We start from the raw sequence: 57,671 nt of genomic DNA, 5'->3' as shown, positions 1-57,671 counted from the left end.
TTGAGATAAATATGAAATATATGTGATTAATGGTGCTGGTACAGTAAAGTTCCATAATGGGAATGCAAATACAACTTTATCAGCTTCTAAAAACTGATTTAAATATTGATCTACTGTAGCAACTGCCTTCTCTTCTTCTGCTGTTAATTCCATACCTTGACTACGTTTGTATCCACCTGAAATAGCAATATTTCCGTAATAAGGAAGATCTAATGCAAATAAATCTAACTCTGTAATTTCTGTATTCGGATTTGCTTCTTTATAAGTACTTACAAATGTTTCATACATTTTTGAACTAACTGCTTGCTCCGCTGGGCGATCGTTTGCTTTTACAAATAATACTTTTGACATTGTTTTATTCTCCTCTACTTTTTGATTTTCTTCTTTTTTACCAAATAACGAGCTAAATAATCCCATTTTCTTCACCTAAACTTTCTTATCATATTCATTATTCAACATCATAAAAATTCTTATTCTAATAAAAAGTTCCAATTGATACCTTAAGGAAAGTTAATTAAAACTTTTTGTTATTTAATTACCTTATGTAAGTGATTGTAATATAGTCACTTACTTTAGTCAAGTAACTTTTAATAAAAAAATAAATCTCAAATTAAAAATATTTACTAAAATACAATTGAACACCAAATTACAGCCTTATTACTTGTATAATAAAATTAGAGAGGAAAATTCATATTTAGAAAGGATTCATTCATGAGCACGATAGAAAAGATTCAAACTTTTATTATTCTTTTTGCTGTTACATGCGGCATCATACTTGGACAATTTAATGTTATACATATGTATTCAGACAAATTTATTGTTCCCTTTTTATTTTTCATGCTATATGGATTATTCCTCAGCATCCCATTAAAAGAAATAAAAAATGGATTTCGCAATTTAAAATTTGCTGGAACAAGTCTTACTATTAACTTCTTATGGACACCTTTACTCGCTTGGGGATTAGGAGCACTATTTCTTTCAGATCACCCTGCGCTTTGGGTTGGATTTATTATGCTAATGGTTACTCCGTGTACAGATTGGTACTTAATCTTTACTGAAATAGCAAAAGGTAATGTAGCACTTTCTACAGCGATTTTACCAGTAAATTTAATTTTGCAAGTACTACTACTTCCCATTTATTTATTTTTATTCGCTGGTGTTATGAAGACTGTTGCGGTTTCTGTTTTAGTAGAAAGTATTGTTATCGTAATCGTCTTACCATTTTTACTTGCACACGCTACAAAATTCATTATGAATAAACTGAAAAAAGCTGAAACGCTCGAGAATAAACTCATTCCGTTTTTCAGCTCTGCCCAAATTGTATTTTTAAGTTTAGCAATCGTAGCGATGTTTGCATCACAAGGTAAATATTTACTACAAAATATGAATGTCGTTTTATTATTACTCATTCCTGTTCTATTGTTCTTCATCATTAATTTTGTACTAGGACAATTTATCGGGCACGTTATGCGTTTATCTTATAAAGATACAGTAAGTCTAAACTTAACAACGTTAGCAAGAAACTCACCTGTTGCTCTTGCTATTGCTGTGACTGCTTTCCCTGACGAGCCTCTTATTGCACTTGCACTCGTTATTGGACCGTTAATTGAACTGCCAGTACTTGCTTGTGTTTCACAAGTGTTGTTACTTATTAAGAAAAGACGGCAATATATATAATAAAAAACGTCCTATAGCAGGACGTTTTTTATTTTTGAAAAATCTCATACAACACTTATTTCTTATTTATCATTACAAATGAAATAACCGAAACTAGAAACGTAATAATACCAATTATAATAAATACAATAGAAGCTGAAATTGACTCTAAGGAATATCCCGTTATTGCAATTCCAACCGGGGTTGATACTAATAATAACGAATTTAAAAAACCAAAAAATCTTCCTTGCACTTCATTTGGAATTAACTTTCTATACAACACTCCAAAATATATATTACTTACCCCAAATGCAATTCCTGACAGAAAATAATAAACTGAAAATAATACCGGATTTAACGTCGTACCCATTGCAGCATTAAAAACCCCCATAATAGCTGTAAATATAAAAGCAGTCGTAATCGTTTTATATGTACGAATCTTTTTCGTAATAAATGCTCCTATTAAAATCCCTATCGGTGATGCCGCAAAAACTATACTATACCATCCCGTAGAAAGGTCCATTTCTCTAACAACTATTACTTGTAGCGAAAGCATACACGCCGCTCCAAGTAAATTAATAAGCGCAGCGCTCATAAGCAATGTTTTCAATGATTGATTACTATTAAATATGGAGAAACCCTCTTTAAAGTCTTCGTAAAAAGGCTTTTTCTTTTCTACTTTTAATTCACGTGGAAATTTAATTTTCATTAAAATTAAAAATGATATAAAAAATGTAATTGCATCTAACAAAAATACTCCATGAAAATTAAAAATACTAATTAAAAAGCTAGCCATTAAAGGAATAGCTACCGATATGGTTTGTATTGATATTTGCCTCAGCGTAATCGCCTGTTGAACATGCTTTTCTTCCACATATGTTACTAATGCTGCATTTGAAGCCGGAGTAAATAAAGCACTCCCAATTGAGCGTATTATAAGTAAAATTAGTAACGGAATGTATAGCATTTTATTATAAAATGCTATAACTGCAATTAAAATCATGACGATACATCTCATAACATCCGCAATTATCATAAGCTTTCTTCTCGACATTCGATCTGCTAACGTTCCTGTTACAGGTGCAAATAAAATCGCCGTCGTCGCAATTGCAACGTTTACTCCAGAAACAAGTAATGGAGAGTTCGTTAATTTCATTACCCATAACGGTAAAACGAGCGTAACCATAGAATTACCTATTAAAGAAATGCAACTTGCTAAGAAAAAATACGAAAAAATTTTATTGCTCCAAATACTTGTGCTATTCTCTTTTAAATCCTCAATTTCATTATTCACTGCATCCTCCATTTTCCTCTTGTATATTTTCTTTAATTCTTCCTCACCACCTTTCAAAACCTCTATTTAAATGAGAAAAAACCTTCTTCAAAATAAGAAGAAGGTTTACTTATAACCGCATCTTATCTATTAGGAATTTTAGATCCTACAGGATTTAGCACCTTTATATCACATAAGGTTGCTGAGGCTTCGAAGGGCCAGTCCCTCCACCTCTCTTAATAAGAAGTTTTTATTTAATTATCTAAATTCATTATATTTTACATCAAAATAATTTCAATATGTTTTTTTATACAGTTAAAAGAAGATGACATCTATCATCTTCTTTTAACAATTTTGTCGTTACGTTAACAAGACCTTTCTAATTAAAAATGATAGGAAACGTAAATATAACGAAAGCTGCCCAAAGTCCGTAAATTGGTAAATACTTCGTAACGGCATCTTGGATAGCTGTCGGTCCTGATTTGCTTTGCAAGAACCGCATATAGGAAGACATAATCCAAATTAAATTTGCCCAGATCAGTATGTTTACCCCTAAAACAGCAAGTCTATTAGGTGTAATCCCGTAAGAAGAAAGTCTGAATACAATGGCTGATAAAGCGACAGTGTCAATAATAAGCGCCAGAACAATTAAGGCAAAATTTATATAATCTGAAATGTTCTTTTTCTCATCCGAATCACTCTCAACGATAGAAAATATGGTAACGGCCAACACGCCAAGGAGTATTCCGTTGAAGGCCATTAAGAAATTGCGGTCCAAGAAAGGATTTTTCCCGACCCATATAACCGTTATAAGATAGATTAGCAACGTAATCAAGACAAGTGGACTAAAAATTTTAGATATGTATGGTGTAATATTTTTAGCAAGTTTAAGATTCAATGATACTAAGTATGCAGCCACTACAGCGAGAGCGGCAGCTCCAAATAAAACAACATTACTAAAATAGAACTCTCCTATATCCAAGTCAACAAAACTAAATAATCGCATGGTGAATACTGCTAGTATCATTCCACTCACTGCCATGCTCGCGTAGAGAAGACCATATTCTAAATTAAATTTAATATAAGCTAATCTTGTATTACCTTTTGAATATTCATTTCCTGTAAATGCAAGTCCTACCAAGATCCATAAAAATATAGGAAGATGTAAATAAGCAAGGATAATACTGTCTTTATAATTTAATGGCAACATATTAAGATACAACCCGGCAATTAGGAACAACGCTGCAAGGAAATAAATAATACTTTTTTTCGGGGTATTATTGTAAACAAAATAAGCAGCGATAAAGGGAATTACACCAAAAGCCAGGTTAATTGGAGCAATTGCTTCCTGCTCGACAAAGTGGAAAATGATCCTGGTGCTTATGCCGGCCAGAATAGCTAAAAGGCCCATGAATAAGAAACCTTTTTGAAACAAAGATGTTTTTTCTTTATTTACTTTCTCCTTGAAATGCAACCTTTCATACCAAGCACCTAGAACTTGAGAATCAGGGTTTTGGTCCCATGCTTGTGAGAATGCTTTTTTAAAAGCTTTCGGATCTTTTCTATACATCTTCTCCAACTCATGGGGGTTATCCATATTTTTAACAATCAAATTGTTAATGTTCATAGTTATACCTCCTCTAATTTTAAAAATAAGGTTGTTACCTTTTAACAAAAGCACCTCACTCATTTATTATGATTTTGATTTTAATACAAGTTTTATCGTTTTACAATAAAAAATTATTATTTAAAGATTTTTTTTTATCGTTAAATTTTATATAAAAGAAAAACAAAAGAGCATGACAGTTTTATGTCATGCTCTTTTAACAAATTAATTCTCAAATACAAAATTAATCTTATTATCTTTCCACTCTAATTTCGCATCAAATGTTTTCTCGCCCTTTTTAAAGCCTTTAATTAAATCGGTTTTCTCACCTTTTAAGAGCTTTGTCATATTCTTTTGCGAAATTGTTTTACTTAATATCTTCTTCGAGATGGTAAAGTCACATTGTGTCGTGTTGTAATTAGAACAGCCGTAAAACGTTGACTTATCAATTACATCGCCATCACATTTTTTACAGCTACCAACCTTTTTACCTGTTGTAAATTTCGATCCTTTTCGCTCAATCGATTCAACATGTAATCCAGTGAAATCCCACTTCTCAGACATTTCAACCGCATCTTCAATAATTTTAGCTGATAATTTTTTCGTTTGTTCCATAAAAGTTGCTGGTGATGCTGTACCTTCCCCAATTTCCGCAAGACGTTGCTCCCATTTTGCGGTCATTTCTGGTGAAGCTAGTATTTTGTCACCGATTGCGGTAATTAATACTTTCCCTTTATCGGTCGCATACACTTGGTTCTTCTTCACATCTATATATTTACGGTCTTTTAGCATCGTAATAATACCTGCACGGGTCGCTTCTGTACCTAAACCTTCTGTTTTCTTTAATACTTTCTCAAGCTCTTCATTCTCTAAATACTTACCAGCTGTTTTCATTAACGTAATAAGTTGTCCTTCTGTATAACGCTTCGGTGGTTGTGTTTTTCCCTCTTTCACTTTCACCTTTACAACTTTTCCTTCTTCACCTTCAGCTACAATTGGAAGAATGGTTTCGTCATCTTTATCGTCTTGGAAAATAACTTTACGCCATCCTTCTTGAATTTGCTGTTTTCCTTTTGAAATGAATTCAGCACGTTCATCTACAAGCGTTACAATTGTTGTATAGTCAAAGATTGCAACTTCATAATGAGCTGCAATAAGCCTTCTTACGATCATATCGTAAATTTTCTTTTCATCACCTGATAATCTGCTTGGGTTTGTAACTTGCTCTGTCGGAATAATGGCGTAGTGATCTGTTACTTTCTTTTCATTCACATAACGCTTATTATTCATAATCGATTCAACCGGAGCTGGTAATAAACCTTTATATTCATCAAACTGACTTAACTTCTGTAAAATATCAGGGAATGTTGCCGCTTCACCTTGTGTAACATAGTTGGAATCCGAACGAGGATAAGAAACAATCCCTTTTTGATATAGTGCTTGCGTTATATCAAGCGTCTTTTTCGGTGAAAACTTAAAGGCTTTATTTGCCGTTGCTTGCAGTGATGATAAGTTAAATAAAAGCGGCGGCTGAAATTCTTTACGCTCCGTTTTCATTTCCTTCACTACTGCCGTTTTACCTTGGCAAAATGCCGCAATTTTATTCGCCATATCAGGGTCTTTTAAGCGGGATTCACTATCCTTCTCCCATTTCCCCTCATACTTCTTTCCTTCTATATTAAAGGTTGCGAACACTTCCCAGAACGGCTCTGACTTAAAGTTTTCTATTTCCTTTTCACGCTTTACGATTAACGCGAGTGTCGGTGTTTGTACACGACCAGCTGAAAATACATCATTCATTCCTTTTTTCTTTAGCAAAATACTAAACACACGCGATGCATTCATACCAACAACCCAGTCAGCACAAGATCTTGTGTATGCTTCGTAATACGTATTAATCGTGTCTGATTCATCAAGCAAGTTTTTAAATCCTTGGTAAATAGCTTGCTTCGTTAAAGAGGAAATCCAAAGACGCTTCATTGGCTTTTGCACGTTGCAAAGGTTAATAATATTTCGTACAATCAATTCCCCTTCACGCCCAGCATCGCCCGCGTGAATAATTTCTGTTACCTGTGGATTATGTAACAGCTGTTTCACAACGTTAAATTGCTTATACTTCGACTTTGTTACTTCAAATTGAAAACGCTCTGGAATCATCGGTAACGTATCAAGTGACCATTTTTTCCACTCTGCGTGATAATGTTCTGGATTACATAACTGCGTCAAATGACCAATTGCCCATGTACAGTACGCTCCATTTGGAAATAACTCATTCGCTTCTACTTCTAAATATCCATCTTTCCGGCGATATTTAAATTGTGAAACAAGAGCCAAACCTTGATCTGGTTTCTCGGCAATAATTAATTTCATTTTATAACTCCCTATCTGTATTCCACTGTTACTTTCATTGTCTATCTGTTTAGAAGCGATGATAAAACAACAATCTTATTTATCATTCGCGGGTTGTCCCGAGTAATGGGATAACTATAATATTATACGCTTATTCTTTATTGCTTCACAATAGAAACTCATTATATAACACTTTCTTTCACATGTTCACACGTAAAAAAATCAAACGCCACCTTGCTTTCATTTATGAAATTGTGCAGATAATATGCAGATATAAATAAGCATAAGTACTCTCTATATGAACATATGATGAAGTGAATGATAGGACAGGGAGGTATCATGATGTTTGCTTATACATTAACTGCCTTAATGCTTTGCTGTATCTCAATTATTATTACATCATATATTTCGAAACGTAGTGGTACCCTAATGGAGTATATGGTATTTATTATGTCTTTTAGTATGAGTATCGGTTTAAGTATAGGTTTTTATTTAGGTATTCTATTTAAAGGAGAATTGCTATATTCTACTTTGCTTGCGATTTTAATTAGTGGTTGTATCGGCTTTTTAGTTGGTCTACGTTTTCATCTATATACTGCTTTAGAAGGAATGTTCTCTGGGGTAATGGCAAGTATGATGGGGGCAATGATTACAGAAATGCTAAATGCGCAACAAGCTCATAGTATACTGTTTATCAGCCTTTTATTTACTATAACGATTACTATGTCATTTATAATTCAAATTTTATCAGAAAGGTTTTCTACTGTGATCCAACGATGCTTTTTGTTATTGCTTTCAATTAGTGTTGTAATTATTGTTTCGGTATTCATAACATTCCCCGATTTTACTCCTTCAACTTCACACGAGTATAAACAACATATGCACTAACACTTAAAACAAAATTATTAAATCAGAAACCTTAGAAGAAGCGATACTTTTAGGTATGCAAGAGGATTTCTCTGTAACGAATGTATTAGCAGTTCTCCTATTTATTAGGGCTTTATTTCTTAAGAAACAATAACACTGTGATTATTAAATTAGAAAAAGGTAGCCAAAATCCTCTTCACAAAAAAACGTATGATTGTGTATAATAAGAACTAATGTTCCTTTCGGGGATTCACTAAACCTAAATTACACTTATATATCAAATAGAAGAGGATTGATATACCATGAAAATTGATAGACCAAAAATTTCACCAGAGTTATCTTCAAAAAATTTTCAAGATATTTTTTATGAAGAAGATCCTACACTAGAAATGTGTGAAATTATCGATTCCACTTTCGAAAATGAATCTGTGGATAGAGTACGATTATATGATGCCGTGATAAAGAATTGTAAGTTCACGAATACAGACTTTAGCAATATTGATATTACAGATGTTTGTTTTGAAAACTGTGATTTATCAAATGTTAATTTAAGCAATTCTTCTGTTCACAGAGTTGAATTTAAAAACAGTAAATTAATCGGGGTTAATTTTGCAGAATCTAGCTTAGGAAATGTTAAATTTGAGAATTCTATTTTGAACTTAGCTGCATTTGGAAATTCTAAACTAGAAAAGATTGTATTTAATGAAACTTCATTAAATAGTGCAGATTTTTTTGACTGTAAACTAAAAAAAGTTGAATTCCAATTATGTAGCCTTGACGAAGCTAATTTTGACCAGACATCACTGAAGGGGATCGATATTAGCTCTTCTAATTTTAATACTCTGACAGTTTCAGTGAGCGATTTAAGGGGATGTAAAGTATCTACATATCAAGCTGTTCAGTTTGCGACTTTATTAGGATTAATAATTAAAGATTAGTATTTCGAAGATAAAAAGAACCCTATCCCGAATCATGGATTTTTTAATTGTCCACGATTCGAGATAAAGTTCAAATAAATTAATGATGACTTTCTTATTATTTAACTACAGCTTGTTTTCCTTTGACATGTTCATTATTTACACTCATAAACGCTTCAATCTCTTCAACTTCTCTAATGATATCTTTTGACAAGTTTTCGTATCCGTCTTTCGTTACAAGAATATCATCTTCAATACGAATTCCAATCGATTCTTCTTCAATATAAAGACCAGGTTCAATTGTAATAACCATGCCTTCTTCTAATACTCTATCTTTGTATGTCCCTACATCATGCGTATCTAAACCAAGGAAATGGCTGACACCATGATAATAATATTTTGATAACTCTTCATCTTCTTGAATTAAACCAACCGCTTTACACCCTTCTGCAAGTACTTTTTTAGCATGCTCATTTAATGCAGCGAACTTTAAGCCTGGCTTAATAATCTCTGTTGTTTCTTTCAATGCTTTTAATACGATATTATAAATTTGTTTTTGGCGACTAGAGAATGTTCCATTTGCTGGGAATGTATAACTAATATCAGCGTTATAGTAGTCTTTTTGAGCACCTAAATCTAGTAATACTAAATCACCATTTTGAATTTGCGCATCATTATCTTCATAATGAAGAACTGTAGCATTTTTCCCACTCGCCAAAATTGTATTGAACGCATGATGCTTAATGCCAGATGATTTCAGTGTAAAATCAAATTGAGCTTCTAATTCATACTCCATCATGTCTGCTTTTGCATGCTTAAGTACGTTGTAAATACCGTCTTTCGTTACAGCAATCGCTTCTTTCATAATTTCAATTTCTTCTTCTGTTTTAAACACTCGTAATTCACAAATATTTGGATATATATTACCAATTGTTACGTGGGGGTATTGTTCTCTTACATGTTTAGCAAACGCTAATGTTTTTGTCTCTGTACCATTCCACTCACGACGCTCTAAATCTAAAAATAGATGCTTCACATTTTCTGTGAAGAGTATATTTGACATTGTCTTTTCAAAACTATCTAAATATACAACTTTCTTTATACCAGAAATTTTCTCTGCTTCTTCTTTAGAAACTGTTTTACCGACCCATTTTTCCATTACTGGATCTGATTTTTCAATGAAAAGTGTCTCTTCTACACAATTCCCAAACTTTTTCAGCATAAAAATAACATTTGGTTCATCGATTCCTGTTACATAATAAAAATTCCGATTCGGCACAAACTTATAATGTGCATCCGCTGACATATGAGGTGCTTGACCAGCAAATAAAATTGTAATCGATTCATCTGGTAATGTGTTTACTAATCGTTCTCTATTTTGAGCAAAAAATGTTGATTTCATAATAATCCCCCTAGCGTTCTATGTATGATTAAAAAATAATTATCTAATCAATTCATTTTATTATTGTTACAATTTTTCGTCAATTTTTAACCTTTTTTGATGGTGTTGACATAATTAAAATTACACGTTACAATAACTATACATTAGTAAGCAACTAATGTAATTAAATTAAACTAGAGGTGAAACAAATGAAAAACATTTTATTCCGTATTAACGAATTATCAAAAAAAGAAAAAGCAACTGGATTAACAGTTGATGAAAAACAAGAACAACAAATGCTACGTCAAAACTATACACAAACATTTCGTGGAAGCTTAGATTCCATTTTATTAAACACAAAAATTGTTGATCAAAATGGTCTTAACGTAACACCAGCCGCATTACAAGATGCTCAAATACGTTTAAAATTAAGCAAATGAGTTCCGCGCAAAAGAATTTCAATAAAACATAAAAAGAGCTGGATTTCCTATTTAGAAATTCCAGCTCTTTTTATTGTTTTTTCTAATTTAGCATACGAGCGATACATAGCAATTCTCCACGATACAATCATTGCAAAAGCGAGTAAGAAAAACATTCCGCTTAACTCTGCCAAATCAATTGATTGGCTTAAATATGACTTTAATGCCACGCGTACAGCTAATAGGCCTACTAAAATAAATATGAATGCTTTTGACGGTTTCATAAATATATGTTCGCCTTTTATTTCGAACTTAGTTGTTTTAATAAGAAAAATAGAGAAAATAAGCCCTATACTAATTGCCTCGACTATTTCTAACGATGTTAATCGAAACTCTGGTAAAAAGTACATCATTGCGCCTGTACTCATAAAAATTGGCGGCAATATAATTTTCTTTTTCGTTACCGGTTTTTTCGCTGCTTTAAAGCGAAGAAACATGACACCAACAGCCATACAGACTGCAACAATACTTGATAAAAGCGCTATCATACTTTCCACTCCTATCTATTTAAATGACTTTTTGAGCAAAATCATAAATTAATAAGTAACTACAAGCACCATTATAGAATTTCTTCATTATATCCCTCCTGCTGTAAACTTTCCATATTCGCTGCAATCATTTTACGCAAAGTTTATGAACGGAATATGAACAAAATATTACATTCAATTTTCAAACAAAAAAGCCATTTTGCAATTAATATTGCAAAATGGCTTTTAACTTATTTTAAATCGTCATTTGTAAAAGCACCTGGAAGTAATTGCTCAACAGTCACTTCTTTTTCATCGCCTTTTACATTCGTTAGTAATACAGGCATTTTCGGATCACAGAATTCAGCAATTACTTGTCTACAAGCACCACACGGTGAAATCGGTCCGTCCGTTTCTCCTGTAATAACTAAGTAACTAAAGTCGCGCTCACCTTCTGATACTGCTTTAAAGATTGCTGTTCTTTCTGCACAGTTACATAAACCATAAGAAGCATTTTCTATATTACAACCAGTATAGATTTTACCTTCTTTCGTAACTAATGCTGCCCCAACAGGAAATTTTGAATACGGAATATATGCTTTTTCTAACATCTTATTTGCTTCTTCAATATATTTTTTCTTATCCATATTATTTCCCCCTCAAAGTAAGTGTAATTATGATTAGTCAGTAATAACTGTATGAACTAATTTAGGAGCGACTGCTGTTTCAGCGATAGAAATGTTCTCATAAATTTTAGCTTTTACATCTTCTACATTTTCGCGATTTGCATAAATCGTTACGAATGGCTCGCCTTCTTTTACTGCATCGCCCACTTTTTTACGTAACATTAATCCTACTGCTAAATCGATTTCATCTTCTTTTGTTGCACGACCAGCACCAAGTAGCATAGCTGCGATACCGATTTCATCAGCAACAATGTTAGAAATAACACCTGAAGTTTTAGCAGGTACATCAATTACATATTTCGCTTGTGGCATTTTTTCTGGATTGTCTACAATCGAGCTATCTCCACCTTGATTGCTTAAGAACTCTTTAAACTTCTCAGTTGCTTTTCCGTTCTTCATCACTTCAATTAACATTTCACGCGCTTCTTCTAATGTATTAGCTTTTTTCGCAAGTACAACCATCTGACTTCCTAATACGAGTACTAATTCTGTTAAATCTTCTGGACCTTCACCTTTTAATGTATCAATTGCTTCTTTCACTTCTAGAGCATTACCGATTGCAAATCCAAGCGGTTGTGACATGTCTGAAATAACAGCCATAGTTTGACGTCCTACATTATTTCCGATACGTACCATTGCATGTGCTAATTCTTTTGCATCTTCTTCTGTTTTCATAAACGCGCCAGCACCTGTTTTTACATCAAGTACGATTGCGTCAGCTCCAGCTGCAATTTTTTTACTCATAATTGAACTTGCAATTAGAGGAATTGAGTTAACAGTTCCTGTTACATCGCGTAATGCATAAATCTTTTTATCTGCAGGTGTTAAGTTTCCTGTTTGTCCGATAACAGCTACTTTGTCACGGTTTACAATATCAATGAACTGCTCTTTCGTAATTTCAACGTGGAATCCTTCTACTGCTTCTAATTTATCAATTGTTCCGCCCGTATGTCCTAAACCACGACCAGACATTTTTGCTACTGGTACATCTAAAGCAGCTACTAATGGCCCTAATACTAATGTTGTTGTATCACCAACACCACCAGTTGAATGTTTGTCTACTTTAATTCCTTCAATTGCAGATAAGTCGATTGTTTCTCCAGACTCCACCATTGCCATCGTTAAATCTGCACGTTCGCGATCTGTCATATCTTTAAAGAAGATTGCCATTGCAAGTGCACTTACTTGATAATCAGGTATACTTCCGTCTGTATAACCATTAATAAAGAATTTGATTTCTTCAGTTGTTAATTCTTTGCCGTCACGTTTTTTCGCAATAATATCTACCATTCTCATTACAATCACCATTCCTTTTTATATGATATGAATCTATTAAAATAATAAGCCTACGATTGTTGCTGATAAGAAGCTTACTAATGTTGCACCGAAAAGTAATTTCAAACCAAATCTTGCGACTACATTCCCTTGCTTTTCATTTAAGCTCTTAACTGCCCCTGCAATAATTCCAATTGAAGAGAAGTTTGCAAATGAAACTAAGAATACAGATATAATCGCTGTCGTTCTATCTGAGAAATTAAAGTTTCCTTGTGCTAAATCTGTCATAGCGACAAATTCATTTGATACTAATTTTGTTGCCATAATATTTCCAGCATTAACTGCTTCATGCCAAGGTACACCCATAATAAATGCAAATGGTGCAAATGCATAACCGAGAATTTCTTGGAATGAAATACCGATTACACCTTTAAATACTGCATTAATGAATGCGATAAGAGCAACGAAACCAATTAACATAGCTGCTACTGTAATCGCAACTTTAAATCCATCAATAATGTATTCCCCTAATACTTCAAAGAAAGTCTTTTTTTCTTCTTCTTGTACTTCTAACATATCTTCTTCATCAGTAACTTCATAAGGATTAATAATAGAAGCAATAATAAAGCCCCCGAATAAGTTAAGCACTAAAGCGGTTACAACATATTGGGGTTTTAATAACACCATATACGATCCAACGATAGACATGGAAACGGTAGACATTGCAGATGCACATAATGTGTACATTCTTTTCTCTGGCAATAATCCTAATTGTTTCTTAACTGAAATAAACACTTCAGATTGTCCTAAAATCGCAGAAGCAACAGCGTTATATGATTCTAGTTTCCCCATTCCATTTACTTTACTTAATGCTAGACCGATAGATTTCACAATAATAGGTAACACTTTAATATGTTGCAAAATACCGATTAAAGCTGATATAAATACGATTGGCATTAATACACTTAAAAAGAATGAAAACTCTTTTTGATTTACTAATCCACCAAATACGAAATTTACACCGTCAGCGGCATATTTTAATAGCTCTCCAAAACCATCTGCTATTCCGCTAATTAATATATTCCCTACACTTGTATTTAATAATAGAAACCCCAAAATGAATTGTAATATAACCATCGTTATGATTGGACGATATTTGACTTTCTTTCTATCATTACTAGCAAGCCAAGCGATACCTAAAATCAATACGAGGCCAAAAACACCGATTAAGTATTTCATAAGCCGTCTCCTCCCGCGTTCGTATCCGCTTACATTTCTTTCAATTGTTAAAGCAATAGATACACTTTACTTTGTGTATCTATTGCCCTTGACTTCACTAATGATTAGTAGTTATCTGTAGCACCTTTTGCATCATTTAATACGATTGCAACACTAGCACTTGCTCCAATACGAGAAGCTCCAGCAGCTACCATTTTGTCTGCATCTTCACGTGTACGAACACCACCAGATGCTTTTACACCAACGTTTGGTCCTACTGTTTTACGCATTAATGCGATATCTTCAGCAGTTGCTCCGCCAGTTGAGAATCCAGTTGAAGTTTTTACGAAGTCAGCACCAGCTTTTACTGATAATTCACAAGCGCGTACTTTCTCTTCATCTGTTAATAGACAAGTTTCAATGATTACTTTTACAAGAGCTTTTCCTTTTGCTGCTTGTACTACTTCATAAATGTCTTTTTCAACAAGTTCGTCGTCGCCATCTTTTAAAGCGCCTACGTTGATTACCATGTCAACTTCAGTTGCACCTTTTGCGATAGCATCTTTTGTTTCAAATGCTTTTGTTTCAGTCGTGCTTGCTCCTAATGGGAAACCGATTACAGTACAAACATCTACATCATGTCCAGCTAGTTCTTCAGCAGCTAGCTTTACCCATGTTGGGTTAATACAAACAGAAGCGAATTTATATTCCTTTGCTTCTTCGATTACTTTCATAACATCTTCTTTTGTAGCATTAGCTTTTAAAATTGTATGGTCAATTAACTTTGCAATATTCATTATCTTCACTCCTCATATCTTTTAACAACTTCATTCTAACTCTTAGTTGAACAAATGTAAATATACTTTTGAAATTTTGTTCATTCTTTTTAAAAAGGAATTTCCTTCTAGTAAATAAAGCGCATTCTAACTAAGAAATACTTCATATATAAATTCAAATTTTTTATATTAACAATGGTAGTATGTATCTCAATATCCATAATTATTTTAAAAAAGGCAATTTGTATTCAAAAATAATCCCATAATTCATACATAACAAAATAAAAGGCTTTCTCAAAATGAATATCTTGAGAAAGCCTTTTATTTCTAATCTTCTTTTTGATAATGTAACAATTCTTTCGCCGTATGCTGATCGATAATTAATACATTTGCATATCCGCCACGTAACGCACCATCAATTGCTTTTATTTTTCTATTACCACCTGCAACTAAAATAGAGCGTTTCTTTAATTTTAGTTCTTCTAACTCAATTCCGATGGTTCGCTTATTAATTTCTTCACTACTAATATTTCCGTCTCCATCAAAGAAACGTGAACAAATGTCACCGACCGATTGTTTTTTGAGTAAACTCGTTTCATCCTTATCGAAATAACCTAATCGGAATAATAGCGCTTCGTCTCGCACTGTTCCTACAGTGAAAATTGCAATATTCGCTTGTTTCCCCATTTCGATAATGTGATGAATATGTCGATCCTGCTCTACTAATTCTTTTGTCACTGCATTATCAAATATAACTGGAAGAGGTAGATTTCTTGGCGTCGTTTGAAAAGCATCTGCAAATAATGCAATGGTTTCATTTGCATATGTATTTACACTCGAATGGCTAATACCACCTTTTAGCTGGACAACTTCTACACCTTTTACATGTTGTGGTACGATTTTTCTAGCGATTTCATACATCGTCATTCCCCAGCTTACACCAACGATATCACCGTTTTTAACCGTCTTTTCCATATACTCAGCTGCATATTTACTTATATACTCTGTAATCGTTGCATATTCTGGCACTGGGGAAAATACAACATGTGCTTCTAACAAGTTATATTTTTCTTTCAGTAAATTGCCGACATTATCTAAATCAGCAAATGGATCGGCTATACTAATTTGAACAAATCCTTTTTCTTTCGCGTACTTTAATAGTCTAGAAATTGTCGGTCTTGAAATATTTAATTTGTTAGCAATTTCTTGCTGACTATAATCTGATTGATAATATAATCTTGCAACTTCAACACTTAATTGTTGTTTATCTTTATCCATAGTAACTCAATACAAATCCTTTCCTGTATTTCCTTTTCGTTACAAGCATTATACAGCTTTATGCAAGAAATTTCGACTACTGAATTTTATATACCTGAACTTCTACTCCGCTTAGTATATACAATGAAATTTAATCAATGGGGAGTTTGTCCCTCCCCTACTGATTATCATCCCTCACAAATTAGGCGTTTACGGGCGACTTATCTCCCATAATGTAGAATCTTTTTATTAAGCAAACAGGTCGGATTATTAAGAAACTCATTTTTAAAACTCAAATTAGTATGTAAGTGTGAAATAGTATTAGAATAAATAAGAGAAATAACCACTATTGATTATTTCTCTTTTCATATACATATTTATTTTTGGAAAAATAATCTAACCCCAAATACTAATAATACTGCGCCCGTAATACCCTACATTATACGGTTCACTCGTTCTTTTCTTAAAAAAGTTCTTAATTGACGTATTAGCGAGATATAAAGCAAATACCATATTGCGGTCAAAGTCGTAAATGTGACTCCTAATAAAAGAAATTGGAGGAAATGATTTTGATTACTTACAATAAATTGAGGTAAAAAACTAAGGAAGAACACAGCAGTTTTTGGATTTAAAATTGCCGTAGTAAATCCTTGTCTAAAGCTTTTAATTGCCCCAATATTCTTAGAGTCCATTTCTATTGGACCTGACATATCTTCTTTTTTATGTAAGGCACTTTTAATTGACTTTACAGCTAAGTAAATTAAATAAAAAGCCCCAGCACATTTTATAAATGTAAATAACATAGCAAATTTCATTAGAATAGCAGAGAGTCCTAACGTAGCCATTATTGTATGAATCATCATTCCAGATATCGTTCCTAAAACTGTCTTTATCCCACCACTTTTACCATGCGAGATAGTATTTTTTGTAACTAGTGCAAAACCAGGACCAGGCATCATTATGATTAACATTGCTGTAAGGATAAATAATAGATAATTTTCCATGTTCTAGTATTTCCTTTCCAATTTTTAGTTTTGCTTACAGTATAGCTTTTTTCATTAAAACATTAAATATAAAAGACTTGATCAGAAATTTATATATCAAATTACAAGTCCACCTCTCACAAAAACAGGATAAAAAAATAAACAGCAGAACTAGTCCACTGTTTACTTCGCTACGCCTTCATGTAATTTTTCTGTATAATCTTTTACGTCTTTCCAGCTATCTTTTGCTGTATGTAAATCTTCTTTTATAAACGTAAACTCTTCAGGAGTAATTCCTTTTACGTTTTGTAATAAGTTATTATATTTTGCCCCTACTGTATACCATTGATTTGATATGTTTTGCAGTGCTGTAATTGCTGCATCAATCGTTTCAGTCATATTTGTTGTTTTATTTTTTACATCTGTCAAAATTGCGACTTCTGCTTGCGCTCCAGAAATTCTATCTTTTAAATTAGCGATTTCTCGTTCTGCATTTGCGATATCTTTTTTCGCGACGGCAATCATCGGTCCGCCAGCAAGACATGTTATTAGAGCTACGCAAAGTACGCCACCAGCAATAACCATATCATTACTCTTTTTAATCGAATCGTTATATGTATTTATTTGTTGCTCTAGAGCTGGAATACCTGCATTCGTACTTGCCAATATCGCTGTTAACTGATTTGTATCCTCTTTGAAACTATTTGTATCTTTCGCCATTCTATCGCGAAAAGCTTTCAAATTTCCTAATAATCCATCTACCTCATTTTGATTCTTTACAATATCCGCATACAACTTTTCTAAATCCGCTTTTAATTTTCCGCTATCCTTTTGATCAATCGCTATTAACATGTCATTATAATACGATTGAAAAGTATTATTGTAATTAATAATATTTTGATCCGTTTTCATAATTTGAGGCTTCATACTATTTAACCAATACGCCGCATTCATTTTTGCATCTCTTTGATGCTGAATCATATTCCCTTTAAGCTCACCATTAATCGAACTTATTTTGCTTAAATCCGTTTCTTGCTGATTTTGAATTAATTTTGCATATGAATCCATCGCGAATATGCTCGATGTTGTTTGTGCCATTACATCTTGGAATCCTGCTGGGCCAAGAGAGTAATCATTCGCATTTTCTTGTTGTATTTTTACGTTTTGTTCTGCTGCAAAAGTATGTAAAGGAAATGCGTTACTCGTTGCCACCCCAGCAATCATTAATGTTAAAAGACATTTCTTATAAAATCGTTTCTGCATACTTTTCACCTAGTTTCTTTATAAGAGTATAAAAAGCTCCTGCTCACAACTGAACAGGAGCTTCAAATCATTCATCAACACTTAACGCTCTAACGATTCGTATTCGATTATGCTTTTTTTGTGTCTACTACTTTAATGTCTTCAGCATAAATCTTTTCTGCATAGTCTTTAATGTTTTTCCAGCTATCTTTCGCAATGTTTAAATCTTCTTTAATAAAAACAAGGTCATTCGGACTAATTGAATCTACATTTTGAAGTAAAGAATTGTATTTTGACCCCATTGTGTACCATTGGTTTGAAATGTTTTGCAACGCTGTAATTGCAGTATCAATTGTATTTGTTAAATACTCCGTTTGTATTTTAATGTTTGTTAATCCTGCTACCTCTAATTGAGCAGTTGTAACTTGTCCTGTTATTTTTTGAATTTCAGCTTGTGCATTATCAAGCTCCTTTTTTGCTAATACGATTCCAGCTGTACCACCGCCTACAGCTGCTGTACCACCTGCAATTAACGCCACTCCTAACGGCGTTCCTGCACCTGTAGCAATAACTACTGCACCACCGATAATTGCAATTGGCCCTAGAGCTGTCGCAACTGATGAACCGATAATAATTGCATTATATTTACTAATTGCTTCATTGTACGTTGTAATTTGATTTTGCAATAGCGGAATTCCAGCGTCTTGACTAGCTAAAATAGATGTAATTTGATTTGCATCACCCTTAAAGTTTTGCGTATCCGACGTCATTTTATTTCGGAATTTCTTTAAGTCTTCTACTAACTGATCTACTTGCGCTTTATTTTCATTAATACTACTTGATAATCTAGTTAACCCTTTCGTAAGCGTCGCTTTATCTTTTGCATCAACCGCAGCAACTAAAGTATCATAATAGTTTTGGAATTTCGTATTGTAATTAATGATATTTTGATTTGTTGAAATAAGCTGTGGCTTCAATACATCTAACCATTGCTTCGCATTTCCTCTAGCTGTATCCTGGTGCTGAATCACTTTTCCTTTTAAAGCAGCATCAACAGACGATACATTTCCAAAGTTAACATTACCTTGTTTAATAATTGTTAAAGCGTACAGATCCATTACTAAAGCGTTTGAACCTGTTCTTTCCATTGCATCTTTTAGGCCTTCTGGTCCTAATGAGTATTCCTCATAGTCATTATAAGCTTTTGCTACCGCATGAACTGGAGCTTGTTTCACTGTACTTTCAGCTGCATACGTATGCGCTGGCATAATGTTTCCTGCTGCAAATACTGCCATAAGTGCTGATAGAGCCATTACTTTATAAGGTTTTTTTGTCATTTTTCTTCTCTCCCTATATCGTTACTTATTTTTAATGTACTTCAACGTTTGTAACGTAATCTTCAAATTGATTCGTTTGTTTATTCATTTCATCACTTACTTTTTTAATTTGGTTGAAATGTTTTTGTAGTAAACTACTATCTGTATATGTGCCTTCTTCAACATTTTTTTGAATTTGGATCATATTATTGTTTAAAACTTTCCAATCCGTTAACAACGTTTCTAAAGTTGTAATTTGACGGTCAATTAGTTCTGTAAAGCTACTTACTTGATCTTCAACGAATGTAATTTGTGTCGCCTCTGCTTCAGTTTGTGATAATTTTTGAATAAGTGGTAGAAGCTCTTTTTGTTTTTGCTGAATACGAAGAGCCGCTTCCCTCGTTTGACTATCGGCAGCATTTACAATTTCATTACTTAAAGTACCGATAGAAACAAAATCAATTGTTTTCGTTTGTGCAGTTTGATTTGTAATTGTAAATACTTGTTTACCGATATTAATAGAACCTTTAATAATTTCTTGAGGTCTATTCAATATAGTAGTTAGTTCAGCTTGAATTTCCCCTTGAATTCTTTTAATATCTTCTCTTAACTTCACAATATCTCCACTTGATCCTTGTAGTGTTTTTATTGCTTCATCAGCCTTTATCGATAAGTTATTACTATCTTTGTCTAATACTGCTTTAAATCGATTTAGTTCTAATAAATCTTGCTCCATACTCTCTTGGATGCTTTGTACTTGCAATTGTAATTTTCCATATGCGCCTGTAAAATCTGCTTTTGCCTGTTCATTTTCATTTACGTTTTCTGCTAGTTCATAGAGCTTACTATAATAGCTATTAAATCTAGTACTATACCTCATCATCTCTTGATTTAAGTCGATTAACTTCGGATTATATTCATCAATCCACTCTCTTACATTTGCCTTTGCAAATTTTTGATGATTCGTCAAACTACTCATCGCGTTCACCTTAATGTCTGGCTGTTGTAAAATAACTAATCCATATGCTTGTATAAGTGGTGATTGTGATCCTAACATTCTAATTGAATTCGATAATGTATTTGGAGCAATTACATTTTGTGCATATACTGTTTTCACTTCTGTTTGCCCCTCCTTAGCGTAAGCGCTTACAGGAATAAAACAACTCGTAGATACTGCTGTAACCAATAACCCTGTAATTAAAGTCTTTTTCACTTTAACTCCTCCTATGTATTAGCAACTATTACTATCGCATTTTATTATTCTATTTTCTTCCCCATAATTTGAGATGGTTAAAATAGAGAACGTTCTCACCGCAATCCATGTATGAACCACCTCTCTCGTATTGCTACAGTACTTACTTATCTTCACAAAACATTTTATTATTTTTTCATATGTGATTAGTATGAATAACATTGTATAAAATTTCTATTTTATAGCAATTTCCACATTCACACAGTGAATATATTACATAAAAATATTATTCATATTAAACTAAATAACGTACGTAAATATGAAATTCCGTTTTGTTTTCATATAAGTTTTATACTGTAAGGTCATTTAAACACAGCTATTTATATAACGTAAAGAAGTATTTTCATTCCCTTTATTTTCAAGCTTTCATGTCTTTATTTTAAAATATAATCCACTTTACTTTTTCAATTGAAATATCCATATATCACAACAAAAACCTCTACTTACTCACAGATGTGAAAATTATATCAATATATCTTTCGGATTCGTATGCAATTATGCATAGCGTATACACAAAAAGGATAGCTTCACTTTCGTAAAGCTATCCTTAAAAAACCTTCTTATTTTTTCAAATGATATGGTACTGTTGTAATAACAACATTTCTTTTATAGAGTAAATACGCACGAATGAGTAAACTAGACTGATTATGAAGAATGTTATGCCAACCTTTTTTCGGAATGAATTGTGGTATAACGACCGTAACTCGGTAATTTGATTCACTCGCTTTATACTGTACTGTATCAATGAACTTTGTTAGCGGTTGAATAATACTTCTATAATGAGAATGTAAAGTAACAAGCCTTACTTCAGGTTGCCACTTCTTCCATTTCTCTTCAAATTTCTTTTCCTCTTCTCTGTCAAAAGCGACATATACAGCAATAACTTGATCTGCTGAAAGAGACTTTGCATAGTTCAATGAGTTTTCTACCACATGTGTCATACCAGCTACTGGAACGACAATTACATTTCCTTCAATCGGAACAATCCGTTCACAAGTTTTTAAACTTAGTTGGTCTCCTACTGCATCATAATGCTTCTTAATTCGGTGGAATAAGAAGATAATTACAGGTAAGAAAATAAGGATTGACCAAACTTGTGCAAATTTAGTTAAAAAGAACATACTCATTACGATAAAACTAATGACTGCACCAATTAAATTGACCGTTAATCGTAAAGCCCATCCTTCCGGTTTTTCACGAAGCCATTTTAATACCATACCACTTTGAGAAAGGGTAAATGGAATAAATACACCTACTGCATATAACGGAATTAAATGCTCTGTTTGCCCTTGGAAAGCTACAATTAAAATAATCGATGCGATTCCAAGTATAATAATTCCATTTGAGTAACCTAGGCGGTCTCCTCTAATCGTAAACATTCTTGGTATAAACTTATCTTTTGCAAGGTTTACTGCTAATAACGGAAACGCAGAATATCCTGTGTTAGCAGCAAGGATTAATATTAAAGCTGTTGTACCTTGTATGAAATAGTACATGAAATTACGTCCAAATGTTTGTTCAGCAATTTGTGAAACAACTGTTACTTCTTTACTTGGAGAAATTCCGTAATAATAAGCTAAGAACACAATTCCTGAAAATAAAACTGCAAGTAATGCACCCATTGCAAGCAATGTTTTCGCTGCATTGTTTGGCGCAGGATCTTTAAAGTTCGGAATTGCATTTGAAATTGCTTCAACACCTGTTAAAGCAGAACTACCTGATGCAAATGCTCTTAGTAATAAAAATAAACTAATCCCTGCAACTGGTGTTCCAATCGGCGTGTGTAAAGCCTGCGAAACGTGCCCCGTTAAAATATTGTATATCCCTACACCAATTAATATAAATAGTGCCAAAACGAATAAATAAACAGGATATGCTAAAACGGAAGCTGATTCCGTTACACCTCTTAAATTTAAGATGGTAATAAATATAACAAATATAATCGCAATGATTACATTATGTGCATGTAAACTAGGAAAAGCAGATGTGAGCGCATCTGTACCTGCAGACACACTTACTGCAACAGTTAAAATATAGTCAACTAATAAAGATCCTCCAGCAATTAAGCCTGGATTCATCCCTAAATTTTCTTTTGATACAACATACGCGCCCCCGCCATGCGGATAAGCAAAAATAATTTGACGATAAGATAAAATAAGGGCCGTCAATAATACTAATACCCCAACAGCGATCGGAATGGAATACCAATAAGCGATCGCTCCAACACCTGCTAAAGCAATTAAAATTTGCTCTGGACCGTAAGCAACTGATGACAATGCGTCAGAAGATAAAATAGCTAAAGCTTTCGTTTTATTAAGCTTCTGTTCTCCAAGCTCTGTTGATTTTAACGGTCTTCCAATTAAAAATCTTTTAATAGATGAAACCACTGCTGTCCACTCTCCAATAATTTTGTACGAACTTTTCTGCTAGTTATAGCGGATAAACGATTTCTTCAGAAAACAAAAAATGTCTACAAGCCATAACGAAATAGACTTGTAGACATTATTTTTTTTGTCGCACAAGCTCCACCTTCCTTCTCAATATAACGCTTACGAGGTTAGCTGTCGGATTCGGGCCTATGAGTAGCCCTACCTTTTTCAAGGATTCACCCCATTGGATTAAGAACTAATCCATAAGAACGGGTCCCCCGCACCATGCGGTTTCAGCGATTTAGAAAATTGAAACTGTGGATTATAATACTCCTTTATTTTCAAAATGTAAACAAAAATTTTTAAAAAGAAAAAATTAAAATGATTGCGCATAATCCGCTGGTAAATATACATAATGAATACTAAAAAATCAATAAAGGAGATCTATATGTCTAAAGAAAAGAAGCCTATTTTTTCCGATTCCTATTTAGATGCATTAGCAAATGAAATTAATCAATTATACGGTAAACGTGAACAGGAAATAAATTTGACAGATAGAACAAAAAGAAATAAATGATTTGTCATAAAAAAAGAAAGCAATACACTTATATATTGCTTTCTTTTTTATTTTTTCATACATCCAATTGTATTGCTGATTTGTTAAAGGTCATTTCTTCATACACTTTCAAATTTTGATATACTGCTCCTAATAATGGTGCTTCTATAGAAAATTGTTCCGCTACATCTAGTAAGTATCCTTGTAAGTGCTTCGCTTCAATAGACGAACCTTTTTCCATATCACGCTGCATCGATGACTTCATATCATACGAAATTTTATCAATTATTTTCATATGTTCTTGGACAATATTATCTTTAATTGGTGCTCCTACACATCTCATAATTTCCATACATTCTTCAAATAAATTTTGGATAAAATCGCGTCCACCTTCGCTTTCACGAATCGGTCCTATCGGTGCACGCATTAATGTTGTCACACCTGACATTACAGTGATAAATAAATATTTATGCCACATATCTTGCGTAATGTTTTCACTTAAAATAAAACTAGATTTCGTACCTGCAAATGCTTTAGCAATATGCTTTATTCTCTCTGAATCTTGAGACTTCATTTCTCCAAACATAAGTCTATTTGCAGCGCTAGTTTGTACAATTTCTCCTTGATCGTTTAACGTCGTCTCGATAAAGCATAAACCACCAATTACTTTTTCCTCACCGAATTCCTTTTGTAATAGCGATACATGAGCAATACCATTTAGCAACGGAATGATTACAGTACTTTCACCTACAAACGGCTTCAAATCTTGAATTGCCTCGTTTAAGTGATACGCTTTTGTTGAAAATAAAATCACATCAAATGGAGCAGTTTGATCTTCTTTCGTTATTAATTTCGGTTGAAAGGAAAAATCTCCGTTAACACTTCGGATTACAAGTCCCCTTTCCTCCAATTGTTTTTTCCGTTTACTACGAACAAGAAAAGTAACATCTTCTCCTTTTTCTACTAAGCGTCCCCCAAAAAATCCTCCAACGCCTCCCGCTCCTAATACTAAAATACGCATACAACATCCCTCTTTTCAAAATACAATTTTATAACATTCAGTATACATAACATTATACATGTCCCCTACTAAATAAGCTGAATTTTCATTCTTACTCAAGTATAAAACAGTGGTTATTTTCAAATGAATTTGGGCATGTTGTTTCTATAGCATATATGGAAAGGAAACAATATAGATGGAGGCAATACAAGTAATTGAGGAAAAAGATGTAGCAACAGCTATATTTCAATTTATATTCCCGTTTTCGTTTAAAGCTGGATATGAACAACAGATGTTCCCTTTCTTACAAAAAAATGATTTTCGTCCTTTTCGGCTCGATCATCTCGATGATGAAAATACATATTATGGGGAGTTTAAAGTTTCACATCAAAATATGGAAGCATACTATCTTTCATTTACCAATAAAATTCTCTTTCCTCACTCAGAGCATCAAAAGGGCTTGCAACGTTATTCAAAGGACCTTAACTTAGCTGGACATTTAACAACAAATCTTATTTCAATCCCATTCAAGATACACTCTATTGATGTAACACTTTGTCCTTATGAACTTGGCTTCTTAACAATTCGAACAGAAGTAAACACTGCTCCAAACATGACTTTATCCGAAGCAATCGAATTCGCTGCTCGCTTCCGTGTACTTGAAACTAAAAATGATACAAATGGGACTATTTGTATTGAATGTAACGGAAAAAAGTATTCCCAAGTGGAAAGATTCATTTTTGGCTATTTATTTCATGGCGTAACAGATTTCTTTGAGAAGAAGAGATTAAGAAGTTCTTACTTTCAAACCTTTCCTTTCTTTGAAGATCAGCGAATGTACGTACAAACTTTATTATCTATAAAAGAAGATATGGAACTGAATGAAGTGGATGTTTATCGTACTTCTAGTCTTTCCGGGTTAACAAGTGATGGCAAGGCATATGTGAGTGCAAATAATCTGCCTTATATTCATGATTATTTAAAACAACACGCTTACCAAAGATGGGCTCCGAATCGCTATTTCATAATGGAAGAACATATATTCACATGTGTAACAAATGAAGGAGAACGCGAATTTACTAAACTTGCGAGTCAAATGTATGGGGAGTTTTATTACGCTTTATTATTAAATCTATTTCATAAAATTGTTTTATTGAAAATGGCAAACGCTTATGCTGAATTAAACATTGAACAAGATACAAATGAAATAGAGAAATTAATTTATTCAATCAATTCGTTTACGGCGAATTACTTTTCTTTAGAGCTAGTATCCCAATCACAGAGTGAAGATATTTTCTTCCGCTTAAGAAAGCTTTTTAACATCGAGATACTATACTCGAATGCAAAACAAAATCTTGATAGTTTGTTTAAATATCAAGAAAATGTTGCTTCAAAAAAAGATAGCCTTTTACTATTAATTTTAACGCTCTACTCTGTAGTAGGCCAAATGTTAGGGTTTACTATGATTGATCTGTTAAGAAACACCGATTCAAACAAAATATCATCGCCACTTGAATTTTTCGCGCTTTTAATAGCAATTAGCGGCATAGTCATTTCACTCATTTTAGGTGCGCAAAGTTTATACCAATGGAGTCTACAACATAAACGAAGAAAAGCATGGGTAAAACAAACTGTACTTTCTGCTGTGAGAGAGAAAGATGATAAGAAGTAAAGAAGAGTATTTTTACATTGAAGTATGTGGTACGCTACAGCAATTGAAATTTTTATCAGCGATTTTCAAATTATATCGGCGCAACTCGAAATATATCAGCGATTTTCAAATTATATCGGCGCAACTCAAAATATATCAGCGATTATTTAAATATATCGACTTACCGACAAAAAACGCCAAAAAATCAAATATAAAAAAGGCTAATCCAAAAATTTAGATTAGCCTTTTCCCTCTTACTTCTCTGCTTCGATTTTCTCTAATGCAGCAGCTACTTGTTCTTCCGTTAATTCATGTTGTATTACGTAGCGGTTACGTGGGCTTACACGGCATTCGTGAGAACATGCACGTAAATATTTCGCCTCGTTTTCTTCAGAACATAAAATTTTCTTGTTACATTCTGGATTTGCACAGTTTACATAGCGCTCACAAGGTTCACCTGTAAAGTGGTCTTTACCAACGATAACATGTTCTTTTTGGTTTACTGGTACAGCGATACGCTCATCGAACACATAACATTGTCCATCCCAAAGCTCACCTTGTACTTCTGGGTCTTTTCCGTACGTTACAATACCGCCGTGAAGCTGACTTACATCTTCATAGCCTTCACGAACTAACCAACCAGAAAACTTCTCGCAACGAATTCCACCTGTACAATAAGTTAAAATCTTTTTGCCTTCAAGTATTTCTTTATTTTCACGAATCCAATCTGGTAATTCACGGAATGATTCGATATCAGGTTTGATCGCACCTTTGAAGTGACCTAAATCAAATTCATAATCATTTCGCGCATCAATGATAACTGTATCTTCTTGTTTCATTGCTTCATAAAAATCTTTTGGCTCTAAATACTTCCCAGTTATTTCGTGTGGGTTAATGTCATCTTCTAGACGAAGTGTAACTAACTCTGGACGAGGACGCACGTGCATTTTCTTGAATGCATGACCATCAGCTTCATCTATTTTAAACACGATACCGTCAAAACGTGGATCATTGTTCATTGCTTCCATGTATTTCTCTGTTTGCTCTACAGTACCAGAACAAGTTCCGTTAATACCTTCTTTAGCTACAAGGATTCTTCCTTTTAACTCAAGTGAATTACAAAATTCTAAATGCTCTGCCGCGAATTCTTCTGGGTTTTCAATTGTTGTGTACATGTAATATAGTAATACTCTGTATGGTTTTGTAGTTGCCAATGTATTTCTACCACCTATCTAATTTTTAAAATCATGTATAAGTTAACGTTCATATCAAAACATATATAATAAGAAAATGAATCCCATTTCCTTCTCTTTATACTATTTTCTATCAGTTAACAAAAATAAAAAACAAGATTACACACCAAAACACTGTGGTTATGTTGTAATCCCAATATATTATATATCATACAAATGCAATTCCATCAATTAATATGCTGTATTATCGGCTTTATGTTCACATAAATTTCAAAAATAGCCCTTTAATTCATTATGTTTCCCCGCCTCATCACACCATAAACTCCCAATTTTTAATAATGCCACACCATTCATTGTATAAAGACATATAATTTGCACTAAGGAAACATTTATGTTCAAATAAAAATATCATCTAATACATTTAAATGTATTGAAATAAACAATAAGAATACTTACAATAATTTCATCAAGTTAACATTTCAAAGGGGAAAACTACTATGAATAAAGATATATCAAAAGATGAACATGTCCCTTCTCAAAGTACAACTGTTCAATCAGCGCATTTAGCATTAAGCGGACAAACGAAAGGCTTAAAAAGACTTTTACCATTCTTAGGTCCTGCTTTCATTGCTTCAGTCGCTTATATTGACCCTGGCAATTTCGCGACAAATATTGCCGCTGGATCACAATATGGATATTTATTACTCTGGGTAATTCTTGCTTCTAATTTAATGGCTGTATTAATCCAAACTTTATCAGCTAAATTAGGAATCGCTACAGGTAGGAACCTTCCTGAAATTGCTCGAGAAAACTTCCCAAAACCTGTTTCCATCGGCTTATGGATACAAGGTGAACTCGTTATTATGGCGACTGATTTAGCTGAATTTATCGGGGCAGCACTCGGATTGTATTTATTATTTGGAATTCCAATGTTACCAGCTGCTTTAATTACAGCTGCTGGATCATTTATTATTCTTGAATTTCAACGTAGAGGCTTCCGTCCATTAGAAGCGATTATAACAGGAATGATTTTTATCGTTGTTATCGCTTTTGGTGTACAAGTCTTTTATGCAAAACCGGAATTAAGTCCCCTACTTTCAGGACTTTTCATCCCAAAATTTCAAGGCGTAGACAGTATATTACTTGCAGCCGGAATTTTAGGTGCGACAGTTATGCCGCACGCAATCTATTTACATTCCGCCTTAACACAGCGCCGCGTAGTCGGAACAAATGATGAACAAAAGAAAAAGATTTTCCGCTTCGAGTTTATTGATATCATTATCGCAATGATTATCGCTGGAGCAATTAATGCAAGTATGTTAATTGTTGCTGCTGCACTATTCTTTAAAAACGGCTTGCATGTTGAAGATCTTGATGTCGCTTTTAACCAGTTTAGCAACTTAGTCGGTCCTGTATCAGCTGCTTTATTTGGAATTGGTCTTTTATCAGCAGGACTATCTAGCTCTTCTGTCGGTACAATGTCAGGTGATATTATTATGCAAGGTTTCATTCGAATGCATATTCCGTTATACTTACGCCGATTTATTACAATGATTCCACCATTAGTTATTATCGCTTTAGGTGTAAATCCAACTTACGCTCTAGTCATGAGTCAAGTCGTCTTATCATTCGGTATTGCCTTTGCATTAGTACCACTTATTATGTTTACAAGTAGTAAAAAAATTATGGGGGCACTCGTTAACCACCGCATAACTACCTTTATCGCTTGGATCATTGCTGTACTTGTTATCATTTTAAATATTTTCTTACTGTATCAAACATTTGTAGGGTAATGAAAGAAGAAGGCTGTCTCAAATTTCTGTTAAAGACAGCCTTCTTCTTTTTAAATTATAGATTTTCATCATCCATTTACATGACAGACCGTGCTTTCAACAAATTTTATAAACTCTTCTTCCTCCTCAATAAATGGAAAATGATTACTATATTCAAATGTCGACATTATCGCATTTGGCATAAGCTCCGCTACTTCCACTGCAAATTCATACGGACACTGTGCATCATAAATTCCAGCGTAAATATGGGCTGGTATATTTACATTCTCTAATTGTAAACGTAAATCAAATGTAGGTAACTCCTTATAAGAAAAATAATCAAGACGCTTTGATACTGTTTTACCGCTGTTCGGTCTAGCAATCATTTCATCATACGCTGTTTCATTATATAAAGACATCATTGTCCACTCTTTATTTACGGCACGCCTCTCATCAATTGTAGAAGCTACGTCCCTGAGCACTGCAAATATTTCTCTTAAACGAGCATTTTGATCATTATCTCTACAATAAATACTATTTTTATGATTCATATACTCAGCTGATGCACATAATCCGCCAGCTATAATTTTTACAAGCCTCTCTGGACACATTATCGCATATTGTAAAGCTAGCATTCCACCTGTTGAATGACCTGCATATGTCCAATCTTTAAAATTCAACGCCTCACGTATCGCTTCTAAATCACGTACTGCATCTACCATTCCCAAATTATATTTGGTGGTGTCATGTGTAGAATTTCCGCATCCTCTTAAGTTTATAAGATACACTGTGTAATGATTCGTAAATGCAGAAGCAAATAAATTACCATTACTATTAAACTCACTGTATAAATGTGTTACACAAAGTGGTTTTCCTTCTCCCTTTTGAAAATACTCAAATTTGCCTCTATCAGTTTCGATATAATATTTCTCCCACATCAGCGTTTCCCCCTAATGTCTTTTTATATATTCTCCTTTTTCCGGCATTATCACACCCTTCTCAGTTCGAAAGTAAAGTGGTAATCCTTCCGAAAGAAACATACTTACCTTGGATGGATCCTGCCTTTGATGATGAATATGTAAATGTGGCTCACTTGAACTTCCTGAGTTACCGACCTGAGCAAGAAATTCTCCTTCATTTACATGTTGTCCTTCCTTCACTTTAATTGACCCTTTCTTTAAATGCGCAAGAACCAAAAATGTCCCTGTTTCATCTAGTCGTAAATAAATATGATTTCCCGCCATTGACTGAAAATCATCCGATCCCGGAACTAAATCTTTTTCATCATTATTAATTGATACAACTGTTCCAGAAGCTGGTGCCATTACTTTCGCTCCATATATTCCATAATCATCCAACTTACTACTTTTCACTTCAGCAGGAGGAATGAGAATATCATATGCCCAGCGCTCATTTGGTTTGATAACGTGATAGTTCGTTTCTAAACGATCACCACCCCAACCTATTAATGCTCGTTCATTTAAAGGAAAGCGCACGACTACTTTAGGGCTCGTAGAATGTACATCTGCCGGGTAAGCAAGTCCGCCTATGTTAGCGAACCATCCTAAGGGCCAAGCTCCAATTATAGAAAAAAGCACAATGAAGAGTAGCGTTCTATCTATTCGCTTTCTGAAAATGCCTTTCCACACAAATAGTAATACTGACCCTATCAAAATAAAGCTTGATACGAAGCTAAAGGCTTGTATACTCCACCAAAAAACGACTGATATAATACCATTAACTAAATAAATTACACTCCAACTTGTAAGTAAAAAAGCAACTAAAATTACCAACACATATTTCTTCCACATGTTATATCCCCACTCTCATATCCTTGTTCTACATGATACGAATTGAAAATTACAACATACGTAAGAAATACTTACGACTTTCTTACATTTCTTTATACTGCGGTAAAACGATAGTAAAAACTGTTTCTTTATCGTTACTACGTACAGCGATATCTCCTTTATGAAGTTCTGCTATACTTTTCGCAATTGCAAGTCCCATTCCTTTTCCACCTGTATGAGAGCTGCGTGATTTTTCACCACGATAAAACTTCTCAAAAACATAAGGCAGGTTCTCATCCGGAATACATTGCCCAAAATTTTTAATTTCTATTTCAACATTCATGTCTCTTTTAGAAATTTGAATTACAATCTCCTTTCCGTCTTTCCCGTACATAATACTATTACTAATTACATTTTCGAATAACCTCACCATAAGTGCTACATCCATTTCCACATGTAACTCCTTATCACCTTTCATACAAAAGCTCATATCGGCATCATCTAGTTGTGGTACAAAATCAATCATAATTTGTTCCATTAACGCTTTCATATTTACTACACTTTTATGTAATTCAATCTCTCTATAATTTATTTGACAGTATTCTAATAATTCATCAACTTGATTTTTTAATTCATAACTTTTTCGCTTTAATATGCTTACATACTGTTCACATTCTTCTCCATTTGCATGCAGCTTATTTCCTAATAAGTCCGCATAACCGATTAAAGATGTTACTGGCGTTCGTAAATCATGAGAAATATTACTAATCATTTCATTTTTCATTTCCTGTGATTTTTTTTCATTCTCGATAGACTCTTTTAAGCTTTTCGCCATTCTATTAACATTTGTCGCTAGTTCACCAATCTCATCGCTTTTCGAAATAGGTATATGTATTTCAAAATTACCTTCACTTATTTCTTTCACGTTCTTGTTAATTTGAGACAACCTTTTCATCAGCGTTTTTGTCATGAATGCAAAGTATGTTGTAGTAAAAATCAAAAAAACTATAAAATATAAAAATGAATATTTTTCCTCTAAAACATTAACCTGACTATATATATTTCCAACCAAAATTTGAAACACTATTATACTTACAGTCGCTAACAAGATGCTACATATGAATGCGATAAAAAACTTAGCTCTAATGCCTTGTAATGATTTAATCTTCAATTTTATATCCGACTCCCCAAACATTTTGAATAAACTTCGGTTCTTTTGGATTCTCTTCAATTTTATTTCTTAATCTTGCGATATGAACCATTACTGTATTATTGCTTTCATAAGCCCTTTCTTTCCAAACGCTCTCATATATTTCTTCAATAGTAAATACACGATTCTTTGCAGCTGCCATTAAATACAAAATATCATATTCAGTTTTCGTAAGATTGATTGTTTCTCCATATAACATTACTGTTCTAGACGCTTCATCTATTTCTAAACCTCTAATATTTATTTTCTTTTCTATTACTTGGACAGCATTTTGATTGAAATATGTATACCTTCTTAATTGAGCCTTCACTCTTGCAATTAATTCAATTGTACTGAACGGCTTCACAATATAATCATCTGCTCCCGTACTAAATCCGACGACTTTATCTACGTCCGATGATTTTGCACTTAAAAACATAATTGGCAAACTATGTTTCTCTCTAATTCTTCTACACAATTCTATCCCATCCATTTGTGGCATCATAATATCCAAAATAGCAAGTTGAATACTGTTATTATTTATAATTTCTAAAGCCTCTTCTCCGTTATGAGCACTAAAAACTTTAAAACCTTCTTGTATTAAATTCACGTTCATAAATCTAACAATATCTTGATCATCATCTACAATTAAAATTGAATTTTTCTCCATATACAAACCTCTTTTTGAAATATATTCCACAATCAATTTTATCACAAATCAAAACTATACTCCCCTCTTGAATAATCTTTATTTTCAGACTAGATTATATAATAACAATACATTCTAGTTTCAAAAGAAATGGAGTGAAAGTATGTTTCCTATATTGAAAACTAAACGACTCATTTTACGAGAACTTACCGAAGAAGATGCACCAGGTATACTACAATGCTTCTCTAATACTGACGTACTGCGCTATTATGGCCAAAAACCGTTACAAGATATTGATCAAGTGAAACAAATTATTCATAACTTTAAACTGAGTTACAATGCAAGAAGCGGTATAAAATGGGGAATCGAATTAAAAGATAAGAAAGAACTCATCGGTACCATTGGTTTTCACGATTGGTCTTCTGAGCATAAACGAGCCAATATAAGTTATGCCTTTTTGCCTGAACACTGGGGACAAGGATATGCGACTGAAGCTGTTTCTGAGGTTATATCATACGATTCATTTAAAGCGGATCGGAGCAATTGTATTTCTTGAAAATGAAGCTTCCAATAAAGTACTATTAAAATTAGGCTTTGAAAAAGAAGGCGTTCTAAAAAATTATATGTATCAAGATGACATTCCCTATGATACGAATTTTTATTCTTTATTAAAATCGTTTTAATAGAATACATGTGTAAAAAACTTGTTTCAGTACAACAGTTATAGGTAGCGAATTTTTAATGAAGGATGCGAAGTACTATACTTTATAAAACATTAAAAAAGGGCTGTGAGTAAGCTTTTACTCATAGCCCTTTTTTATGTTCTTTTTCTGTTTTCGCAATGCTTTTGGTACGTATACGCAGAAAGGCTCACTTTCCATATAATCCCCCGTCATTGCATATGCTCTAGAACGAGATCCCCCACAAACATATCGAAACTCACAAACACCACACTTTCCCTTATACTTGTCAGGATTACGAAGATTTTGAAAAACAGGGGAGTTCCGATAGATTTCAGCTAGCGAATTTGTTCTAATATTCCCGGTTTTAATCGGCAATAACCCACTTGGATATACATCTCCAATATGAGAAATAAATACAAAACCGTTTCCATCATTCACCCCTTTTGGAGCACGCCCAAGCCCATTAACTCGCCCCGTCATCCCATTCATCAATACATCCTGATATTGAATGACCTGTTTTTCCTTTTTATGTTCTTTCATTTTTTCTTGGATCACAACACGTCTATAGTGCTGACCAGCTGTTGTTTTAATATCAAAAGAAACCTTTTTACTAAGTTGATATAGCCAACGGAATACCCTTTCATGTTGAGCTGGTGAAATCATATCTTTTTCCTTCCCTCGCCCTATTGGAACTAAGAAAAATATACTCCAGAGTACACATTCTAATTCTTCTATTAACACTGCCATCTCTTCAAGTACATCCACATTATAATTAGAAACAACGGTATTAATTTGAATAGGAATTTTTAATTCATGCAAATAACGAATCGCATTCATCGTTAATTGAAATGACCCTTCTGTCCCTCTAAAATGATCGTGTATTTCAGCTGTTGGTCCATCTAAACTAAATGCCCATCTAGCAAGTCCTACTTCTTTTGCTTTTTGAATCGCTTCTTTCGTAACTTTCGGGGTGGCACTTGGCGTCATAGATACTCGAACACCTTTTTTCACAGCATATTCCGCAATATCATATACATCTGGACGCATTAATGGATCTCCACCAGTAAATACAAGCATTGGATTTTCCATTTCATATATATCATCAATTAGTTTTTTTCCTTCTTCAAATGTTAACTCTAGAGGATGACGATGATACTGTGCTTCTGCACGACAATGCAGACATTTTAATTGACATGCTCTTGTCAACTCCCATATTACAATAAATGGATTATTATTAAAATCAAGATTCATCAATATTAACCCTCCCATCAATTGATATTCTAATTGTAAAGTTATATATGTATTTATGGTGTGAGATGTATCACAAATCATTCTCTTCCTACCCTACTGTTGATCTAATGTTTCTACCTTCCTCTTCACCAATTACAAAATCTCTTTTTTTAATATAAATACCCCTTTAGACTAAATTATCTAAAGGGGTATTTATATTAACATCTCTGCTTTCTTCAACTCATCAAATTTAAATTAAGTTGTTTTAAAATAGTATTTTTAAAGTTTTCCAACATCATTACCTCTTTTCTAAAACCATAAAGAACGTACTATCTGGTAGCGTAATATCATTCCCAGACTCATCTGTAAACTCGATTTTCTCGCTAAGATGGTTTGTATATCCATCCTGCAAATAGTTCATAGCTTGAACGATATTTACTTTATCTCCAAAGATACCCTTTACGAAGTCCTTATAGTCGTTTGGCGTAAAAATTCCAAACTGCTCCTGCACTTCATGAACAAAGGAATCCTCGCCCCAAGTATACGTATATAAGAACTCCATTGCATCATTAACAGGCATTTTGACTGTATTGTCTGCAAGTACCTCATACTGGATTATACGCCCCTTAAATTCTTGGACATACTGCTCTAAGAACTTCATTCCGCCTGCATCTTTAAAACGAATCACCCGCATTAACCTTTTATCTTCGGTCATGATGCCATCACGAATGATAATACGGCCTCCTGGCTTTAATACCTCATAAGCAGTCTGCAGCCCCTTTTTAATTACTTCATGATTAAATTTCCTACCTTCATACTCGATATAAGAGAACAGCTCATGAAGGATAGAAGAATATACAATCGTATCAACCGATTCTTTTTCAAATGAGCTGCTTAAATTGATTGCATCCCCTTTAATGACGTTCCAAGAACGCCCCTCGTTCTGCTTCTTCTTTTTCAACGTATCAATCACGTTTTCGGAAATATCGATACCGTAGATTCGTTTATCCTCGGTCTCTTCTTCAATCATGTCTAGCATGACACCACCACCGGCTCCGACATCTACAATCGTATCTCCCTTTATGTAATCAAGAATAATTCGTTTATCATCAGCCGAGCTATTCATATGCTCCAGATACACTTCTTCGTTATGGAATCTATCATATGCATCCTTTCGTAACCCGAAGAAATCAAACAGCAGCACATTTGCCCGAGCATGCATCATATCTATCTTTTCTGCCTCTACACAGAAGGTAATTAACGCCTCACCTACAGCAGAAAACCGAAACGACACATACGCAGTCTTCATATCTTCATCGACTTTAACCTGAAAAGAAACATGCGTTGTATTCGGTTTCTCGTTCTCACGGTACTCCCGTAAATACTTCTCAATAACTCGCTTACGATACACGTTGTCCTTTTTTTCACCTTTGAAATCATAATGTAGCTGCTGCATCAATTTCTCGAAATGTATATGCTGAACTTTTCTAGTGCCTATCTCATTCTTTAACATAACAAAAACTGTCCAAATATCCTCAAAGCTAAGAGCATGCATAGACGGTTCTACATACCACAAATCCTTATCAGATAAGAATGTTTGAACGTCACTCTTCTCGCTCCCCATAATTATATCTTTTTCAAATGCTGACTCCTTATGTTTTGGCGTGAGTCTATGTATACGAGAAGTAAATGGCTCCATATAACCATCAAACAGACCATCAATTGTAATCTTCACATCGTTCTTCACTTCACTCCACAAAGCTTTTGATACGCCCTCAATAATGCATTGGTTAAGATAGTATAGAATCTCCTTTAACCTAACGTCTCCATATTCTTCTTTATATGTGTTAACTAAATCAACATGAGAGTCCAAACGAGCCTCCCCGCGTATATACTGCCCGATTAATCCATGTGTTCTAATTAAATCTTGAATAAACAAATATTCAGTAGAGTTTAAGTTTGTCTCTACACGTTCAATAAACTGAATATCACTAAAGATATCAGCAGAACCCTCGTTATGTACCAATAGATTAATCCCTTTTTTCTTCCATTGCTCCCGCTGTTTTAAAGATCCTACCTTTGCAAGCTCACTATACGTTAGTACCTTTTCAATAATACGATATGCTTCTTCATCTAAAGACAGTCCATCTAACACTTGCAGCGTACGGTGTACATAGTACAACACTGCATCTGTTTTTAATGCACCAAGTACTTGTACATTCTCATAGTTTTGATGTATCTCCTCTGCCTCAATTAGATGCTTTAACCACGTAGGGATTGCAACAGAAATCCCTTCAATGTATGTATTTAGAACTTCAATGCTTTTCAACTTATTTCCCCCATATATAATCAATATCTGTAGTAAGGTCTAAGGCATCTTCTCCAAAAAGAACATCACCTTATGTCCCTCCCCCTAAATACTACTACTACTTGCTTTTTACCATCTACATCTCTTTCGAATAAAAATGTATCAAACCCAGTCTTTTTATTATGTAAAAGAGAGTTATAAATTCCGTTACTACCATGCCAAAGTTGTAACATATTTTTTGTTCATCTCTTATTTTAACTTCATGAGGAATTTCGAAAGATCACCTCTTAAATTAATAAACATATGTTGTAACAAAATCAACTGAAAATGGAAACGGCAAGCGGGTGCATTCCACTTGCCGTTTTTTCATAGCTTAGTATGTATTTGAATTTCTTTCGCTTTCTCTTTTTCACCCTTCACCCGTACAATTAAATCATATGATCCGGATTTTGGAGCTTCAAAAGAAAGCAAACCTTCTTTTTGAGAAGTGATTTCTTCTTCATAAATAACCTTATCATCTTTTGTAACTTGTAATAAAATCGTACCTTCTTCAACAGCTGCTTCATAAGGGATTTCCACATTTCCTTTTTCAGCTTTAAGCGTTTGTACATCGTAATACCCTTGCAGAGAACCAATTTTTAAAGTCGTTTCGCCATTTTTTTGAACCTTTGTAACTTGTGTTGCTGTATTGCACGCGCTTAACAATACAACAAGAGTGAGAATCATAAATAAACGTAATGATTTCATAGAAATTCCCCTTTTTTATGTATATGTGAATTAAGATCCATTCTTTAACTATTTCAAAAACACCAACACCTAAAAAGAATCACTGTTTTTCTTCAATTTCTTTTTTAAATAATTTTTGAAACTCTAATTCTGTTTCATTAATAAAACCAAGATGTAACACACTAGAGATATCTTCATGATTCAAAAAGAAATTGTACTCTGAAGAAATATTACCATGAGGGAAATAACAACATACATAATCCCATGTTGTTTTTGTTTCAGAATCCATCTGTCTTCTTCCATAAACCATTAATGGATGTTCCCAATCTTTAAACATTACAACAGAACCTATTGGAAGTAATTCTAACTCTAAATTTTGTCCCATCTTATTTCCCACCTCTTAAAATAGCTTTTTTTACAATAAAATACATAATAGAGAATAGTAAACAAGCTCCAATTGTACCGAAAGTTGCAATTGAAATTTTCCCTGCTAATGATTCATTTGGATCTAATGCATTAGGTAAAACTGTCCCAAAAATTGCAATGCAAGCTAATATAACCATAAAATATTTTAAAATTTTCACTTTCTTATTCATACTAATTTTCCCCTTTATTCTTTAATAGCAAATTCTCCACCAAATCCCCATAAACCTACACCAGGACCAAATGGTACATGGAATTTCACTCCACTTTTTCCAGCTTCTAAAGATCCCCCGACTGTCCCAAGTGACGCCGATCCTCCAATTTGTAATTTTTTATCAGAAAATGGAAGTGGGATTTTTATAGCACTCTCATATTTTACCAGAGTAGCTTCAGCTCCTATATGTAAATTCCCATTTTCTACATGAGCACCTAACTCTGCAGTAGCAAGTGCTACTTTAGCTTCAGCTCCTACTCCAAATCCTCTAATATTCTCTTGTTCTATTCCAGCTTGGGCTACTGTAAAACCAACCATAGGTCCAAAAGTTTGTTCCCTCTTGTTTTTATCTTTCACATCAAATCTATCATAAGTACGAGAACTTACAAACGGCTCGGCTTCAACTGTAAGACCTTTAATAAATAGACCACCATTTCCCTTTTCATCTACAAGTGACTTTTCATACTTTTCACCATTAATTACATTACCAATTCCTTTTACAACTACTCCAACTCCCGCTTCAACCGCTGACTTTGAATTCATCAAAAGTGAATCATTTTTAGAGTTTTTAGACGAATATTCCATATCAGCTTTTTCAAATTTCTCTGCTATACGAAGTAATTCATCTTCTATTTGCTTTATAATATTAAGAAAAGATTCATGTGCTTTATTCATTCTAGGTAGATCATTATAAAAACTTAAACTTGAAGCACCAATCCATCTCATTTGAAGATTTAATAATTCCCCTTGAATTTTCAAATGACGATCTGATTCTATATTACTAGCATATTTAAAATTCTTTGCAATTCTTCTCAATTCTTCCGGTCTAACTTGTATATTCCCCATGGATATCCCCCTACCCTAATAACACATTCAATAAATCTTATAACATAAACATTTAATTTTAATCATTAAAAATCCTACTCTTTCTTACTTTAATTGTTTCTAAAATATAGATAAGAACCCCTAAACCAAATATCTTTTCAGCATTAGAAATATTATTACCTAATTTAATAATAGGTACATTTAATCCGAATCTTTCGCTCCATTCCAAAGGCATATATCCTCTTTTACAGTTTATTAATATCCGGTTATCCATTGTACGAAAAGAAGTTTCGAAAAAATCAAATTCAACTTCTACTTCAGAAATTTTTATCTTTTTTTCATTCGTTAAAGCACCACGTACCATTCCAAATCCTTGTATCATATTTTCTTTAAACATCCCTACACAATTATAATTTGAATCATAAATAGCCCAATCATAATTTTCAACTTCACTATGAAAATATGCTAGAATTTCTCCATCACTTGCTTCCAATCCAAAAACTTGTTTATTTTTTAAAACAGGTAATGTTGAAGAAACCATCTTTGTTCCTGCTACATATATCCCATCAGGAGTATATAAGCCCAAATGTTTATTATTTTCAGGTAATTCTAATAAAATATAAGTATCGATATCCCAAAACTTCAAATCATTTTCAACTATATTTTCTTTTAATAAATCGCCTTTTCTTAGTTGCCAAAATCCAATACCAAAAACAACAAATGAAACTATAATAATAAAAATTACTGGTCCCCAATTAATATTACCTCGAGTATTATATATACCAATTAATCCATAAAGAAAGAGCCCAATTCCAATCAAACACTTAAACTTCCCCTTTTTTTTATAAAACTCAAATAATTCCACACAAACACCTCTATCAATTCATCTTAATACCCCAAATTACCTTTTAAGTATACCAAGGACAAAATATATAATCTAATATTTTTTTTATATAATTAAAAACAAACATAGTTACAGAAAGAAAATGCTTGTATGTTGATTTATACTACATTCCCTTATTCCTTGTATGCTATATTTCTATTCTTCTTTTTACTTAAACAAACTATTTGTTGCAACTTCTTATGAATGTGTAACTACAATTTTGCACTTCTCTTCTTTATATGCTAGGAACACTACCAAAGGATTTCCCTGTCCTCTGTAAAAAAACCTTACTTTTAATAAGTAAGGTTTTTTTATTTATTTATTAGCGATATAAGCATTTTTATAAGTATAAACACCACCAAATTGATGCTTTTCAATTCCCTTTACGTAATCCTTTTGTACATAAGCTGAACCAATATGATACAGCGGCGCTACAGCTGCATCTTCTAATAATACCTGCTCAGCTTCTAGCAATGCTCCCCATCGTTTCTCTGGTTCTAGTACGAGATCAGTTTTCGCTTTCTTTATTAATTCATCGTAACGAGGATTGGAGTAACTCATTTTATTATTCGGATTACCCGTCGTAAATAGTTCTAAATAACTAATTGGGTCTTTATAGTCTGGTCCCCAATTTGCCATAGTTATATCGTAATCACCTGTTTGTTCTAACTGTAATTTTTGCTTAAATGGCTGTTGTTTAATTTGTATCGTTAATCCTTGTAAATTCTTTTCTAAATCACCTTTTATATATTCTGCCATACGTTTTGCGTTATCTTGTTCAAATGTTAAAAACTCGAAGTTTACTTGTTCTACTCCAAGCTCTTTTTTCGCTTCTTCCCAATTTTTTTTCGCACTTTGTACATCATATAAAGAAAGGTTTCCGTTTTCTTCCCTAAAATCTTTTCCCGTTTCTTCATTGATATGCCCAACTGGTACTAGCCCAGTTGCAGGTTTTGCTCCGTTATTAATAAAATGAGCAACGAAATCCTCTTTATTTAACGCGAATGAAATAGCCTGTCGCACTTTCTTATTTGCTAACGCACTATTTTTTTCATTAAAACGTAGCATAGCAATTGCAGGTTCGCTCGACATATGTAACTCCTTATCCCCTTTATACTTGTCTACAAATTGAGAATTAATAGGCACCCGGTCCAAATTACCAGCTTCGTATAAATTAACAGCGGTCATTGTATCCTTTACAATTTGAAAGTTTATCTCGTCTAATTTCACTTTCTTTTCATCCCAATATGTAGCATTTTTCTTTAATTGAAACTCTTGTTCATGCTTCCATTTCTCTAATACAAATGGCCCATTATATATGAGATTACTAGGTTCCAATGCATAATTCTTTCCTTGTTCTTTCAAAAATGATTCATGCTGTGGTAAGTAAATAGGTAGCGCTAACAACTGTAAAAAATACGGGATTGGCTGTTCAAGTTCCACTTCCAATTTATAATCATTTATAACTTTAACCCCAAGTTCAGCAAGAGGTACTGTTCCCTTATTTATCTCTTTTGCATTTTTCACGTAAAAAAGCATATACGCATATTGAGACGCTGTTTCAGGATTAATTGCACGTTTCCATGCAAACATAAAATCATTTGCTGTCACACTGTCTCCATTTGACCATTTTGCATCTTTACGCAAATCAAATGTATATTTTTTACCATCTTCACTTCTTTTAAACGATTTTGCTACCGCTGGAATAGGCTGATCTTGATTATCTAATACATACAACCCTTCAAATATGTTTTGCATAACGTGCGCTGACGTACCATCCATCGTTTTCGCGGTATCAAGAGAAGGAATCTCTTCTGATACTGTTACATTTAATACTTGTTTTTTTGACTCTGCATCACTTTTATTTTCCTTATTATTACAAGCTGTTAATAATAAAGATGTAACAAGTGCCATTACCATTAAATGGCTCTTTTTTCGCTTCATGAGTTGTTCTCCTTAAATATAAAATATTATAAAGCGTTATATATTATAGCAGAAATATGAACAGAAAGATGCGACATTCTTTTGAATATTTATTCGTTCAAGAAAAAAGTGACCCTTTTAAAAAGGATCACTAAAGATTGAATGTATAATCTACGCTGTTCGCTCAAGTTTAAAAAACATCTCCTATTGTATACCTCCCTTTTTGCTTTAACTTTTCTTCTGTTTCATATAAATCCCCCCATAATTAACTTAATAGACATATAGGTACAGTTTGGTTGGGATATTTTTTTATCTCCATTAAGAAATGCCGCTTTTTTTTTTGAAATTCAGGTCAAGTAGCAAGTGATATTTTACAAATCTTATACACTTAAGGATTTTGTAAGGATCAAGTAAGAAAAACGAGAACTTTGTTTCGTATAGTCAAAATATAAAGTGAAGAAAGAGAGATTAGGAGTTACTAGAGCCATTACGACAAAACCAGAACTGTTGGTTTTAGATGAACATATCAATGGTTTAGACGTTGTTACAACAGAACCTTAATTTATCATACCTATTTTTCACCATCACATATTGGAGGTTAAAACATGAATAAAAAAAAGAAAATACAAAAATCAATACTTTCCTTTACCCTGCTCTTTTCTTTAGGCATTTCATCTTTTCCGCTTACAACAGCTATTCACGCAAATACACATGAGGAACCATCTGTAGAAAAAAAACGAGTCTCTTTAACGGAGCGTACCTCATTATTTTTTGAATATCTCCAGCAAGATAAATATGCAGAGGCACTTCAGTTGACGTCTGCTGCTTTTCAATCCAAGTTTACAGCAAACACATTACAAAACTGGTGGACACAGAGTGGCTGGAGCGGTATAAAAAGCATGGGGCCCCCCGTGATAAAAGAACGAAACTTAGTCCATCAGACGGTGGAAATGCCAGCAGTTATCGAAGGAACTACCATACCGCTACTCCTTAAATTTACACCTGGCGGGAAAGTAGATGAAATTGGAGAAAGGCCTCCCAAGGAATCATATACCATCCCGCATCCTAGCTATGATCAACCTGACTCTTATCAAGAACGTGAAATCGTCATCGGAAATTCCACCTATCCGTTACCAGCGACATTAACGGTTCCGAAACATAAGCCTGGTGAAAAGCTACCCGTAGTTGTTCTTGTTCATGGTGCTGGCATCCATGATCGCGATAGCACATATATGGGAACAAAAATCTTACGCGATCTTGCGGTGGGCCTTTCATCCAACGGAATTGCAGTGTTGCGCTATGAAAAACGTACCTTAGAACACGCATTAAAGATGAGTGCAGAACCTGTTACGTTAGACCGTGATACTACAGATGATGCAATATATGCAGCAAAATCAGCAGCGCAGCAGGAAGGCATTGATCCAAATAATATTTTCATTCTTGGACATAGTCTAGGAGCTGGCGCAATGCCACGTATACTAAGCAAATCACCTTCTTCACTTGTTAGAGGAAGTATCTTACTCGCACCACCTGCACGCCCCTTGACTGACATTGCCATTGATCAGAATCAATACCTAGGGGCGTCAAAGGAAGTAATCGATGAACTAAAAAGACAGTTCGCTTTTATCCAAGACCCTACGTTCAATCCTGAGCATCCTCCAACTGGCTACAATTTGGGATCGCCTCATTTTATGTATGATGTTTCTAGGTGGCGTCCTGTTGAAGAGGCAAGATCACGAAAAGAACCTTTACTGATTCTGCAAGGAGCACGCGATTATCAAGTAACAGTAAAAAATGAATATATAAAATGGCAGGAAGGGCTTTCAAACCGCAGGAATGTTCAGTTCAATGAATACCCAAAATTGAATCATTTCTTCACAGAGGGTGATGGGGAATTAAGTCTTCCTAGTGAATATGAAATCCCTGCTAATATTCCTAAATACGTAATTCAGGACATTATTAAATGGGTCAACGCGACAAAAGAATAAGAAACATCAAAATCCTTTAAATAATCATTATGATGTAAAGGATTTTTGAAACTAATGATTTTATCTAAATTCTTAACTTCTTTTTATTAATAAAAAGGTTCAGACACAAAAACAGGATGTGGAGAAGACTTTCTCCACATCCTGAAAATACCTATCTTTGCAAACCTCGTTTATATCGACTTGCTTCAAATATAATACGCTCTTCATCTAACGTTTTACATTCGCCATTCCAAACGACATGTTTTCCGTTAATAATTACATCGCTTATATCTTTTCCACTAGCAGCATATACAAGATGCGATAATACTTCATCTGCTGGTTGTAAATGGGGCTTATTAGACGGATCAATTGTAATGAAATCAGCGCACTTTCCAACCTCAAGTGATCCTGTTTGTTTCATACCGATTACTTCAGCAGCTCCTTTAGTTGCAAGTGTAAGAGCTGTTTCAACCGGTAACGCTGTTGCATCTTGGTGAATACCTTTTTGTAGTAAAGTCGCTATGCGCATTTCTTCAAACATATCTAAATTATTGTTAGATGCAACACTATCTGTTGCAATTCCTACTTTCATCCCTGCTTCTAACATCGCTTTTACATTCGCTATACCAGACCCTAGTTTTAAATTACTATTCGGATTATGAGCTACTCGAACGTCATGTTCCGCTAAAAATGCACGCTCATTGTCATCTAATACTACACCGTGTGCAATCACTGTTGGTCGTTTAAACAATCCGCAACTTGCCGCATATTCTACTGGACGTTTTCCGTACTGCGCTTCAATATCACGTACTTCACGCTCTGTTTCGGAAAGGTGAATATGAACCATCGTTTGATTTTCTACTGCAATACGTGCACACTCTTCTAACAGTTCTGTACTGCATGTATATGGACTATGCGGTGCAACCATCGTAGTTAACATACCACTTTCGTTATAGTAACGTTTCACATATTTCTCAGCTTCTTCAATTGCTTTCTTTTCATCCTCTTTCGTTCCGAAGCTAAATAAAGTTCTTGAAACAGCAGCTCGCATCCCGCTCCTTGATACCGTTTCCATAATTGCATCTTGATCTACTCCAATTGGATTAAACATATCAGAGAAAGATGTTGTACCACTTTTCACCATTTCAAGTAATCCTAATTCCGTACTAGCAACCGCAAGTTCTGGAGTAAATTGACTTTCAAGTGGCCAAATTCTTGTCTCAAGCCACGGCTGTAATAACATATCATCACCAATACCTCTTAAGAGACTCATTACAACGTGTGTATGTGTATTGACAAGCCCTGGTAAAACCCATTTTCCTTTCATGTCAATTACTTCATCTACTTCAAAATCATTAGCGAATTCTCCGCTCTTCACATCTATAATTTGATCATTTTCTACAATGATATATCCATTTTCTATCACTTCATTTTGTTCATTCATCGTTACGATTGTAGCGTTTACATAAGTTGTTTTCAAAAGTATTTCCCCTTTCAACTCTATGAAGTTCCCTTTAATAAGTTACCACCATTATAGTAACTTATTAAAGATTAAGAGTCAAAAGATAATTTCAATTCTTTCGTTATCTTTTTCTTCAACATGCAATATTGTTTTTCATTTGTATCTGCAAATGCTTCTTCTCGATTTGATTCTATATCCATATAATTCAGTTTTTCATTAAATTGAGCCTCTGTAAAATCAAACCTCTGTCCATCTATAAAGTTATAAAAGTGCCACGCCTCTCTTACTTTTGTCTTTTTAATCTCTCCCCCGTATATGTCTTGAACGACCAAAGCCGTTACACCACACTGTCCCTTTGCTGGATTCTCAGTCGTCCACTTTGAACTTGTTTCAATGGACCACGATCTTATTAATGCTTCATATATTCTTTTTTCCTTTACATCATCCACTCTAATCTTCCCCTACTATTAATAGTTTTACACATCATATTTCAAAAGAGGCAGTAAACGATCCTTAAAGACCGTTGATGGTGTCTCTCCGATTAACTGTGCGCCCATTTTCAAGTAATATCCTTTTGCATTCGGATCACTATCAATCGTAAAACTTTTTAAGCCTAGTTCATTTGCTTTTTCTATTACATACTTCCACATTATTTTCCCGTAGCCTTTCCCTTTGTAACGAGGATGAATGTACAGGAAATCGAGAGCTTTATCATTACGTAAAAATGAGAAAAATCCAATCTTCGTATTATCGTTTTCAAAAATATATACAAAATTATTATTTATATACTCTTCTGTAATAGTTAAATCTTCCTTACAGGCAATTATGAATTCTTCACTATAATCCCACGTCGCTTTTGATTGTAGTGCGAGTTCACTTAATTCATTTGCTTCACTTAATAACGCTTCTCTTATCTTCATGATTCTTTCTCCTCACCTTCGATATGTAAACTATTAAAATGATTCGAAAAGTAATTAAAAAACCCTCTTATTTTCATAAATCTTTATTATAATCAGTACGGCCTGTAACAATGTATTTAAAGAAAAAACGCCATCTTTGAAAGTTGGCGTTTTCTTCTTCTAAAATTTTTTTCAAACTCAATCTTTCGTTTTACTATTTCTAACGATAAACACCTATACAGTTTCTACTACCGCCTCAAGCATTGTTCCATTTTTAGCATAATTCGTATGCCAAGAAAAAGCTTTTTCTAAAACATGAGGAGTTTGTCCACCTCTCGTTTTAGCTTCTTCGTAATAAGCTCTTAGCTGATCACGATACATTGGATGTGCGCAATTCTCGATAATTAATTCCACTCTTTCTCTTGGGGCCAGTCCTCTTAGATCAACATACCCTTGTTCAGTGACGATAACATCTACATCGTGTTCCGTATGGTCCACATGTGAAACAAAAGGAACGATACTTGAAATGTTGCCACCTTTCGCAATCGATTTCGTAACAAAGATAGCTAGGCGAGCATTTCTCGCAAAATCACCAGAACCACCGATACCATTCATCATTTTTGTGCCTAAAACGTGAGTAGAGTTCACATTTCCGTATATATCTAATTCTAAAGCAGTATTAATCGAGATTAATCCGAGGCGACGAATGATTTCAGGATGATTAGAAATCTCTTGCGGGCGCATCATTAATTTGTCACGATATTTTTCAAAGTTGGAAAATACTTTTTGCATTTTCTCCTCAGAGAGTGTGATTGAACAGCATGAAGCAAAATTGACTTTTCCAGCATCCATAAGATCAAAGACCGCATCTTGTAAAACTTCAGAATACACTTCTAAATCTTCAAACTCCGAATCTAACATTCCATGAAGAACAGCATTAGCCACTGAGCCAATTCCTGATTGTAATGGTGCTAAACGATTTGTTAATCGGCCTACTTCGACTTCTTTTCGAAGGAACTCTATTAAATGCTGTGCCATAATAACAGTTTCTTCATCCGGAGGAACAATTGTCGATGGTGAGTCTAATTGGTTCGTAAACACAATCCCTTTCACCTTTTCAACATCGATTGGAATGCCAATCGTTCCAATTCGATCATCCGTTTTCACAATTGGAATTGGAAGTCTTTCTCCTTGTTTACCTGGTTCATATAAATCATGCAGTCCTTCTAACTGCGTGGATTGAGCCATATTCATTTCAATAATAATGGACTTAGCATTTAAAGAAAACGCTAAAGAATTTCCTATTGAAGTTGTTGGAATAATCATGCCATCTTCAGTAATCGCAACCGCTTCCAAAATAGCAAAATCTACATCCATAACGTCAGCGCGAAGTAACTCTGATGTATGAGATAAGTGCTGGTCCACAAATAAAAAATCTCCGTTATTAATTCCTTTTCGCATAGTCGCATCAGCTTGGAAAGGCAATCTTTTCCCTAAAATTCCTGCTTCCGCAAATAATTTATCTACATCAGAACCTAAAGAGGCACCAGTATAAACATTTACTTTAAAAGATGTATCATTCTTAACTCGGTTTACAAGCGCAAATGGGACTGCTTTTACATCACCTGCACGTGTAAACCCACTTAAGCCTAAAGTCATTCCACTTTCAATCCATGAAGCTGCTTCTTCAGGTGTAACTACGCGATCTTTCAGACGTTCATCCCTAATTCTATCCAAATTATTCTCCATATGTAATCCCTCTCCCTATGAATATTCATAATTATTTTACACTTTAACAGTATCTAAATAGGGATTTCAGTATACAATGGCAAAAATTCAGACAAAACAGCGAATCTAGTCTCTAAAGCAGAATAATTTAGAATCCTAGAAGTTTACGAAAATAACTAGCGTATGATTGACTAACTGGAACCCTCTCTCCATTATCCATAGAAAGTAAAAAAGTAGAATGAGTATCAGGATAAATCGCTTGAATATGATTCACATTTACAATAAAGGAACGGTGGCATCTAATAAATGAATCTTTCGGAAGTAAGTATTCGAATTCTTGTAACGAGTATTTATGTGTCCCTGTTAACTCTTCTGCATTTACATACGTCTTTTTATCTTTCGCCTCTAAATACATGACTTTTGAAAAAGGAACCGGAATCCAGCCGTCCGTTGTTTTTAAAGTAACGACTGATTTTCCGTCCGTTAAAGCTGGATAAATGGCTGTCACGCACCCTTCAAGCTTTCCATTGTTTGAGAATGGTACGGCCATACCATGATAAGGAATACCAAAAACATCCCGATTCATAAACTCAGAGGTTTTTTGGTTTGTCACCATTGCTTTATGAGCAATCGTTCCTTCCTTTATAGGATCACCGACACTAATCTTTAAATCAATTCGTTTACTTGGCCGATAGTATATATATTCTTTCGTATTCGATACAGCAATTGAAATTTCATCTGAAAATAATTCCCCAACAACATCTAATAGTAAACCTAATGTTTTATCTTCCATTCTATTAACACCTCATTCACTATTATACTACTATTATGAATGGCCTCTGTTGCTTTATAAAAAGTTTGATTATTAATTTTATACATTTATCTCCTCATTTGCACAAGGCTTTCTGTTTATTTAATTATATAGAATATAACCTACCTTCAAATATGTAAAAATGACATGAACACTACATCAGTAAATACTTGCAACACCTACAAACAAAAAGTCCAAACTATAAACAGTCTGGACTTAGCTTTCATTCTCATTTATTATGTTCTTCTAACCACGAAATCAAATCTTGAAATACTTCTTCTCTATTCACTTCATGGAACATTTCATGTCTTCCATTTTCATATAGACGCAGCGTTACATCTTTTACGCCACATTTTTTATAATTTTCATATACTTCTTTTACACCTTTTCCCATATCTCCAACAGGATCACGATCTCCTGAAAAAATATGTATTGGAAGGTTTTGCGGTGTTTTCTTAAACTCTTCTAGTTTATTTACTTCTAACACACCAGAAAATAATTCTCGATAAAAACTAGTCGTACAAATGAATCCACATAATGGATCCGCAATATATTTATCTACTTGACTGTTATCTGAAGATAACCAATCAAATTTTGTGCGATTTGGTTTAAAGTGCGAATTGAAATTTCCGAAAGATAAAAAGTTTAGCATCGGACTTTTCGTTTTTGCCCCGCGTAATTTCATCTCAATTGTCGCTACTCTATGACCAATGACTCCTAAGAACCCTGGGTTTCCACCAGTTCCTGAAATAAGGAATCCATCATATAGTTCGCCTCTAAATTGCACAGCTCGTCTTGATAGGAAAGATCCCATACTATGGCCAAGTAAAAATAATGGACATGACTGCTCTTCTTTTATCATTTCCGAAACAAAGATCACATCAGACACAACCTGATTCCACCCTATATCCGGTTCAAAATGACCATAGTCTTCTTCTCTTTTTACTGTTTTCCCATGGCCTTTATGATCATGCGCATAAACACCATACCCTGCTTCTAATAAAGCATCAATAAAATCTGTATAAACACCTGCATGTTCTGTCATACCATGTGCAATTTGAATAATCCCTTTCGGTTCACATTCTGGTAACCACTTGCGTAAATAAATTTCTGATTCATCCAATGCCGTAACGAAACTTTCCTGTACGTTCATTTCGTCAGCCCCCAACTCTATTATGTATCTCAAAAATGAATATCTATTCATTATTCTTATTATGTATTATATGCAATTGCTTTCATTATGACAAATGCCTACCTTTTCCGATTAGCTGTCAAACTATTTATGTTGACGAAACGTCTATAAAATTATATAGTTACTTACATAAAGTAATTATTATATTTTTAGGAGGTTTCTACTATGATGCCATCACTATTTTTAGCACATGGTTCACCAATGCTCGCTATTCAAGATACAGATTATACAAGTTTTTTAAAAACACTTGGAGAAACATATAAACCGAAAGCAATTGTTATTTTCACTGCTCACTGGGAAAGTGAAGTATTAACGATTTCCTCATCAGATAACGAATATGAAACAATTTATGATTTTGGAGGTTTTCCTCCAGAGTTATATGAAATTAAGTATCGTGCAAAAGGTTCTTCTAGCATTGCATCCATGTTAGAAACAAAATTTAAAAACAAAGGTATTCCAGTTCATCATAATATGACGAGAGGTTTAGATCACGGCTCATGGACACTATTGCACCGTATGTATCCAGAAGCAAATATTCCTGTCATACAAATATCAGTAAATCCATTCCTTTCTGCAAAAGAACAATTTAAGATTGGAGAAGCATTAAAAGGACTTGGACAAGAAGATATTTTAGTAATCGGTAGCGGTGTTACCGTTCATAACTTACGAGCACTGAAATGGAATCAAACTACACCCGAACAATGGGCAATTGAATTTGATGATTGGATTATAAAACATATGCAGACTAACGATAAAGATGCGTTGTTTAATTGGGAAAACAATGCGCCTCATGCACAATTAGCAGTACCAAGAGCAGAGCATTTTGTTCCTTTATTTATCGCTATGGGAAGTGGTGAAAATAGCGGTGAAGTCATTCACCGTAGTTACGAGCTTGGTACATTAAGTTATCTTTGTCTCCAATTTTAAAGAAAAAAGGATGAAGCAATCATTGCTTCATCCTTTTTTCATTCACTTAGTTAACTAACTTCCAAATGTCGTTTCTCTGATACCTCTTCGTTCTTATTATGAAAATAAACCCAAATACACGCAATAAACAATAGTGATGATGTAGAGAAGAAAACATATTGAAACCCTGCATGTGCTGCAATTTGTCCACCAAGTACTGGTCCAATCATATTTCCTAAAAACTGAAACGATTGATTATATCCAAATATTCGTCCCGTTACATGAGTTGGTGTATGTTGTTTTAGTAGAGTTTGTACGGAAGGTAATAATCCTGCTTGTGCAATACCTAATAAAAATCTAAGAATTAATAGTTGCCAAGCTGAGGTTACAAATGCTTGCGGGATAAAAATAATTCCTGCAGCAAACAACGCTACAACTAACGTTTTTTGAGGACCGATATGATCTGATAATCGTCCTAATCTTGGTGCTGCCAAAATAACAGCTAATCCTGTCGCTGACATAACGGCGCCTGCAATTGTTTCAATATGCGCTGTTTGAGGACCAACTAAATTTTTCACGTACAATGTAACAATTGGCTGAACAGACATATTAGCAAGTTGAATAATAAATGTTGTTACAAACAAACTAATAATCAAATGTTTAGCTGGAACCATCGTCCATACTTTTTTCGTTTGTACTTTTTTTGCTTGAGCAGAGTGATTTTCTTCATGTAGAAAGAAAAAAACGATGAGAAAGGAAAGGAATAAAAAAGCTCCTGTAACAAGAAAAACATGACGCATTCCAATTAACTCAGATAAATAACCTCCAAGTAACGGTCCAAGTAAAGAACCGCTCACGCCACCAGTTGAAATTGTGGAGATCGCCCAACCTGAATGCTCTTGCGGAGTTTCTGCTGCAATAAATGTCATTGCTGTTGAAAGGAAACCAGATACTGCTCCCATCAAAAATCTTAGTGCGACTAGTTGATATACATCCGTTACAAACCCCATAAGCGTCATAATAATCGCCATACCAAGGCTAGCACGAATTAGCATCAATTTCCGTCCATGTATATCACCAAGCTTTCCCCATATTGGTGATACGATCGCACCCATTAAAAATGTTACACCAAATGCAAGTCCCGACCACTGTGCAATACTAGAAGTGCCAGTCACCCCTAATTCCTCAATATAAAAAGATAAAAAAGGAATTACTAAACTCATACCGGCTGCAGTGGTAAAACAACCTAGCCAACAAATCATTAAATTTCGTTTCCAGCTGGCCATTTTCACACCTTCTTTCTTTAGATACCCATTCTACACCCTTTCTTATAAAAAGTTTAGTAATTTGCTTTATTTGTAAGATTTACTACAAAACCCGCTATTTTCTAATAAAAATCACTACATTCCCACATTTTTTTCATAATAAAACCAACTCCACCTAAATGAAGTTGGTTAATAATCCATGATCGGTATTAAACGTGCATTACAACATCTCTCATAAAACTCAATTGGGCCCGCTTGCCCAATAATTGCATATTCATAACCCTCTTGCTTCATACTATGTAGACTACAATGTAACAATTGCTTCCCTACACCTTTCACACGATTTTGTTTCGCCGTGCCCATTGGACCAAACAATCCTTTCTTTCCTCTCACTACATCATAACAAGCGAAACCTACTATCACTTCTTCTTGCTCTGCTATATAAATAGGTAAGTTTTCTTTATATGTACGAAATCCATACTCTATCGAATGTAACCACCGTTCACCAAATTCTGCTTCAACAAAAATTGCTAATTGTTCAAAATCAGAAGCGTTAGCCTTTCTAACAGTACAAGTTAAATCATTATAAATAGGAACAAAACTTTTTAATTCGACTGCTAAATCTCTTGGCTCAGCTATAATACGTAATATATCTCTTTGCATCTGTGCATTTTCAATAACTGGATTTACACGAAATAATGCATATATAACATGTCCTTCATTAATTATTACTTGCTGAAAACGTTCCATACGTTTTTTCGCTATTTGTAAAATTTCTAGCGTCTTATGGGATAATTTATATTGTCCTATTTTTTTATAATCTTGATCCGTTAAATCATATTGTTTTCGTAATGAAAATTTTTCTGAAAAATCCGTACCCATATTACGGAACAAATACATATACAACTCGCCACAAACGCCAGTACCTTCTTTACACATGCCAATAAATAAATGAACTGGTTGAATGATATTACATTCTGCCTCTTCTGCTGCAATCTCCAATATGTTATGCACACGTTTTGTAAATTGAAACTCCTCCATATGTATTTCCATCCTCTACTAATTTACTAACAAACCGTAACCATAAATAATTGAAACAATTACACCCACTACCAATATACCTGGAAGTAAATTTGCCACCTTGATTTTAATAATACTAAGCAAGTTCAATCCAATAGCGGCTATCATAATACCACCTGTAGCTGTCATTTCTACTATAAATTGATTCATTAATTCCTTCGGGACCAAACTATTAATTTGTGTTGCAAAAATTGCAATACCACCCTCATATAAAATAACGGGAATCGCTGAAAATACTACGCCAATTCCTAAAGTTGTCGTTAATATAATAGAAATGAATCCATCGATAATTGCCTTTGTAAATAAAATATCATGATTTCCGCGAATTCCACTGTCGAGTGCACCAAGTATCCCCATCGCGCCAATTGCAAATATTAAAGTAGCTGTTACAAAACCTTCTGATATGCTCCCTTTCCCTTTCGATCCAACTTTATTTTCTAGCCAATCTCCTAACTGTTTTAACTTTCCCTCTAATTGTAACCATTCCCCGATGACGGTACCAATTACTAAACTTAGTATGACAACAAGAAAATTTTCACTTTTCAATGCCATTTGAAGTCCAAGTACAGTAACCGCTAAACCGATTGCATGCATAATTGTTCCCTTCATACTTTCTGGTATTCTACTAAATAATTTACCTAGTAAAGTACCAAATATAATGCAAATCCCATTTACAACTGCTCCTAATATAACCATTTCTCATTCTTCACCCTTCGAATTCTTTATTTCTATATTTTGGTTTATTCATTGATTTACAGGTTATCTATATGTTAACTTAATATTGAGAATATTAACAAATGTTTTTTCAATACATAAACCGCATTTTTTATATCTGTACATAAACCAATTACTTTTTATAGACTCATTGCTAATTTAATTGCGGGATAAACTCAAAAGGGAAGGTATTTATGAAAACTTTACTAAAACGATTTTTGTTAATAGCCTTTTGCATTACGCCAATTGTTGTATTAATTAACCACTCTTTTACTTCAAAAGCGAAAGACAAACCCGATTTCCAAAACAAATCTAGCAAAACTGCTTCAACGAGAGAAAAGAAAATAGAAGACCCAGAAATTACCCTCACCTTTTCTGGTGATACAATGTTCGATTGGCAATTACGTCCGGTAATCGAAAAAAACGGGGCTGATTATCCATTCCAGCATGTAAAAGAAGAAATAACAAAAGCTGATATTTCTTTCGTTAATTTAGAGTCTGCATTTACAACGAGAGAAAAAAAAGCTCCTGGACAACTGTTTTGGATTAAAAGTGATCCATCCACGCTTCAAGCTATAAAAAACACCGGTTATGACATCGTAAATATCGGGAATAATCATACACTTGATTACGGACAAGAGGGATTACTAGATACAATCTCTTACGTAGAAAAATCAAAGTTCCCTTACATTGGAGCCGGAAAAAATGCAAAAGACGCATATACTGCACGAGAAATGACTGTAAAAGGAAAAAAATTCAAATTCCTGTCATTCGTCCGATTTATGCCTGATTTCACTTGGGTAGCTGATGACAATAAACCTGGCGTTGCGAACGGGTATGATTTAAATCTTGTAACAAAAACAATTAAAGAGCAAAAGAAAGATGCAGACTATTTAATTGTCTATATGCATTGGGGTGTCGAAAAATCAAATCGTCCGGTAGATTATCAAAAACAATATGTAAATAAAATGGTTACAGCAGGAGCCGACGCGATTGTCGGAAGTCATCCACATTGGTTACAAGGGTTTGAATATTATAATAATGTTCCTGTCGCTTACTCATTAGGAAACTTTTTATTCCCAAGTTATGTGAACGGAAAAAGTGCTGAAACTGGTGTATTAACTTTAACTTTTAAAGGAAAGGATGTCCAAATGTCATTCAATCCTTATATCATCCGTAACAACCAAGTTTCCCCTGTGAATGAGGAGGAAAAGAGAAAAGCTCTACAATATTTACAAGAAGTTTCAAGCGATGTAGAAATTGATGATGCAGGGAAAATAAAAAACAAACGAAACTAGACAGCTCAAGATCTATTTCTCTGTGATATACTTTACAGAATAGGTGATAAACATGCTGAAAGACTTATTAGAAAATGTAAGTTTGTTAGAGAACGTTTATAAAATTTCTATAGCAGTTCTACTTTTATGTTCAGTTTTCTCTGTTAGATTTCTAAGAAAAATAAAGCGTGAGAGAAGCCTTACTCCTTTTGAATTTACAATGTATGTAATTATTCGCATTGCGATATTTTTTTGGTTAGCTAGCTTTATTCTTCTTGAATTTAATGAGTATCTAGTTTAACTTTAAAAAAGATAGAACAAGCATTATATTCCCCGCTTGTATCTATCTTTTTTATTTGGGTGCTAACTCTTTCCTTCTATTAAATAAGCAAATCAAACAAAACAGGATTTTTATTAAGCTCCATAAATTGAATGTTATTTTCTTTAAAACGGGTAATTAACTGCTCGTAATCTTCTTTATGTTTTAATTCTACTCCGACTAATGCTGGACCATTTTCCTTATTATGTTTCTTAATATACTCAAAGCGAGTAATATCATCTTCTGGCCCTAATCCTTTATCAAGAAATTCTCTTAACGCACCTGAACGCTGTGGGAATTCAATGATGAAATAATGCTTTAATCCTTCATAAATGAGAGATCGTTCTTTCATTTCTTGCATTCTATCAATATCATTATTTCCACCACTTAGCGTACAAACAACTGTTTTACCTTTTATTTCATCTCTATATAAATCAAGCGCTGCAATAGAGAGTGCACCAGCTGGTTCAGCTACAATCGCATTTTTCTTATACAGTTCTAAAATCGTCGTACAAACCTTTCCTTCTGGTACTAAAACAATGTCATCAATTACATCTTTACAAGTTTCAAATGTTAACTTTCCTACCTTTTTAACCGCTGCCCCATCAACAAAACTATCTATTTTCTCCAATGCGACATTATCATTTTGAAGAAAAGCCTCTTTCATAGATGCAGCTCCCATTGGCTCTACCCCAATGACCTGTGTAGCAGGACTAACACCTTTCACATATGTACCAACACCTGATGCTAATCCACCACCACCAATTGCTGTAAAGATATAATCAACCGGTTTCTCCATATCATGCATAATTTCAACTGCCACTGTCCCTTGACCAGCAACTACGTACGGATCATCAAACGGATGAACAAATGTCATTCTATTTTCTTCACAATAACGCTGTGCTTCTTGGAAAGAGCTATCAAATGTATCACCAACTAATACAATTTCCGCAAAATCACCACCGAAAAATTGTACTTGTGACACTTTTTGTTTAGGTGTCGTCGTCGGCATGAAAATTTTTGACGGAATCTTCAATAAATTACACGTATAAGCTACTCCTTGCGCATGATTACCAGCACTTGCACAAACAACACCGTTTTGTAATTGTACTTTCGGTAAACTTTGAATTAGATTATACGCACCACGAATTTTGAAAGAGCGAATTAATTGTAAGTCTTCTCGTTTTACATAAACGTCACAATCATATTTCTCAGATAAAACTGTATCACGTTGTAACGGTGTTTTAATAACGATATCCTTCATGCAATTATGAGCCATTAAGATATCTTCAATTTTCACTCTCTCCTTTACCTTTTGCACCATTTCATATCATCCTTATCTCTTTTATATTGGCTCAATCAAAATTTGGGACTTTTAGGACTGCACCTGTATTCGCCGACGTTACCATCTGTGCGTAGCGCCCAAGCCACCCCGTTTTCACTTTCGGTTCTGGTCGTTTCCATTCTTTTTTACGCTTATCTAATTCTTCATCACTAATTCTTACTTCTAACAACCTTTCCTCAACATCGATACAAACGATATCCCCTTGTTCAAGAAGTGCAATCGTTCCGCCCGCAGCTGCTTCTGGCGAAATATGCCCTACTGAAATACCACGTGAAGCACCAGAGAAACGACCATCGGTTAACAACGCAACATCTGCACCTAA

At 34.0% G+C, this 57,671-nt stretch carries 52 protein-coding genes, 1 pseudogene and 2 riboswitches (2 of these 55 cut by a window edge); of the genes and pseudogenes, 12 read left to right on the top strand and 41 right to left on the bottom strand.

Annotated features, from left to right (window positions below; all coding sequences use genetic code 11):
• Positions 1-417 carry the 5' portion of an FMN-dependent NADH-azoreductase gene (locus PDQ40_RS02400; RefSeq protein ID WP_000522508.1) on the bottom strand. 276 nt of this gene lie to the left of the window's left edge, so only the first 417 of its 693 coding nucleotides appear in the window; it begins with the start codon at positions 415-417; its stop codon lies beyond the left edge, outside the window.
• A gap of 294 nt (positions 418-711) precedes the next feature.
• Here PDQ40_RS02400 and PDQ40_RS02395 point away from each other — a divergent pair, with 294 nt between their 5' ends.
• A complete protein-coding gene (locus PDQ40_RS02395; protein ID WP_214328760.1) occupies positions 712-1,677 on the top strand; it encodes an arsenic resistance protein in 966 nt (321 codons plus the stop codon).
• A gap of 55 nt (positions 1,678-1,732) precedes the next feature.
• Here the strand turns inward: PDQ40_RS02395 and PDQ40_RS02390 are convergent, their stop codons facing one another.
• The 3 genes from PDQ40_RS02390 to topB form a co-directional block, all read right to left on the bottom strand.
• Positions 1,733-2,962 (bottom strand): MFS transporter, encoded by a 1,230-nt coding sequence (locus PDQ40_RS02390; RefSeq protein WP_000389106.1) that lies wholly within the window; start codon positions 2,960-2,962, stop codon positions 1,733-1,735.
• Positions 2,963-3,069: 107 nt separating this feature from the next.
• Positions 3,070-3,175, bottom strand: a riboswitch (SAM riboswitch).
• Between the two features lie 133 nt (positions 3,176-3,308).
• The gene (locus PDQ40_RS02385) at positions 3,309-4,556 is read right to left on the bottom strand and encodes a DUF4153 domain-containing protein (protein WP_214328761.1); all 1,248 of its coding nucleotides are present in this window, start codon (positions 4,554-4,556) and stop codon (positions 3,309-3,311) included.
• Positions 4,557-4,760: 204 nt separating this feature from the next.
• Positions 4,761-6,905, bottom strand: a complete 2,145-nt coding sequence (gene topB, locus PDQ40_RS02380; protein WP_000766745.1) for a DNA topoisomerase III — start codon at positions 6,903-6,905, stop codon at positions 4,761-4,763.
• Between the two features lie 321 nt (positions 6,906-7,226).
• Between topB and PDQ40_RS02375 the strand changes: the two genes are divergently transcribed.
• Together PDQ40_RS02375 and PDQ40_RS02370 are read left to right on the top strand one after the other, a co-directional pair.
• Entirely contained in the window at positions 7,227-7,772 is a 546-nt protein-coding gene (locus tag PDQ40_RS02375) for a hypothetical protein (protein ID WP_214328762.1), read from the top strand.
• Positions 7,773-8,053: 281 nt separating this feature from the next.
• On the top strand, positions 8,054-8,689 hold the full coding sequence (locus tag PDQ40_RS02370; RefSeq protein ID WP_000687263.1) for a pentapeptide repeat-containing protein: 636 nt from the start codon (positions 8,054-8,056) through the stop codon (positions 8,687-8,689).
• 97 nt (positions 8,690-8,786) lie between these two features.
• On the opposite strand, the gene PDQ40_RS02365 is transcribed toward PDQ40_RS02370, so the two are convergent.
• Positions 8,787-10,070 carry an aminopeptidase P family protein gene (locus PDQ40_RS02365; protein ID WP_000842991.1) on the bottom strand — a complete coding sequence of 428 codons (1,284 nt, stop codon included), beginning with the start codon at positions 10,068-10,070 and terminating at the stop codon, positions 8,787-8,789.
• Positions 10,071-10,258: 188 nt separating this feature from the next.
• Between PDQ40_RS02365 and PDQ40_RS02360 the strand changes: the two genes are divergently transcribed.
• Positions 10,259-10,489 (top strand): DUF896 domain-containing protein, encoded by a 231-nt coding sequence (locus tag PDQ40_RS02360; protein ID WP_000789783.1) that lies wholly within the window; start codon positions 10,259-10,261, stop codon positions 10,487-10,489.
• A 47-nt stretch (positions 10,490-10,536) separates the two neighbouring features.
• Here the strand turns inward: PDQ40_RS02360 and PDQ40_RS02355 are convergent, their stop codons facing one another.
• The 11 genes from PDQ40_RS02355 to PDQ40_RS02305 form a co-directional block, all read right to left on the bottom strand.
• Entirely contained in the window at positions 10,537-11,016 is a 480-nt protein-coding gene (locus PDQ40_RS02355) for a CcdC family protein (protein ID WP_000561056.1), read from the bottom strand.
• Positions 11,017-11,246: 230 nt separating this feature from the next.
• Positions 11,247-11,642 carry a cytidine deaminase gene (locus PDQ40_RS02350; protein WP_000358525.1) on the bottom strand — a complete coding sequence of 132 codons (396 nt, stop codon included), beginning with the start codon at positions 11,640-11,642 and terminating at the stop codon, positions 11,247-11,249.
• 33 nt (positions 11,643-11,675) lie between these two features.
• A complete protein-coding gene (locus PDQ40_RS02345) occupies positions 11,676-12,977 on the bottom strand; it encodes a pyrimidine-nucleoside phosphorylase (RefSeq protein WP_001983022.1) in 1,302 nt (433 codons plus the stop codon).
• A gap of 36 nt (positions 12,978-13,013) precedes the next feature.
• A complete protein-coding gene (locus tag PDQ40_RS02340; RefSeq protein ID WP_000876184.1) occupies positions 13,014-14,195 on the bottom strand; it encodes a NupC/NupG family nucleoside CNT transporter in 1,182 nt (393 codons plus the stop codon).
• A gap of 104 nt (positions 14,196-14,299) precedes the next feature.
• A complete protein-coding gene (gene deoC / locus PDQ40_RS02335) occupies positions 14,300-14,971 on the bottom strand; it encodes a deoxyribose-phosphate aldolase (RefSeq protein WP_001017431.1) in 672 nt (223 codons plus the stop codon).
• A 306-nt stretch (positions 14,972-15,277) separates the two neighbouring features.
• Complete coding sequence (locus PDQ40_RS02330; protein WP_000356563.1) at positions 15,278-16,228, bottom strand: sugar-binding transcriptional regulator; 951 nt, start codon at positions 16,226-16,228, stop codon at positions 15,278-15,280.
• A gap of 413 nt (positions 16,229-16,641) precedes the next feature.
• Complete coding sequence (locus PDQ40_RS02325; protein WP_270691215.1) at positions 16,642-17,211, bottom strand: LysE family translocator; 570 nt, start codon at positions 17,209-17,211, stop codon at positions 16,642-16,644.
• 162 nt (positions 17,212-17,373) lie between these two features.
• The gene (gene nheC, locus PDQ40_RS02320) at positions 17,374-18,453 is read right to left on the bottom strand and encodes a non-hemolytic enterotoxin subunit C (protein WP_001172007.1); all 1,080 of its coding nucleotides are present in this window, start codon (positions 18,451-18,453) and stop codon (positions 17,374-17,376) included.
• A 107-nt stretch (positions 18,454-18,560) separates the two neighbouring features.
• Complete coding sequence (nheB, locus tag PDQ40_RS02315; RefSeq protein ID WP_000162969.1) at positions 18,561-19,769, bottom strand: non-hemolytic enterotoxin NHE subunit B; 1,209 nt, start codon at positions 19,767-19,769, stop codon at positions 18,561-18,563.
• Positions 19,770-19,800: 31 nt separating this feature from the next.
• Complete coding sequence (nheA, locus tag PDQ40_RS02310; protein ID WP_000751839.1) at positions 19,801-20,961, bottom strand: non-hemolytic enterotoxin NHE subunit A; 1,161 nt, start codon at positions 20,959-20,961, stop codon at positions 19,801-19,803.
• A 599-nt stretch (positions 20,962-21,560) separates the two neighbouring features.
• Positions 21,561-23,387, bottom strand: a complete 1,827-nt coding sequence (locus PDQ40_RS02305) for an APC family permease (protein WP_000254902.1) — start codon at positions 23,385-23,387, stop codon at positions 21,561-21,563.
• Positions 23,388-23,531: 144 nt separating this feature from the next.
• A riboswitch (cyclic di-AMP (ydaO/yuaA leader) is annotated at positions 23,532-23,678 on the bottom strand.
• A 139-nt stretch (positions 23,679-23,817) separates the two neighbouring features.
• Between PDQ40_RS02305 and PDQ40_RS02300 the strand changes: the two genes are divergently transcribed.
• The gene (locus PDQ40_RS02300) at positions 23,818-23,946 is read left to right on the top strand and encodes a hypothetical protein (protein ID WP_000031869.1); all 129 of its coding nucleotides are present in this window, start codon (positions 23,818-23,820) and stop codon (positions 23,944-23,946) included.
• 55 nt (positions 23,947-24,001) lie between these two features.
• Here the strand turns inward: PDQ40_RS02300 and panE are convergent, their stop codons facing one another.
• Positions 24,002-24,946 carry a 2-dehydropantoate 2-reductase gene (panE, locus tag PDQ40_RS02295; protein ID WP_270691214.1) on the bottom strand — a complete coding sequence of 315 codons (945 nt, stop codon included), beginning with the start codon at positions 24,944-24,946 and terminating at the stop codon, positions 24,002-24,004.
• Between the two features lie 175 nt (positions 24,947-25,121).
• Here panE and PDQ40_RS02290 point away from each other — a divergent pair, with 175 nt between their 5' ends.
• Positions 25,122-26,597: a hypothetical protein gene (locus PDQ40_RS02290; protein ID WP_000387466.1), complete on the top strand. Its 1,476-nt coding sequence runs from the start codon at positions 25,122-25,124 to the stop codon at positions 26,595-26,597.
• Between the two features lie 233 nt (positions 26,598-26,830).
• On the opposite strand, the gene trhO is transcribed toward PDQ40_RS02290, so the two are convergent.
• Positions 26,831-27,790: an oxygen-dependent tRNA uridine(34) hydroxylase TrhO gene (trhO, locus tag PDQ40_RS02285; RefSeq protein ID WP_000246227.1), complete on the bottom strand. Its 960-nt coding sequence runs from the start codon at positions 27,788-27,790 to the stop codon at positions 26,831-26,833.
• Positions 27,791-28,266: 476 nt separating this feature from the next.
• Between trhO and PDQ40_RS02280 the strand changes: the two genes are divergently transcribed.
• A complete protein-coding gene (locus tag PDQ40_RS02280) occupies positions 28,267-29,562 on the top strand; it encodes an Nramp family divalent metal transporter (protein ID WP_001030647.1) in 1,296 nt (431 codons plus the stop codon).
• Between the two features lie 68 nt (positions 29,563-29,630).
• Here PDQ40_RS02280 and PDQ40_RS02275 read toward each other — a convergent pair whose 3' ends face one another.
• The 4 genes from PDQ40_RS02275 to PDQ40_RS02260 all read right to left on the bottom strand — a co-directional run bounded on the left by PDQ40_RS02275 (position 29,631) and on the right by PDQ40_RS02260 (position 33,190).
• The gene (locus tag PDQ40_RS02275) at positions 29,631-30,479 is read right to left on the bottom strand and encodes an alpha/beta fold hydrolase (RefSeq protein ID WP_000263701.1); all 849 of its coding nucleotides are present in this window, start codon (positions 30,477-30,479) and stop codon (positions 29,631-29,633) included.
• 12 nt (positions 30,480-30,491) lie between these two features.
• Positions 30,492-31,352, bottom strand: coding sequence for a M23 family metallopeptidase (locus PDQ40_RS02270; RefSeq protein ID WP_000265705.1), 861 nt, complete (start codon positions 31,350-31,352; stop codon positions 30,492-30,494).
• Between the two features lie 82 nt (positions 31,353-31,434).
• Positions 31,435-32,502, bottom strand: coding sequence for a sensor histidine kinase (locus PDQ40_RS02265; RefSeq protein WP_000695279.1), 1,068 nt, complete (start codon positions 32,500-32,502; stop codon positions 31,435-31,437).
• Entirely contained in the window at positions 32,492-33,190 is a 699-nt protein-coding gene (locus PDQ40_RS02260) for a response regulator transcription factor (RefSeq protein WP_193654489.1), read from the bottom strand. The genes PDQ40_RS02265 and PDQ40_RS02260 overlap by 11 nt, the downstream gene beginning before the upstream one ends.
• Before the next feature lie 142 nt (positions 33,191-33,332).
• Here PDQ40_RS02260 and PDQ40_RS02255 point away from each other — a divergent pair.
• A pseudogene (locus PDQ40_RS02255) lies at positions 33,333-33,852 on the top strand (GNAT family N-acetyltransferase).
• Positions 33,853-33,969: 117 nt separating this feature from the next.
• Here PDQ40_RS02255 and PDQ40_RS02250 read toward each other — a convergent pair.
• The 8 genes from PDQ40_RS02250 to PDQ40_RS02215 all read right to left on the bottom strand — a co-directional run bounded on the left by PDQ40_RS02250 (position 33,970) and on the right by PDQ40_RS02215 (position 42,405).
• Entirely contained in the window at positions 33,970-35,103 is a 1,134-nt protein-coding gene (locus tag PDQ40_RS02250) for a TIGR04053 family radical SAM/SPASM domain-containing protein (RefSeq protein WP_001046898.1), read from the bottom strand.
• Between the two features lie 277 nt (positions 35,104-35,380).
• Positions 35,381-37,411, bottom strand: a complete 2,031-nt coding sequence (locus PDQ40_RS02245; protein WP_214328754.1) for a class I SAM-dependent methyltransferase — start codon at positions 37,409-37,411, stop codon at positions 35,381-35,383.
• A gap of 345 nt (positions 37,412-37,756) precedes the next feature.
• Entirely contained in the window at positions 37,757-38,137 is a 381-nt protein-coding gene (locus PDQ40_RS02240) for a BA_1872 family lipoprotein (protein ID WP_000838921.1), read from the bottom strand.
• Between the two features lie 79 nt (positions 38,138-38,216).
• A complete protein-coding gene (locus PDQ40_RS02235; RefSeq protein ID WP_000531359.1) occupies positions 38,217-38,501 on the bottom strand; it encodes a DUF4176 domain-containing protein in 285 nt (94 codons plus the stop codon).
• A gap of 1 nt (position 38,502) precedes the next feature.
• Positions 38,503-38,712, bottom strand: coding sequence for a hypothetical protein (locus PDQ40_RS02230; RefSeq protein ID WP_001036914.1), 210 nt, complete (start codon positions 38,710-38,712; stop codon positions 38,503-38,505).
• Between the two features lie 14 nt (positions 38,713-38,726).
• Positions 38,727-39,599 (bottom strand): WXG100 family type VII secretion target, encoded by an 873-nt coding sequence (locus tag PDQ40_RS02225; RefSeq protein ID WP_000526898.1) that lies wholly within the window; start codon positions 39,597-39,599, stop codon positions 38,727-38,729.
• 58 nt (positions 39,600-39,657) lie between these two features.
• Positions 39,658-40,443, bottom strand: coding sequence for a hypothetical protein (locus tag PDQ40_RS02220; protein WP_000418478.1), 786 nt, complete (start codon positions 40,441-40,443; stop codon positions 39,658-39,660).
• Between the two features lie 333 nt (positions 40,444-40,776).
• Positions 40,777-42,405, bottom strand: a complete 1,629-nt coding sequence (locus PDQ40_RS02215; RefSeq protein ID WP_214328753.1) for a peptide ABC transporter substrate-binding protein — start codon at positions 42,403-42,405, stop codon at positions 40,777-40,779.
• A gap of 584 nt (positions 42,406-42,989) precedes the next feature.
• Here PDQ40_RS02215 and PDQ40_RS02210 point away from each other — a divergent pair.
• Positions 42,990-44,372, top strand: coding sequence for an alpha/beta hydrolase family protein (locus tag PDQ40_RS02210; RefSeq protein WP_001035239.1), 1,383 nt, complete (start codon positions 42,990-42,992; stop codon positions 44,370-44,372).
• A 151-nt stretch (positions 44,373-44,523) separates the two neighbouring features.
• On the opposite strand, the gene PDQ40_RS02205 is transcribed toward PDQ40_RS02210, so the two are convergent.
• The 6 genes from PDQ40_RS02205 to PDQ40_RS02180 form a co-directional block, all read right to left on the bottom strand.
• Positions 44,524-45,849 (bottom strand): bifunctional S-methyl-5'-thioadenosine deaminase/S-adenosylhomocysteine deaminase, encoded by a 1,326-nt coding sequence (locus PDQ40_RS02205; protein WP_001997220.1) that lies wholly within the window; start codon positions 45,847-45,849, stop codon positions 44,524-44,526.
• Between the two features lie 53 nt (positions 45,850-45,902).
• Positions 45,903-46,262 (bottom strand): YunG family protein, encoded by a 360-nt coding sequence (locus PDQ40_RS02200; protein WP_000342916.1) that lies wholly within the window; start codon positions 46,260-46,262, stop codon positions 45,903-45,905.
• Positions 46,263-46,289: 27 nt separating this feature from the next.
• Positions 46,290-46,733, bottom strand: a complete 444-nt coding sequence (locus tag PDQ40_RS02195) for a GNAT family N-acetyltransferase (RefSeq protein WP_000701901.1) — start codon at positions 46,731-46,733, stop codon at positions 46,290-46,292.
• A gap of 213 nt (positions 46,734-46,946) precedes the next feature.
• Complete coding sequence (locus PDQ40_RS02190; protein WP_000429782.1) at positions 46,947-48,461, bottom strand: acetyl-CoA hydrolase/transferase family protein; 1,515 nt, start codon at positions 48,459-48,461, stop codon at positions 46,947-46,949.
• Between the two features lie 127 nt (positions 48,462-48,588).
• Positions 48,589-49,233, bottom strand: a complete 645-nt coding sequence (locus tag PDQ40_RS02185) for a LytTR family DNA-binding domain-containing protein (protein WP_000389714.1) — start codon at positions 49,231-49,233, stop codon at positions 48,589-48,591.
• Positions 49,234-49,480: 247 nt separating this feature from the next.
• Positions 49,481-50,404, bottom strand: coding sequence for an alpha/beta fold hydrolase (locus PDQ40_RS02180; protein WP_214328752.1), 924 nt, complete (start codon positions 50,402-50,404; stop codon positions 49,481-49,483).
• A gap of 204 nt (positions 50,405-50,608) precedes the next feature.
• On the opposite strand from PDQ40_RS02180, the gene PDQ40_RS02175 reads away from it, so the two are divergent.
• On the top strand, positions 50,609-51,370 hold the full coding sequence (locus PDQ40_RS02175) for a DODA-type extradiol aromatic ring-opening family dioxygenase (protein ID WP_000982925.1): 762 nt from the start codon (positions 50,609-50,611) through the stop codon (positions 51,368-51,370).
• A gap of 50 nt (positions 51,371-51,420) precedes the next feature.
• Here PDQ40_RS02175 and PDQ40_RS02170 read toward each other — a convergent pair whose 3' ends face one another.
• The 3 genes from PDQ40_RS02170 to PDQ40_RS02160 form a co-directional block, all read right to left on the bottom strand.
• Positions 51,421-52,635, bottom strand: coding sequence for a multidrug efflux MFS transporter (locus tag PDQ40_RS02170; protein WP_000179317.1), 1,215 nt, complete (start codon positions 52,633-52,635; stop codon positions 51,421-51,423).
• A 168-nt stretch (positions 52,636-52,803) separates the two neighbouring features.
• Positions 52,804-53,655 carry a GNAT family N-acetyltransferase gene (locus tag PDQ40_RS02165; RefSeq protein ID WP_214328751.1) on the bottom strand — a complete coding sequence of 284 codons (852 nt, stop codon included), beginning with the start codon at positions 53,653-53,655 and terminating at the stop codon, positions 52,804-52,806.
• Between the two features lie 18 nt (positions 53,656-53,673).
• Positions 53,674-54,390 carry a DUF554 domain-containing protein gene (locus PDQ40_RS02160; protein ID WP_000236043.1) on the bottom strand — a complete coding sequence of 239 codons (717 nt, stop codon included), beginning with the start codon at positions 54,388-54,390 and terminating at the stop codon, positions 53,674-53,676.
• A gap of 212 nt (positions 54,391-54,602) precedes the next feature.
• Between PDQ40_RS02160 and PDQ40_RS02155 the strand changes: the two genes are divergently transcribed.
• Together PDQ40_RS02155 and PDQ40_RS02150 are read left to right on the top strand one after the other, a co-directional pair.
• Complete coding sequence (locus tag PDQ40_RS02155; RefSeq protein ID WP_000854504.1) at positions 54,603-55,706, top strand: CapA family protein; 1,104 nt, start codon at positions 54,603-54,605, stop codon at positions 55,704-55,706.
• 52 nt (positions 55,707-55,758) lie between these two features.
• Complete coding sequence (locus PDQ40_RS02150; protein ID WP_226638667.1) at positions 55,759-55,986, top strand: hypothetical protein; 228 nt, start codon at positions 55,759-55,761, stop codon at positions 55,984-55,986.
• A 79-nt stretch (positions 55,987-56,065) separates the two neighbouring features.
• On the opposite strand, the gene ilvA is transcribed toward PDQ40_RS02150, so the two are convergent.
• On the bottom strand, positions 56,066-57,328 hold the full coding sequence (ilvA, locus tag PDQ40_RS02145; RefSeq protein ID WP_000250338.1) for a threonine ammonia-lyase IlvA: 1,263 nt from the start codon (positions 57,326-57,328) through the stop codon (positions 56,066-56,068).
• A 31-nt stretch (positions 57,329-57,359) separates the two neighbouring features.
• Positions 57,360-57,671 carry the 3' portion of a dihydroxy-acid dehydratase gene (gene ilvD, locus PDQ40_RS02140; protein ID WP_270691213.1) on the bottom strand. The gene runs 1,362 nt beyond the window's last position, so 312 of the gene's 1,674 nt are visible here — the last part of the coding sequence; the start codon falls outside the window, past its right edge; it ends in the stop codon at positions 57,360-57,362.

The sequence above is a fragment of the Bacillus cereus group sp. Bc061 genome, from assembly GCF_027715825.1.
In the GTDB taxonomy this organism is placed as follows: domain Bacteria; phylum Bacillota; class Bacilli; order Bacillales; family Bacillaceae_G; genus Bacillus_A; species Bacillus_A paranthracis.
This window is presented reverse-complemented; position numbering and strand designations above follow the sequence as displayed.

Bases quoted from the DNA above. Each gene is read 5' to 3' on its own strand.
- PDQ40_RS02325 (WP_270691215.1), bottom strand. From the start codon at position 17,211: ATGGAAAATTATCTATTATTTATCCTTACAGCAATGTTAATCATAATG.
- panE (WP_270691214.1), bottom strand. From the start codon at position 24,946: ATGCGTATTTTAGTATTAGGAGCGGGAGGCGTTGGAGGATTTTTTGGG.
- PDQ40_RS02270 (WP_000265705.1), bottom strand. From the start codon at position 31,352: ATGTGGAAGAAATATGTGTTGGTAATTTTAGTTGCTTTTTTACTTACA.
- PDQ40_RS02230 (WP_001036914.1), bottom strand. From the start codon at position 38,712: ATGAATAAGAAAGTGAAAATTTTAAAATATTTTATGGTTATATTAGCT.
- PDQ40_RS02260 (WP_193654489.1), bottom strand. From the start codon at position 33,190: ATGGAGAAAAATTCAATTTTAATTGTAGATGATGATCAAGATATTGTT.
- PDQ40_RS02180 (WP_214328752.1), bottom strand. From the start codon at position 50,404: ATGAACGTACAGGAAAGTTTCGTTACGGCATTGGATGAATCAGAAATT.
- PDQ40_RS02345 (WP_001983022.1), bottom strand. From the start codon at position 12,977: ATGAGAATGGTAGATATTATTGCGAAAAAACGTGACGGCAAAGAATTA.
- PDQ40_RS02240 (WP_000838921.1), bottom strand. From the start codon at position 38,137: ATGAAATCATTACGTTTATTTATGATTCTCACTCTTGTTGTATTGTTA.
- PDQ40_RS02185 (WP_000389714.1), bottom strand. From the start codon at position 49,233: ATGGAAGATAAAACATTAGGTTTACTATTAGATGTTGTTGGGGAATTA.
- PDQ40_RS02160 (WP_000236043.1), bottom strand. From the start codon at position 54,390: ATGGTTATATTAGGAGCAGTTGTAAATGGGATTTGCATTATATTTGGT.
- PDQ40_RS02275 (WP_000263701.1), bottom strand. From the start codon at position 30,479: ATGTGGGAGAAATATTATATCGAAACTGATAGAGGCAAATTTGAGTAT.
- PDQ40_RS02250 (WP_001046898.1), bottom strand. From the start codon at position 35,103: ATGAATCTTGATTTTAATAATAATCCATTTATTGTAATATGGGAGTTG.
- PDQ40_RS02280 (WP_001030647.1), top strand. From the start codon at position 28,267: ATGAATAAAGATATATCAAAAGATGAACATGTCCCTTCTCAAAGTACA.
- PDQ40_RS02375 (WP_214328762.1), top strand. From the start codon at position 7,227: ATGTTTGCTTATACATTAACTGCCTTAATGCTTTGCTGTATCTCAATT.
- PDQ40_RS02360 (WP_000789783.1), top strand. From the start codon at position 10,259: ATGAAAAACATTTTATTCCGTATTAACGAATTATCAAAAAAAGAAAAA.
- PDQ40_RS02395 (WP_214328760.1), top strand. From the start codon at position 712: ATGAGCACGATAGAAAAGATTCAAACTTTTATTATTCTTTTTGCTGTT.
- PDQ40_RS02170 (WP_000179317.1), bottom strand. From the start codon at position 52,635: ATGGCCAGCTGGAAACGAAATTTAATGATTTGTTGGCTAGGTTGTTTT.
- PDQ40_RS02190 (WP_000429782.1), bottom strand. From the start codon at position 48,461: ATGGAGAATAATTTGGATAGAATTAGGGATGAACGTCTGAAAGATCGC.
- PDQ40_RS02150 (WP_226638667.1), top strand. From the start codon at position 55,759: ATGCTGAAAGACTTATTAGAAAATGTAAGTTTGTTAGAGAACGTTTAT.
- topB (WP_000766745.1), bottom strand. From the start codon at position 6,905: ATGAAATTAATTATTGCCGAGAAACCAGATCAAGGTTTGGCTCTTGTT.
- PDQ40_RS02300 (WP_000031869.1), top strand. From the start codon at position 23,818: ATGTCTAAAGAAAAGAAGCCTATTTTTTCCGATTCCTATTTAGATGCA.
- PDQ40_RS02235 (WP_000531359.1), bottom strand. From the start codon at position 38,501: ATGGGACAAAATTTAGAGTTAGAATTACTTCCAATAGGTTCTGTTGTA.
- PDQ40_RS02365 (WP_000842991.1), bottom strand. From the start codon at position 10,070: ATGAAATCAACATTTTTTGCTCAAAATAGAGAACGATTAGTAAACACA.
- PDQ40_RS02225 (WP_000526898.1), bottom strand. From the start codon at position 39,599: ATGGGGAATATACAAGTTAGACCGGAAGAATTGAGAAGAATTGCAAAG.
- PDQ40_RS02215 (WP_214328753.1), bottom strand. From the start codon at position 42,405: ATGAAGCGAAAAAAGAGCCATTTAATGGTAATGGCACTTGTTACATCT.
- PDQ40_RS02195 (WP_000701901.1), bottom strand. From the start codon at position 46,733: ATGAAGATAAGAGAAGCGTTATTAAGTGAAGCAAATGAATTAAGTGAA.
- ilvA (WP_000250338.1), bottom strand. From the start codon at position 57,328: ATGGTGCAAAAGGTAAAGGAGAGAGTGAAAATTGAAGATATCTTAATG.
- PDQ40_RS02340 (WP_000876184.1), bottom strand. From the start codon at position 14,195: ATGAAATACTTAATCGGTGTTTTTGGCCTCGTATTGATTTTAGGTATC.
- nheC (WP_001172007.1), bottom strand. From the start codon at position 18,453: ATGCAGAAACGATTTTATAAGAAATGTCTTTTAACATTAATGATTGCT.
- PDQ40_RS02290 (WP_000387466.1), top strand. From the start codon at position 25,122: ATGGAGGCAATACAAGTAATTGAGGAAAAAGATGTAGCAACAGCTATA.
- PDQ40_RS02350 (WP_000358525.1), bottom strand. From the start codon at position 11,642: ATGGATAAGAAAAAATATATTGAAGAAGCAAATAAGATGTTAGAAAAA.
- nheB (WP_000162969.1), bottom strand. From the start codon at position 19,769: ATGACAAAAAAACCTTATAAAGTAATGGCTCTATCAGCACTTATGGCA.
- PDQ40_RS02210 (WP_001035239.1), top strand. From the start codon at position 42,990: ATGAATAAAAAAAAGAAAATACAAAAATCAATACTTTCCTTTACCCTG.
- PDQ40_RS02175 (WP_000982925.1), top strand. From the start codon at position 50,609: ATGATGCCATCACTATTTTTAGCACATGGTTCACCAATGCTCGCTATT.
- deoC (WP_001017431.1), bottom strand. From the start codon at position 14,971: ATGAATATTGCAAAGTTAATTGACCATACAATTTTAAAAGCTAATGCT.
- PDQ40_RS02330 (WP_000356563.1), bottom strand. From the start codon at position 16,228: ATGGATAAAGATAAACAACAATTAAGTGTTGAAGTTGCAAGATTATAT.
- PDQ40_RS02390 (WP_000389106.1), bottom strand. From the start codon at position 2,962: ATGGAGGATGCAGTGAATAATGAAATTGAGGATTTAAAAGAGAATAGC.
- PDQ40_RS02155 (WP_000854504.1), top strand. From the start codon at position 54,603: ATGAAAACTTTACTAAAACGATTTTTGTTAATAGCCTTTTGCATTACG.
- PDQ40_RS02370 (WP_000687263.1), top strand. From the start codon at position 8,054: ATGAAAATTGATAGACCAAAAATTTCACCAGAGTTATCTTCAAAAAAT.
- PDQ40_RS02165 (WP_214328751.1), bottom strand. From the start codon at position 53,655: ATGGAGGAGTTTCAATTTACAAAACGTGTGCATAACATATTGGAGATT.
- PDQ40_RS02385 (WP_214328761.1), bottom strand. From the start codon at position 4,556: ATGAACATTAACAATTTGATTGTTAAAAATATGGATAACCCCCATGAG.
- PDQ40_RS02355 (WP_000561056.1), bottom strand. From the start codon at position 11,016: ATGATAGCGCTTTTATCAAGTATTGTTGCAGTCTGTATGGCTGTTGGT.